Genomic DNA, 55,476 nt, shown 5'->3' with positions numbered 1-55,476 from the left:
AAGCGAAAAAGCGGTCGGCCGCCGGCTTGAGCGCGCCTTCGACGACATCTCGCGTCCAGAACTCGCTTGGCAAGGACAGGAGACTCCGGAGCAGAGTGACGATAACCCGGTGCGGCCATGACCGCCTGGGTCCGAGCTAGCAACGAAAGCTCTACTCCACAAAAGGCGCGGTCTTCAACCGCGCGCGACGCTGCTCTCGCGTCTCGGCGGACGCGGCGTCATGCGTCGCCCCGACGATCGCGCCCAGCGCCGACGCCGTGAAGGTCATGGGGCCGCCGAAGGGTTTGCGTTTAGAGAAAGGCTCGAAATGGTCTGCGGCGAGGATCGCGGCGTTTTCCGGAAGCCCGCCGGGCGGGTCGAAGCCCGGCCGCAAAGGCTCGTAAGGCCGGGATACCGGGGCATAGGGGAAAAGCCGGGCAGGCGTATCGACGGCAAGAGTGGGGGCCGCCCCGGCGCCCTTCGCCGAGGCCACCATCTCGACTCCGAGCGCCATCGGCGTGAAGACGACGGCTTCGTCTTGCGTCGCATAGCTGAGCGCGTCGCCCGCTTGGGGGTCTGGTCGGCTCGCCGTGCACAGGCGGAAACGCATGCGGCAGTCTGCGCTCGAATCGAAGCGCGGCGCGAGCGCGCGGAGCTGCAATTGCGCATTGGCGAATGCGCCGGCGCATTCCCGATCGGTGAAGGCGCCCGAAGCGGCGCAAGCCTCGCGCGTGGCGAAAAAGTAGGTCTTGCCAATTGTCGCCGCTTCGGCGGTCGGCGCAGAAAGCGCCAGAAGCGCGACGCAAGCGCCTTTGAATCCATATGTTCGCCATGTCTGGCGGGGATTCGCGGCGATCGACGTTCGAGCGCTGGACATCGGTGGGATCGTTCGACCTAGGCTCAGGCTAAAGGCGCAATTTAACCCAGAATAGGACATTCCGGCGTCGAAAGCTCTCGAATTCGTCCTTATTGCGAAGATCGCCGTCTATCGCTAGTGCTTGGTCCGGTGTTGATCCAGCGAAGGGTCGTCGATGGCGGCGCAGACCGAATTTCCGGGGCAGGCCGCGCATTCCGGGCCCAATGCGTGGCCGGACGCGAACAGCCCCGAATTCGCCGAGGCCTTCGGCGCCTTCATCCTGCGCGAAAAGGCGATCGACGAACTTGCTCTGCAGCGCTCGCAGCGCGCGGCCTTACAAAGCGGCGAGCGGTTCGATCATGTGCTGACCAAGCTCGGCCTCGTTTCGGAAGTCGATCTGTGCGGCCATTTGGGGAAATTCCTCGGCATTCCGCAACTGGAGACCGGCGAGATTCCGATGGAGCCGCCGCTGCGCGCGGAGATCCCGGAAAAATTCATCCACGCCAACCGGCTGTTGCCGCTTGCGGTCGATGAGCGGCGTCTGCGGCTCGCGGTGACCGATCCGCTCGATCTCGAACCGGTTCAGGCGCTGTCCTATTCGACAGGCTATGAGATCGAGCTGAGGCTCGCGACGCCGGCGCAGTTCGATAAAGCCTGGTCGTCTCTTTATGGCGCAAAGCAGGACGGCGTTTCGCTCGTCGATAATGACGCGCGCGCCAATGACGCCAGCGAATTCGACCTTCAGCGTCTGCGCGACATCGCCAATGAGGCGCCGGTCGTGCGGCGCGTCAATCAGATCATCGGCGACGCGATCGAAGCCCGGGCGTCGGACATTCACATCGAGCCGTCGCTCGAAGCCGTGCAAGTGCGCTATCGAATCGACGGCGCCTTGCGGACGGCGGAGACGCTGCCGCCGGGCCTGAAGGCCGCCATCGCCTCGCGCATAAAAATCATGGCGCGGCTCGACATTGCCGAGCGCCGCCTGCCGCAGGACGGGCGCATCAAGCTCGCCATTCGCGGCGTCGACATCGACTTTCGCGTTTCGACCCTGCCGACGGCGCATGGCGAGAGCATCGTGCTGCGTATTCTCGACCGCAGCCAGATCGCGCTCGATTTCGACAAGCTCGGCTTCGAGCCGCAGACGACCGAGCAATTGCGCAAGGTGATGCGCAATCCGAACGGCATCGTGCTCGTCACCGGCCCGACCGGCAGCGGCAAAACGACGACGCTCTATACGGCGCTCAAGGAGCTGACGACGCCGGACGTGAAGGTCTTCACTGTCGAGGACCCCATCGAATATCAGCTTGCCGGCGTCAATCAGGTGCAGGTGCAGCCGGGGATCGGGCTCGATTTCCCCAATACGCTGCGCGCCATTCTGCGCCAGGACCCCGACGTGATCATGATCGGCGAGATTCGCGACGCCGAGACGGCGAAGATCGCCATTCAGGCGTCGCTCACCGGCCATCTCGTCTTCTCGACGCTGCACACCAACAGCGCGGCGGCCTCGATCACGCGTCTCATCGACATGGGGGTCGAGAATTACCTCATCGCCTCGACCGTGAAGGCGGTGCTGGCCCAGCGTCTCGTGCGCCGCCTCTGCCAATGCGCGGGGCCGCTGGAGACTCGCGCGCAGGTTCGCGCGCAATTTGCCGGAGAGCCTTTCGCGAAGGGGCCCGACAGACTCTCATCGCCCAGGGGCTGCCCCCATTGTCGGAATCTCGGCTACACGGGCCGCTCCACCATCGCGGAGCTTCTCATCATGAATGACCGTATGCAGCGGCTGGTTTGTGAGAGCGCGCCCGATGCGCAGCTCGAAGCCGCGGCGCGCGAAGCCGGCATGACCACCATGTATCAGTGCGGCATGACCAAAGCCTGGCGCGGCGAGACGACGATCGAGGAAGTCGCGCGCGTCACGCGAATGGATTGACGCTCATGCCGATGTTCAAATATCGCGCCTATAGCGGCTCGGGCGATTTGCTGGAGGGCGAGATCGAGGCGCGCACGGTCGCGGAAGCTGAGGACGCGCTGTTCCAGCGGGGCGTCACGCCTTTCGAGACACGCGCCGCCAAGACGGAAGGCGCTGCGCGGCTGACGCAAATCTCCTTCGGCAAGCGCGGCCCGAACGCGGCGCAGATCGCCTCCTTCACGCGCGAATTCGCGACTCTGGAGCAGGCGGACGTGCCGCTTGATCAGAGTCTGCGCATCCTTTCCGCGCAAAGCCCGACGCCGGCGCTCCGTGAGCTGGCGCAGGAGATTCTGGCGCGCATCGTCGACGGCGCCTCGCTCTCCGACGCTCTGTCGCGGCGGCCCGACATTTTCGGCCAGGAATATGTGAATGTCGTGCGAGAGGGCGAGACCGTCGGCAAGGTCGGCCCCGCGCTTTCCGATCTCGCCGAAATGCTGGAGCGCCGACTGGAGTTGAAGGCGCGGGTGCAGAGCGCGCTGATTTATCCGGCTTTGCTCATCACGCTCGCCATTGTGGCGACGGGCGTCGTTCTCGGCACGCTCGTCCCGAGCATCGCGCCGATCTTTGCCGACAATGGCAAGGACATGCCGGCGGGCCTGCAATTCATCCTCAATGTCGAGGCTAATCTCGGAAACATTGCGCTCGTTCTCGCGGCCGTCGGCGGCGCAATTGCGGCCTTGTACAAGATGGCGCAGTCTCGTCCGGCGTGGCTCATCGCCCTCCACCGCTTCTATCTGCGCATTCCAATCGTCGGATCGCTGCTCGCGCAATTCGCGACGGCGCGTTTCGCGCGCACGCTGGGCTCGATGCTGAAGGCCGGCGTTCCGCTGCTTCAGGGCTTGGAAAGCGCGCGCACGGCGGTCTCGAACCAGTTCCTCAATCATGAGCTGGCCGGCGTGATCGAGGCGGTGCGCGGCGGCGCGCATCTCAGCGGGTCTCTCGCCAATGTGCCTTATTTGCCGCCCGTCGCGTTGCAGATGGTCACGATCGGCGAAGAGACGGCGCAGCTCGGCGACATGCTGCTGCGCGTCGCCGCCATGTTCGAACGCGAGACCCAGCGCTCCATCGAAAGAGCGATGGGCCTGCTGACGCCGATGCTCACCATCTTCATCGCCACCGTCGTCGGCGGCCTGATCATGACGGTGATGGACGCTGTGCTCAGCATCAATGATCTTGCGGTCAAATGATGCGGCGCCGACGCCTTCCGCCGCGCCGGCGCGCCGGCTTCACAATGCTGGAGTCGCTCGTCGTGCTGGCGCTGATCGCGCTCCTCGCCGGCATGGCCTCGCAACTGCTGCGTCCGCCCTCCGCCCGCATGCGGCTCGAGGCGGCGACGCGCGGCTTTTGCGCGACGTTGCGCGCCACCCGCTCGCGCGCCATCGTGACCAATGGCGAGGCGGCCGTCATTATCGACCTCTTCGCCAAGACTTATGCGTCTCCGGTCGGCGGCGTCGGCAAGCTGCCGGCCGACGCCCAGATCGCGCTCGACATCGCCAATACGCAGCGCCTGTCCGAGAGAACCGGCGCTATCACATTCTTCCCCGATGGCGGCTCGACAGGCGGCGACATGGTCTTGCAGACCCCCGAAGCGCGGGCGACGATCTCGATCAATTGGCTGACAGGCGAGGCCAAATGCGCGCTCGGCTGAAATCCAGGCAAGGATTTTCCCTCATCGAGTCGCTTGCGGCCTTCGCCATCCTCGCCATGACGTTGTCGCAGCTTCTCAACGGCGTCAGCGGCGGGGTCCGCAACGAGACGCGCGCCGATTTCCTGTTGCGCGCCGCGCGCCAGGGGGCGTCGCAACTGGACGCGCTGGGGGCGGACGGGTCGGTTCCGCTTGGCGAGACGAGCGGCCGCTATCCCGACGGTCTCTATTGGTTTCTGTCGGTCGCGCCGGGCCGGACCGTCGCTGGGCCGGGCGGCGCTCCCGTGGCCACAAGCTTCCATGCGCGTCTGACGATCAAGAAGCCTTCTGGTTTCGGCGAGACCTTCACGCTCACGACGGTGAAGATGAAAGCCGTGGACCCCCGTCAGGCGTCGTCGCCGCTATGAAGCGACGCGCGCCCGATGGCTTCACCCTGCTGGAGCTTCTGCTGGCGATCAGCATCCTCTCGCTGATCACCGGCTCGATCCTGGGCGGCATCCATCTCGGGCGGCGAACATGGGAAGCAAGCCGCGCCGGCGACGCGCTGGATGAAGTCGAATCCGCGGTGAGGGCAACGACCGGATTGATCTCCAGGAGCTATCTGGTTCAGACCGAGCCGGCGATGCAAACGACTCAGCCGGGGACCTCAGGCTCCTTTCGCGGCGCGCGGGACGCTTGTCGTTTCATCGCTTTGAGCGAGGGCGGCGGGCAGTGGGGCGGGCTCATCGTCACGGAAATCGGCGTCGACAACGGCCCGGATGGGCCGGAGCTCGCCGTCTGGACCAAGCCTTATCGTCCCACGGACGGGATCGCGCCAGCGCGCGCCGGGATGCGGAAGACGGTGATCCTCAGTAATCTCGCCGACCTGCAATTTTCCTTCTTCGGCAGCCAGCAGCAGGCGCCGATGGGGTTGCCGCAGCAGGGGCCGCCCCCCGCCTGGAGCCAGATCTGGAAAAGCCAGACAGGCATGCCGATTCTCGTTTCCGTAAAGATCGCCGCGAACAGAATGGGGCATACGCTAGCGGCCGACGCCACCGTCGCGCTCCGCCAGCAGTGATACCGTTTCCGTTTGAATAGGTGGGATTGGGGCTTGTCATTCCCGATCGCTCGCTGCGCGAGCGTCGGGAATGACACCGAACCGATCAAGCGGATCTCGTATGAAACGGTAGCTAGCCGGCTTCCAGCGGTCCGAAGACCCAGACGAGCCAGAGGCCGAGCGCCAGATGCGGGCCGAAGGGGATAGGCTGGCGCGCATTTTCGAGTGCGCCCTGCCGCAGCGCCACGACCGCCGAAATCAGGGCGGAGAACACGGCGTAAATCAGGGAAGACGGCAGGCCCGCAAAACCCAGCCAGATTCCGGCGAGCGCATAGAGCTTGGCGTCGCCCTCGCCAACCCCGGGGGCGCCCCGTAAGCCTTCATAAGCGAAAGCGACAAGGCGCATGGACGCATAACCGGCTGCGCCGGCGGCGAGCCGGGTCGCCGCCTCTTGTGGCGCGCCGATGAGGAAAGTCCCAAACCCGCAGAGCCCCAGAAACAGAACCGGCCCATCGGGGATGACGAAGTACCGGGCGTCATAGAGCGCGATCAGGCCGAGGGCGGGCAGGAGCATGAGGCTCGGGACCAGAAAGAACCCCATATCGGCCCATTGTCCCAGAAGCGCGAGGAGGGCGCAGGCGGCCGCCCAGGCCGCAGGGGCGAAGGCGCGCCCGTCGCCTCGCCACAGGAAGATGTCGCGCGCAAGCGGCGCCAGTGCGCGCCGTCGGCGTCGGCATCTCGCCAGCGAGGCCGTAAGAGAGACGCGGGGGAGGAATATGCGGTTCAAGGACGCCTCACGGCTCTGCTAAAATGAGACGAAATGGCGGCCATCCACAGGCTTCGCGCGGGGCGCCCCGGTCTTGCCGTCTCCGCGGCTCTCCTACGGCAGGCGTGGGTTGCCCTGTCGCCGCAGAATCTCCCTAACATGCAGCGACGTTTCATAATAGTTCAGCTCGAGCGGCTTATCCGAGCCCTGTTCTCGTGGCGACGCTTGCGCAAACGTGTTAAGCCTCGTCGCGTTCGAGTAGGCGTGGCGGCCAAATCACGGGTTTCGGATTTGCGTGTTGAAATTAAAGCCTCTCTTCTGGCTTTGGCTGTCGCGAGCGTCGCTGGGTGCGGGTCGACGACCGGGGCTGGCGGGGGCCCCCCGATCGCTGAGTGGAACGTCGAGCCGATCTCCCGTTCGGAGCGGAGCGACGGCGGCGGAAGGCGTTCAGAGGGGCTGCTGCGGCCCAGAACCGCCAATGGGCGGGCCCTTGTCGCCGAGGGCACCGGCAGGTTTATCGGCTCGAGCAGAGGGCGGTCCGGCCCATCCGATCCGGTTAACGAAGAGGGCGTAACCCTCAATCTGGCCAATCTCCCGATCCCGCAGGCGGCCAAAATCGTCGTCGGCGACATATTGGGCGCGGATTTCGTCGTCGATCCTAAGCTCGATGGCAAGGTGACGATCCATACCGCCAATCCGGTTCGCAAGAGCGCGGCGCTCGATCTGTTTCAGTCCGCGCTGCGGGTCGCCGGCGCGTCGGTCGTCAAATCCGGCACTATCTACAAGATCGTTCCGAGCGATCAGGCCGCCATTTCCGGCGAAGTAATCACCAGCGACTCCACGCCTCTCGACGCCGCCCAATTCGGCGAGGGCGCGCGCGTCGTGCAGTTGCGCTATGTGTCCGCCGCCGAGATGAAGCGCGTGTTGGAGCCGATCGCGGCGCGCGGGGCCATTGTTCGCGCCGACGACGCCCGCAACACATTGACGCTCACCGGCGCGCCCCAGGACCTCGCGACCCTGCAAGACGCCATCGACATGTTCGACATCGACACGATGAAAGGCATGTCTTTCGCGTTGGTGCCGGTGCGCAGCGGCGACGCCGACTTGCTCGCCGACGACCTCAAAAATGTCTTCGGCTCCGAAAAGGAGGGGCCGATGGGCGGGATGATCCGCTTCATCGGCAATAAGCGGCTCTCGTCGATCCTCGTCATTTCGTCGCAGCCGCAATATCTCGCCCGCGCCCGCACCTGGATCGAGAAGCTCGACGCCCGCGCCGAGCACGCCGAGAAACAGTTCTTCACCTATCGCGTCCAGAACCGTCCCGCCAAGGAGCTGATGACGGTTCTGACCTCGATCTTCGGCGCCAAGGGCCAGGGGGAGTCCAGCGTCTCGCCGCGTTTCGGCCAGTCGTCGCTGTCCTCGGGCAATGGCTTTGGCGGCGGCTTGGGCGGCGGGCAGGGGGCGACGAGCCCGCTCGGCGCGCTATCGGCGTCGGGACCGACGTCGGGCGTCAGCGGCGGCGGCGTTGCTTCGAACGGCGGCCTGGGCGGCGGCGGCGGGATGGGCGGCGGCCTCGGCGGGGGCGGCGGCTTGAGCGGCGGCGTCGGCAGTCCCAGCAGCATCAGCGGCTTCAGCGTTCCGGGCGGCGCGCAGAACGGCGCGGCGCAAGGGCCCACGCCCGCCGTCAGCATGGACAACGACCGCTACAAGATCGGCGTCGACGACGCCAAGAACGCCCTGATCGTCATGGCGACCCCAGAGGATTATCGTCGCATCCGGCAGGTGATCGAGACACTCGACGTGCTGCCGAACCAGGTCTTCCTGGAAGCCACGATCGCGGAGGTGAGCCTCAACGACACGCTGCGTTTCGGCGTTCGCTGGTTCATGCAGAGCCATTCCAACCTTTTCGGCTTTTCGAGCGGCGCGGGAAAAGCGCCGGCTCCCAATGATCTGCTCGGATCGAATCTCCTCGGCGCGCCGGTTGGCGCCGTGTTCCCCGGTTTTGCCTACGCCTTCCGCGCTCTCAATCAGCAGGTGACTTTCAATGCGCTGAACACGATCACCGACGTCAACATCATCTCGACGCCGTCGCTGACGGTTCTCGACAATCGCGAGGCGATGCTGCAGGTCGGCGATCAGATTCCCGTTCAGACGCTGACTAGCGTCTCGGCGATCGGCAATACGTTCAACTCGGTCAACTACACCAATACGGGCGTCATTTTGAAAATCACGCCGCATATCAGCGAGAGCGGGCGCGTGATGCTGGAGCTCGAGCAGGAGGTCTCCAATGTCGACCCCAACACCGCGGCGGGCAGCACGACGCCGACTATTCAGCAGCGCCGAGTGAAGACGCAGGTAGTCGTCAATGATGGCGAGTCCTTGATGCTCGGGGGGCTCGTGAAAGATCAAAATGGCAACGGCAGCGCCCAGGTGCCGGTCGCCGGCGACGTGCCGCTGGTCGGCAATCTGTTCAAGGACAAGGGCAATACGATCCTCAAGAGCGAGCTGGTGATCATGATCACGCCGCATGTGGTGCGCTCGCTCAGCGAAGGCCGCGAGATCACCGAGGAATATAAGCGCAAGCTGCTCAACATCTCGACGCGCGCGATCGGCCGCCCGCACGACATCGAGCAATCGGCGCGGCGCACCTTCCTCGATCCCTGGTCGAAAAGCCCTTGGCGCACCGACCGCGAGACGCGCTGATCAGCAGTCGGGAACGCCCGCTCCATTGCTCGCGATCACCTCGCGAAGCCTTTGCGCATATCTGGAGGAGCCGCGGCGCATTTCTTTGAGCGCGAACGGCTTGCCGCTCGACGGCCGCATATCGACAATTGCGTCCTTGGCGCTGGTCTGACCCGAGGCGAGCAGCGCTTCGGCGTGAATCAGATAGGCGCCGTGATCGGCGAGCTGAACGAAATTCATCGGAAAACGCGAGTCTTTGCGGTTGAGCTGGTTGGGGTAAGGCGTCGCCGCGAGTAGCCCGACCTGCTCCACCGGAAAGCTGCTGAGCGCCGCGAATAGCGCTGGAGGGCTCGTCTGAGGATCTATTCCCGGGCTGCGGGAGTGGACGGTGACGAGCGGGATCAAAGCTCGAAACAGCGCCGGATCGACGCCCGAAACCTGATCGAGCTCCAGAACTGTCTCGAACAAACCATGCTTCGGCTCGATGGGCTTATCCGACGCCGGCGTCGGGGCGATCTGACCCGGCGCCGCGGCCGTGCGGAAAGAGACGATCGCATTGGCGACGGCTTTCGCGGCGCGTTGGTCGAGCCCGATTCCGGCCAACGCCAGTTGCAGCAATTCCGGCGTCGCGGCGTTGAGGTCGATTTTGCCGCCTTCTTCCTCTATCGCCAGCGCGATTGCCGCGCCGTCGAGGACGCAGAAGCTCGGCGCGCCGTCATAGACGATTGGTTCGGCGTTTGGCCCCCCGACCGCCGCGTCGCGTTTCGAGAGCAGGGTCAGCGTGGCGAGATTGATGGCGCTTTCGGCGATGAAACTCGCCTGCGTTGCGCCGGCGATATTATGCGCGGTCTGCAGCCTCAGACGCCCCGACGTCATGAAGGCGACGACCATCATTGCAATCAGGCCCGTGCCCCAAATCACCGCGAGCAGGGCAAATCCCGCGCGCCTCTTGCGGCGCGCGGAAGCAAACTTAAATCGCGTCATTTCGACGGGGCGCTGCGGGATAGCGCGCCGGCGCCGCCTTCGCGCCCTTCCGGCCCGAGCGAGCCGACGTCGTAAGGCCCGCTCTGACCCGGCGCGCGGTAAAGATAAGCATGGCCCCAGGGGTCTTTGGGAACGCCGGCCGCTTTCAGATAGGGGCCGCTCCAGGAGGAGACGCCCGCCGGCCGCTGCACCAGCGCGTTCAATCCTTCCTCTGTCGAGGGATAACGACCCGCGTCGAGGTAGAAGAGATCGAGCGCGCTGGAAAGATTCTCCATTTGAATCTGCGCCGTCTTAACCTTGGATTCCGACAGATAGTTCAGCACGCGCGGCCCGACGAGACCGACGATCGAGCCGATGATCGCGAGCACGACCAGCATTTCGACAAGCGTGAAGCCGGCTCGACGGCCGCGAACGCGCAGGAAGCGATTACGGCGCGCCGTCCGCGCTTTCGACGATCGTTCAAATCCCTTTTGCATTTCTTATTTCCCGTTTTTCGCCGATTGCCTGCACGGCAAGCCGGCTTCCTGCCCCAATGACGATCGTGAGCGTCGAACGCCATTAACGCTCAGAGCTCGACGTAAATGTCGCAGCCATATACCGACATCGGATTGCCGGAAGCGTCCTCGATCTTGTTCCAGCATTTTCCGACGCCGGCGATCATCCGGTAGACGAAGACGCCCTCAGCCTCGACGGCGCGCTTCTCCGGTGCTTTTTGCCGGCCAAGATAATTGAAATATGACACTGCAATATCGTCGCCGCAGCGATAAAGCGTGCCGCGATCCAGCAAGAAGACGCTGCTGCGATCCTTCGCATTGCTGACGCAGTAAGAGTAATGGGTGAGCGACTCGGGCTTCATGCTGATCTGCCCCGAGGCCGAATGGCCAGGCAACAGCAAGGCGCCGCCGAGCAGCAGTCGAATTATGAATGCGAAGCGGGACGCCATATGCAGCTCCAGCGACTGGGCGAAGGAAATTGAATCGTGTGTAAGGTCGATTCAAGGCCGGAGCAATCTTGGATCGCTTTTTAAGCGGGCAGGGGAGGGCTTCGTTTGCCGGGCGGATGACGTCGGCGGGGCGTATCCAAAAATGATTTGGCCCGGCGCAGTCATAGCGAGGATGCGCCGGGCCTGTATCTCACGCTGGGCAGAAGCGCAAGACAGGCGCAATCTGGAGTTCTTCGCGCGGCGACGCTACCGCTCATGCGCAGCTAATTGTGAGATTGCGCAGGGTCTTTGGCGCCTCTGTCCCGGTTCCCTTCAAGACTGCGTCGCATTGGTCCGACCTCTTAATAATGTCGAAAGTCTCGGAGCGCACGATTTTCGGGTTTGAAACAGGCCCTCGCCGGATGGAGGGAAAAATGCTCGAACTCATCTACATTGCGCGTTTCGATTTCCTCGCGGAACCCAACAGTTCCGATCTCAACCGCCCGCCCGACGACGCCGCCGTCGCAATGGCGATCGCCGACGCTGACGAGGCGTCGGAGAAGGCCGACGAAAGCAGGTCGGGGGCGACTATCGTCGTCCGCGGTAGCCGGCGGACGTTGAACTGAATCGATGGCGCGGGGTCAGCTCATTCAAAATTGTGTATTGTAAAACGCGCTACAAACGGATATGGATGGGCGCAAATGGAGGGTTCCTCGTGTCCCGAGCCGTCGTGCGCAAAGAGCATCCGCTTTCGATGCGGTTGCCGGAAGCCGATCTCGCCATCATCGATCGGGCGGCCGCGCTACGCGGTCGCTCGCGCACCGACTTCGTGCGCGACGCAGCCGTACGCGCGGCCGAAGACGTGCTGATGGAGACGGCGCCCATTCGGATGACTGCCGCCGGGTTCGAAGCGTTCGTGGCGGCATTGTCTGGACCAGCCACCTCGGCGCCGGAGATCGTCGAGCTTTCCCAACGTGCGGCGCCGTGGGAGACCGGTGATTCGGATGCCGAGAGGGCTGAGGCTTGGCGATCTCCCGCCCCGAACCGCTGACGGCGACTCACATTCTCGACGAGTTCTCCTGCGGAAAGTCATCTCTCGACCGCTGGCTCAAAACGCGGGCGCTTTCGAACCAAGAAAAAGGCTTCACGGCGGTTATGGTCGTTCACGAGATGAATCGTGTCATCGGCTACTACGGTGTTGCGCCAACGGCGATCGTGCCGACACTGCTGCCCAGGTCCATTCGGACCGGGCAACCGCCCGACCCTGTTCCATGCCTGCTACTGGGACAGCTCGCGACCGATCGGAGCTGGATCGGCAAGGGAATTGGCACGGGCCTGCTCAAGCACGCTTTGCAGCGGTGTGTCGCGGCTGCGAGCCTCATCGGAGGTCGGGCCCTGGTTGTTAAAGCGGTCGACGGCGAAGCGGCCGCGTTCTGGGCGCGACGCGGTTTCCTTCCCTCGAAAGACGATCCTCACGTACTCTTCAGATCGATCGCTGATATTGCAGCATCGCTTCGCTAGCTGCCAGGACGACATCTGGCGCAAGGGCGTTCGAATTCTTTATGGTGGTGAAATGGCGCGCCCAAGGGGATTCGAACCCCTGTTTTCGCCGTGAAAGGGCGACGTCCTAGGCCTCTAGACGATGGGCGCGGGCTTGCGCCGCTCAGGCGGCGCAGCGAGGGCTGTATAGAGGGGCGCGGCGCGCAAGACAAGCCTCGATGATGCGCGATTTGCCCCGGATGGGGGATAAGTGGTTCAAATTCCCCATCTCAGAATTTCATAGGCGTGAAGGCCGATGCGCGAGGCATATATCCCGACGAGCGCGAAGCCGAAGGCTTTCACCGTGATCCAAAGATAGGCTTCCATGTCCGGGTGCATGAGCGAACGCCTTTCATCTCAGGTTGCTGCGCCTTGGGGCCCCCTTGTCTTCTTCTTGCGAGAATCAAGTAGCAATCCGCGTGCCGGATGGCCTCGGCGCCGGCTGTTAAATCCTCTAGGCGCGCCCGTCCGAGCCTGTTACTGGGCTCACGGCCATGCTCACCATCAATGATCTCACCTACCGCCTCGGCGATCGGCTGCTCTTCGATAAGGCGGGCGCCTTTCTGCCGGGCCGCGCGCGCGCCGGCTTTGTGGGGCGCAACGGCGCCGGCAAGACGACGCTTTTTCGCCTCATCGCCGGGGAAATTGCCGCCGAATCGGGCAATATCGCCCTTCCGGCCCGCACGCGGCTCGGCCGCGTCGAGCAGGAGGCTCCGGGCGGGCCGACCCGGCTCATCGACTTCGTGCTCGCGGCCGACGTCGAGCGCGCCGAGCTTCTCACCCGCGCCGAGACCGCGCATGACGGGCATGACATCGCCGAGATTCAGACCCGCCTCGCTGACATCGACGCCCATTCCGCGCCGGCGCGCGCGGCGGCGATTCTCCATGGTCTCGGCTTCGACGCCGAAGCCCAGCAACGGCCGCTGTCGGAGTTCTCGGGCGGCTGGCGCATGCGCGTGGCGCTCGCGGCGGTGCTCTTCTCGGCGCCCGACCTTCTGCTGCTCGACGAGCCGACCAATTATCTCGACCTCGAAGGAACGCTTTGGCTTGTCGATTATCTCGCGCGCTATCCGGCGAGCGTGCTGGTCATCAGCCACGACCGCGACCTGCTCGACGATGTGGCGACGCATATTCTGCATCTCGAACGGGGCAGGCTGACGCTCTACAAGGGCAATTACACGTCTTTCGAGAAACAGCGGCGCGAGGCGGCGCTGCTCGCCGCCAAAGGCGCCAAGAAGCAGGAAGAGCAGCGCAAGCATCTGCAGGAATTCGTCGACCGCTTCCGCGCCAAGGCCACCAAGGCGCGCCAAGCCCAGTCGCGCCTCAAAATGCTGGAGAGGATGGAGCCGGTCGCGGCGATCGTCGACGACAGCGTGCTGCCGATCTATCTCCCGTCGCCCGAGAAGCCCTTGTCGCCGCCGATCATCGCGCTGGAGCGGGTTTCCATCGGCTATGGCGAGCGCGTGGTGCTCTCGCGCCTGTCGCTCTCCATCTCCAACGACGACCGCATCGGCCTCCTCGGCGCGAACGGCAACGGCAAATCGACCTTCGCGAAGCTCCTCGGCGGACGGCTTTCGCCCATGGCCGGCAATATGGTGCGCGCGGCGAAGCTGGAGGCGGGCTTCTTCGCCCAGCATCAGGTCGACGATCTCAACGAGAACGACACGCCTTATCTCGTCTTCTCGCGGCTGATGCCCGACGCCCCCGAGGCGCGGGTGCGGGCGCGGGCGGCGCAGACGGGTTTTTCGGGCGCGCGGGCCGACACCAAAGTGGCGCATCTCTCGGGCGGCGAGAAGGCGCGGCTGCTCATGGGCGTCACCGCGTTCAACGCGCCGCATCTCCTTATCCTCGACGAGCCGACGAACCATCTCGACATCGACAGCCGCGCCGCGCTGATCGAGGCGATCAACGATTATGAGGGGGCGGTGGTGCTGGTCTCGCACGACCGCTATCTGCTGGAGGCCTGCGCCGACCGGCTATGGCTCGTGGCCGATGGGACGGTGAAGCCCTTCGACGGCGATATGGACGACTACGCCAGGCTGGTGTTGTCCAAGACCAAGGCGGAGGAGCCCAAACGCGAGGCGGCTCCGGCGGCGGCGGCCGAGATGGCGCCGAAGCGGCGCGACGCGGGGTTCTATCGCCGCAAGCTGGCGGAGGCGGAGGCGAAGGTCGAGAAATTCACCCAGCTTTTGGGGCGCGTCGACGAGATGCTCGCCGCGCCTGACGCGTTTTCGCGCAATCCGCAGGAGGCGGCAAAGCTCGCGGCGCAGCGCGAGGAGCTGGCCAAGGCGCTGGCTTTGGCGGAGGAGCAGTGGCTGGAGCTGGCGGCCGAGGCGGAGGGGTGAGGCGGGCCCTCATCCGACCCCGCTTTGCGGGGCCACCTTCTCCCGCAAGCGCAGGGCTGTCCGGGGAATGAGTCGAAAGGTCGCGGGCGCATGCCCGGTTTTCCCGACGGTTGTCGGGTATTTTCCGGTTGTCGAGACTGGAAAAAAGGACCGGACATGCCCGTGCACTCTACTGTATTCGCCCAACTGCTCAAGCCGGTCGATCGGCGCGCCTTCAAGCAGATCGTCGAGCGGCATGGCGGCGACGCCTACGACAAATCCTTCAAGAGCTGGGATCACCTCGTCGCGCTCATCTACGCCCAGCTTGCCGGGGTCTCCAGCCTGCGCGCCCTCGTTCCCGCCTTCAACGCCGACGCGCGCGCGCATTATCACCTCGGGACGCGGCGGCTCGCGCGCACGACCCTTTCCGACGCCAACGCCCGCCGGCCCGTCGCCGTCTTCGCCGATCTCTTCGCCATGCTCTCCGGCGCGCTCGACCGTCATACGCGCCGGGAGGGCGCGGACATGATCCGCCTCATCGATTCGACGCCCATCCCTTTGAGCAAATTCCTCGATTACGCCCGCTCCAACGGCCGCACTCACGGCCTCAAAATGCACGTGGTCCATGACCCGCGCGCCAATCGGCCCCTTCGCGCGGAAGTCACGCCCGCCAATGTGAACGACATAGAGATCGGCAAGAAAACCGATATCGAGCCGGGCGCCGCTTATGTCTTCGACAAAGGCTATTGCGACTATCGCTGGTGGACCGAGATCGCCGCGCAAGGCGCTTTCTTCGTCACCCGGCCGAAGGCGAACGCCCGCTTCCGGGCGATCGCCGCCCGCCCGCTCGACCCCGAAAGCGCGCGGGGCGACGGCTTCGCCGTGATCGCCGACGAGGAGGTGGCGCTGGCCAGCAAAGGCGATTCCAAGCTGCCCATGCCGCTGCGGCGCATCACCGTGGAAAGAGACGAGGCCAAAGGCCGCATCGTCCTCATCGTCAACGACATGCGCCGCCCGGCCGCGGAAATCGCCGCGCTCTACAAGGGCCGCTGGGCAATCGAGCTGCTGTTCCGTTGGATCAAGCAGCATCTCAACATCAAGAGCTTCATCGGCGAGGCCGAAAACGCCGTGCGCCTGCAGCTCTTCGCCGCGATGATCGCCTTCACCCTGCTGCGCATCGCCGCCTGCGTCCACAAGATCGACATGGCGGCACTGCGTTTCGCCGAGCTCGTCGGCCGCTTCCTCTTCGACCGCCGGCCGATCGCGCTTATCGACAAGCCGCCAATCAGGCCCAAGCCCGGCCGAGACTTCTCTAGTCTGCAGCTCCAGCTCGCGGCCCTATGATTTCCCCGGACAGCCCTGTCCGCAAGCGGGAGAAGGAGTCGCGTGTCCTGAAACCTCGGTGTTCTCTCCTTCTCCCGCCTGCGGGAGAAGGTGGCCCTCGCGTCAGCGAGGGTCGGATGAGGGCGGCCGCATCCACAAAGCAATATCGTTCAGCGCCGCGCCCCCAATTACCCGCTCATTGTCCAGCCGCAGCACCCGCCACCCGTTCGCGAAAAACCAAGCATCCCGCCGACGGTCATGCGCCTTCTGCTCGGGCTTCTCATGCGGCCGGCCGTCCAGCTCGACGATGAGCCGGCGTTCGAGGCAGGCGAAGTCCGCAATGTAAGGACCAATCGGGACCTGCCGGCGGAACTTCAGCCCCTCGAAGGCTCGGCCACGTAAGCAGCGCCAGAGCATGTCCTCGGCGACCGTCATGTTACGACGCAGGCTGCGGGCTTGGGTGAAGCGGGCTTTCGGCGTGTCGTCGCGCATGTGGCTGGGCCCTCATCCGACCCCTGCTGACGCAGGGGCCACCTTCTCCCGCACGCGGGAGAAGGAGTCGCGTTGCAATATTCGCGATCATCTCCGACCGATCCTAACCTTCTCCCGCTTGCGGGAGAAGGTGGCCCTCGCGTCAGCGAGGGTCGGATGAGGGCGTCAAATCCGCAAACTCCGGATGCCGCTCCAAATAAGCCACAACGAAAGAACACGTCGCCCGCACCTTGAGCCCGCGCGCCCGCGCCGCCAACAGCGCCCCGTGGATCAGCTTCGACGCCGCGCCGCGGCCCTGCAGGGCAGGGGGCGTTTCCGTGTGGGTGAAGGTCATCACCCCGTCGGTGAGCGTATATTCCGCGAGCGCCATCGACCCGTCGAGATCGAGTTCGAAGCGGCTCCGGGCCGAGTTATCGCGCACGGCAAAGCTCTCTCCCATTCCTTCCTCCCCTTCATGCTCCCGACATGGCGCCGCGGCGCGGGAAAGGAAAGACCGGCGCGGGAAAGCTTGCCTTTTCCGCCCGCCCGCGCTTCAACCGCCCGGGAGCCGTCGCTATGCTCTCCCTCCTCGAATCGTCTCAGTGGAAGCCACCATGCGCCTGTCCCGTTATTTCCTGCCCATCCTGCGCGAGACTCCGAAAGAAGCCGAGATCGTCTCGCACCGGCTGATGCTGCGGGCGGGCATGATCCGGCAGGAATCCGCCGGTATCTACGCCTGGCTGCCGCTGGGCCTCAAAGTGCTGAACAACATCACCCGCATCATCCGCGAGGAGCAGAACCGCGCCGGCGCCGTCGAGCTGCTCATGCCGACGATCCAATCGGCGGACCTCTGGCGCGAATCCGGCCGCTACGACGCCTATGGCAAGGAGATGCTGCGCATCAACGATCGTCATGATCGTGAGATGCTCTTCGGCCCGACCAATGAGGAGATGGTCACGGAGATCTTTCGCGCCTATGTGCGCTCCTACAAGGATCTCCCGCTCAATCTCTATCATATCCAGTGGAAGTTCCGCGACGAGGTGCGCCCGCGCTTCGGCGTCATGCGCTCGCGCGAATTCCTCATGAAAGACGCCTATTCCTTCGACCTCACCGCCGAGGGCGCGCGCCACTCCTACAATAAAATGTTCGTGGCGTATCTGCGCACCTTCGCGCGCATGGGGCTCACCGCGATTCCGATGAAGGCGGAGACCGGCCCGATCGGCGGCAATCTCTCTCACGAGTTCATCATCCTCGCCGAGACCGGCGAGAGCGAGGTATTCTGCCACAAGGACTTCCTCTCCTACGCGCCGCCGTCCGCCAATGTCGATTTCGACGACGCGGCGGCGCTGCAGGGGATCGTGGACAGTTGGACCAGCCGCTACGCCGCGACCAGCGAGATGCACGACGCAGAGGCTTTCGCCGCCGTGCCCGAGGACGCCAAACTTTCCGCGCGCGGAATCGAAGTCGGCCATATTTTCTACTTCGGAACCAAATATTCGGAACCCATGAAGGCTGTGGTGAACGGCCCCGACGGCAAGGAGGTCGTCGTGCAAATGGGTTCCTATGGCATCGGCCCGTCGCGTCTCGTCGCCGCCATCATCGAGGCCGGCCATGACGAGGCCGGCATCGTGTGGCCGGAGACGGTGGCGCCCTTCCATGTCGGCGTGGCCGATCTCAAGGTCGGCGATGCGGGGACCGGCAAGGTCTGCGGCGAGCTCGTCCAGCAGCTCGAAAATGCGGGGCTCGACGTGCTGCACGACGATCGCGACGAACGTCCGGGCGCCAAATTCGCCACGCTCGATCTGATCGGCCTGCCTTGGCAGATTCTCGTGGGTCCGAAGGGGCTTGCCGAGGGCCATGTCGAGGTGAAGCGCCGCAAGACCGGCGAGCGTGAAATGCTCGCGCCGGCGGACGCCGTGGCGCGCATCATCGCGGCGATCAAGCAGGCGGGGGCGTGAGGGCGCGCGGTCCGGGAGGCGATGTGGGACCGCGAGCCTTCAGGCTCGCAAACGATCGACGCCGGTATTGGTTAGCGCGCGTGAAGGCGCGCGGTCCGGGAGGCGAAGTGGACCGCGAGCCTTCAGGCTCGCAAACGATCGGCGCCGGTATCGGTTAGCGCGCCTGAAGGCGCGCGGTCCGGGAGGCGATATGGGACCGCGAGCCTTCAGGCTCGCAAACGATCGACGCCGGTATCGGTTAGCGCGCCTGAAGGCGCGCGGTCCGGGGGGGCGATATGGACCGCGAGCCTTCCGGCTCGCCAGTAACACCTCGCCATTGAAGGATGGCTTTATGAGCGAAGCAACCGCGGAAGCTTTCGAGGGCGCGCAGCCCGTCTCCCGGACAAGGGCCTTTGCGTCCTTCGAATGGATGGTGGCGCTGCGCTATCTGCGCGCGCGCCGCGCCGATGGCTTCGTCTCGGTCATCGCCGGCTTCTCTTTCCTCGGCATCATGCTCGGCGTTGCGACCTTGATCGTCGTGACCTCCGTCATGAACGGCTTCCATCGCGAGCTGATGGACAAGATCATGGGCGTCAACGGCCATGCCTTTCTGCAAGCCGTGGAGACGCCGCTCACCGACTGGGAAGACGTTTCTACCAAGGCGTCGGCCGTCCCGGGGGTGAAGCTCGCCATTCCGATGGTCGAGGGCGCCGCCGGTATTTCAACGCAGTTCGGGCAGTCGGGCGTCCTCGTGCGCGGCATTCGCGAGAAGGACCTCGTGCGCCTGCCGGGCATCGCCGGCAATGTGAAGATCGGGGCGCTGGAGGGCTTCGACAAAGGCGAAGGCGTCGCCATCGGCCAGCGGCTGGCGGAGACGCTCGGCGTCACCGTCGGCGACAAGGTGAGCCTGTTGATCGCCAAAGGCGCGCAGACGCCCTTCGGCGTCGCGCCGCGCATCAAGGCCTATACGGTGGCGGCGATCTTTTCGATCGGCATGTCGGAATTCGATAATGTCTTCGTCTATATGCCGCTCGCCGAGGCGCAGGTCTTCTTCAATCGCGACAAAGAGGCGACGGTCATCGAGGTCTTTGTCGACAACCCCGAGCAGATGGACCTGTTGCGGGCGCAGCTCGACAAGGCGGTCGGGCGGCCGATGATGATCACCGACTGGCGCCAGCGCAACAAGACCTTCTTCGACACGCTGCAGGTGGAGAAGAACATCCTTTTCATCATCCTGACGCTGATCGTCATCGTCGCGGCCTTCAATATCATTTCCGGCCTCACCATGCTGGTGAAGGACAAGACGCGCGACATCGCGATCCTGCGGACCATGGGCGCGTCGCGCGGCTCGGTGCTGCGCATCTTTCTGCTCATCGGCGCGTCGATCGGCGTCGTCGGCACGATCGCCGGTTTCCTGCTCGGATTGCTGATCGCGTCGAATCTGGAGACGATCCGCAGCTTCCTGAACAAGGCCTTCGACGCCAATCTTTTCCCGGCGGAATTCTACTTTCTGTCGCGGCTGCCGGCGATCGTCGATCCGCGCGAAGTGACGATGATCGTCGTCATGACGCTCGTTCTCGCCGTTCTCGCCTCGATCTTCCCCGCCTGGAAAGCCGCTTCGCTCGATCCGATCGAAGCGCTGCGGCATGAATAAGCGCGAGAGATGAGGGCATGAGCGAAGCCGTTCTCGAACTGCGCAATATCGCGCGGCATTACCGCGAAGGCGATGCGCGCCTCGATATTCTCGTCGACGTCGATCTGGCGATCTATCCGGGCGAGACGGTCGCGCTGGTCGCCCCCTCTGGCGCCGGCAAATCCACGCTGCTGCACATCGCCGGGCTTCTGGAGCGCGCCGACGGCGGGGAGACGCTGATCAATTCGGCGCCCACCTCGAAGATGAACGACCGGGAGCGCACCAGCCTGCGTCGCTCCGCGATCGGCTTCGTTTATCAGTTCCACCATCTGCTGCCGGAGTTCTCGGCGCTGGAGAATGTCGTTCTGCCGCAGATGATCAACGGCCTCGGCCGTAAGGACGCCGAGGGCCGCGCGCAGCAATTATTGGAGTATCTGCGCCTCGGGACGCGCGCGTCGCATCGGCCGTCGGAACTGTCGGGGGGCGAGCAGCAGCGCGTCGCCATTGCGCGGGCGGTCGCCAATGCGCCGCATTTGCTTCTCGCGGACGAGCCGACCGGCAATCTCGACCCACGGACGGCGGAGCATGTCTTCGCGACCTTGCTGACGCTCGCCCGCCACTCGGGCCTCGCCGCGCTCATCGCGACGCATAATCTGGACCTCGCAGAACAAATGGACCGCCGCGTCACGCTGCGCGACGGCCGCGTCGAGGAGCTGCCGTAAAAGGCGAAGGCGGCCGATCGGGCCGCCTTCGGGTCGGCGCCATTCCCGACGCTCGCGGCGCGAGCGATCGGGAATCCAGAGCAAAACCAGCGCTACCTTGGTCCGCCGTCATTTCGAGGAGCGTAAGCGACGAAGCAATCCAGGGCCACATCGCTGTGCTGGATTGCTTCGCTTCGCTCGCAATGACGCGAGGCGCTGGATTCCCGGTCGGGCTTTCAGCCCGCCGGGAATGACAAGCACCAAGGCGAGCTGTTCAACTGGAAACCATATTAGAAGCCCCTCACGCTGAGGAGCCTGCGTAGCAGGCGTCTCGAAACACGAGGGGCGTCAGCGCCCGTGCCCGATCAGGACGCCTTCTTCTTGTCCACGAACTGGGCCTTGTACCAGAGGCCGAAGCCGACCGCGGCCAAAGCCGCGAAGAAGACGGCGATGGTGATGTCCTTGGTGGCGGTCAGGCCGACCGAGAAGGGGAAGCGGGCGACATATTCCTTCGTGCCGTCGTCGCTCCTGGCCTTCACGAGGCCGATATATTTGCCTTCCTTCTGGAAGTTGTGGTCGAAGGTCAGCGTGCCGGTCTTGTACTTCTTCGGCGGCGAGAAATACTCGGTGTTCGCCTCGAGATTCTCATTGTCGTCCTTCTGGCCGACGTCGCGCAGCACGCGCATCTCGAGGTTCATGTCGCGCAGCTCGTCCTGCTGAGCGTCGAGCGTGATGATGGTCGGGCCGGCGTCGGGAATGTCGTCGCAAAATTGCTCGCGCGATTTCAGCGGCTGATAGCCCGTGAAGCTCATCGTGTCGGGGCCGATCTTCATGAGGCACTGGCCCTGGTTGGAGCCGACGTCGCCATGCGCGTGCGCCTGGGCGACCCAACCGACCGTCGCCAACGTCATGGCGACGAGAAAGCGCATTTTCATTCTGTTCCTCCCTTTGAACAAACCTTGCGCCGCTTCTTTGCCGAGCGGCTTTATCTCACCGGCGCGTCGACCGGGGGGCGGCCCCCGGCGATGAGGCGGCCGCGACCTTGCGCCAAAGAGCGAAGGGCGCAACCGGCATCCCGCGGTTAGCATATATCAAGTTCGAGGCGCCTGTCTTGCGACCTTCGGCCACACAGACTGCCAGGCGCTTTACGCGCCGCAAGGCGGGATAGCTTCCGCCAGTCCGGCGATCGTCTTCCCGTTAACCATGTCCAAGTTGAGTCGCCTCCAAGGATTAATTCACCTTAGCGATTTTTCGAATTTTGCGTTAAACTTTTATTAACTCTTGCGTAGAGGCGGTCATGAGAGTTGTTTCGAGTAAAGATTGGTCTGCGTTTACAAATACTTCAACTGGCGTACGAACGCATTGGCTCCGGCAGCGCGAAGCGCTGGTTCTCTCCAAAACCCGGCCGGGGTTCGATCGCGCCAGCGCTCACAAGATCTCCGGCGTCCTGCGTGAGATCGCCGGCGGCGAGCAGCCGCAACTGAGATTTCTGGTGTTCGACTTCGCTGAAGGCGCCGGCGCTGCGGTCGCGCCGGACGGTTTCGCGGAAATGGTGGCGGCCACTGCGGAGCTGATTATCGACACCCCCGTCATCACGATCGCATGGGCGCGTTCGCTTCTTGCCGGTCTGGATTTCGATTTTGCGATGAATTGCGCTGCGATCGTGGCTGAAAGGGAAGCGTGTTTTTCCTTTGCCGGCGAACCCTTCGACCTTTTCGGCCTCTATGCCGCGGTCGGTCGCCGGATCGGCTTTTCCAGAACGGAGCGGCTGATCGAAAGCGAGCAAACCCTTTCAGCCGCCGAGGCGCGCGATCTGATGCTGGTCAGGGATGTTGTGCCGGCGCAGCCAGAGTTTTCTGGCATCTCGACCTATCTGACGCAATTCGACCGGCACTATAACGCGTCCCACGCAATCTTCCGCGCGCAGCGCATGGCCGAACCGCCGATCGATCGGCGGCCGGTCATCGACATCGTGCATCGATAGTCAGGCTGTTTCCACTCGAACAGCTCGCATTGGGGCTTTCCCAAGTGGGCTGAAAGAATTCGGGTTAACGAGCAGACGTGTTCCAGCGTCATGGCCGCGCTTGTCGCGGCCATCCACGCCGCGCCGATGCGGAAAGCGGTAAACATCAGCGAGCAACGCCCGCTTCTTCTTCCCGCGTGTCGCAATGTCCTGGCGTGGATGCCCGCGACAAGCGCGGGCATGACGCGGCTGCGTGGGTTTGTAGCCTGGATTCGGAGCCTTGGGTTATCAGGCGGCGCTTTCGAGCCGCGGCGCGTCGCTCCAGCATTCGAGGAGCGGCGCAAGCTCCTCGATCGGACGCGGCTTGCTGTAGAGATAGCCCTGGATCAAGAAAATATTCTTGCTCGCCATGAAGCCGAGCTGGGCCTGTGTTTCCACGCCCTCGGCGACAAGGTCGAGATTGAGGTCTTTCGCCAGCGCCGAAATGGCGCTGATGATCGCCTGCGTTTTGGGGGACTCGATCGCCTGTCGCGAGAAGGCTTGATCGATCTTCACCTTCTTCACGGGGAAGCGGTTCAGATAGCTCAGGCTGCTGTAGCCGGTCTCGAAATCGTCGAGAGACAGCCGCGCGCCCAGAGCGTCGATTTTCGCGAGCTTCGCCTGGATGTCATCGGTGTTGCTGATCAGGGTCGACTCGGTGATTTCGAGCTCCAGCCTGTCCGGGTCGAGACCACTGTCGTCGAGCGCCGTCGCGATCGTGTCGATGAGGTCGGCCTGATGGAACTGTTTCGGCGCAAGATTGACGGCGACTCGGACATGCCGCGGCCAGGCGACCGCGTCCTCGCAGGCCCGTCGCAGAACCCATGCGCCGATTTCGACGATCAAGCCAGTCTGTTCGGCGACGGGAATGAAGACGCCGGGGGAGATGATGCCGCGCTCGGGGTGGCGCCAGCGAACCAGCGCCTCCATCGCGACGATCGCGCCGCGGCGGGAGTCGACGATCGGCTGGTAGAATAGCGCCAGCTCGTCTTTGACCAACGCTTCGCGGAGCTCTTCCTCGATGGCGCGCTTCTCGAGCAAAGCGTCCTGCATTTTCGGGCTGTATCGGACCGCTGTCCCGCGAGCCCCCAATTTGGCTTCGTAAAGCGCCAGATCGGCGCATTTGAGCAGGCCGATGGGAGTGTCGGCGTCTTGCGGCGCGATCGCAAGGCCAATCGTCGCGCCGACCGTGATGCGATGCCCGTCGATCCGGAAGGGGCGGCTCAATTCCTTCAGAATAACGGCGCTCATCGCGTCGATCTGCGACGCCTCATGCGGCGCGCGCATCAAGATGCAGAATTCGTCGCCGCCGAGCCGGGCGACCAGATTCGGCGTCGGGGCGCAGGCGCTGAGCCGCGCGCCGACATGGGCGAGCAGCTTGTCGCCGACCATATGGCCAAGCGTGTCGTTGACTTCCTTGAAGCGATCGAGATCGACCGTGATCAGGACGGCGTTCCCCTCGGTCACGCCGAGGCGGAGCATGTCCGCGCCGAGCGCGTCCTGGAAATGATAGCGATTGGGAAGGCCCGTCAGTTCGTCGAAATGAGCGATGCGCTCGATTTCGCGCAGCGCTCGTTGCTGGGTGCTCACGTCCTCGATGACCGTGACGAAAGCCCCGCCTTCGGCGCGCTCACAGTGGAAGTTGAAGTAGCGTTCGCCGATCCGCCGCATGAAGACGGTCGCTTGCGGCATAGCGGCGTGCCGCATCCAGAGTTCCTTGAACTCCTCGATTTCCGCCGGCGACATATTGGCGGTGCGGCCAATGGCGTGAGCCAGCGCGTCGAGCTTGATGGGCGTTGCAGCGGCGACGATTCCGAAAAACTCGACGATGCGCCGATTCATCACCGAGATGGTTAGCGAAGAGTCGCCCATGCAGAGGCCATGGGTCATGGAGTTCAGGGCGATGCTGAACTTCTGGCGCTGGCGCATGGCGTCGCGGCCGTTACGCAGCGCGGAGACGAGAATGTTCTTGAGGAACTTCGTGGTCTTGAAGACCGCCAGCGCGCCAAACCCGAGAAACGCCGAGATGCCCCAATACCAGGGAGAAAAGTTGAAAATAATCGTGAAGGCGAGGGGCATGCAGGTGCCCATCATTTGCCAGAACACGATATTCGGACGCGCAGCGTTGCGGGCCGCGAGATTCCCCGTGACGCCGGTCATGATGATGACGCCGTAATAGGCCGCAATTTCGTTTTGGTGGTAATTGAACAATATTGCGGTGGCGACGCCGAGCGTGACCATAAAGCTTATCGCGCCGACGGCGTAGCGCCGTTCCCAAATCTCTGCATCCCGGCGACGCGCCTCGATCGGCGCGCGATCATGGGAAAGCAGGACATGAACGCGATAGACGCCGATCAACGACATCAGGCCCGCGAGCCAGAGATAGGAGGTTTCTCTCGTCGAAATCCAGGCAATGGCGGGGACGAGCACGCCCGACAGAATGCCGGTGACGAGCGAGTGCGTCGTGTCGAACAGCGTCTCGACGAGATCGGCGTAAATTTCCGCTTCGGCGGCGGATCTGGGATTGGTCGAGGCTTTGGCCTGCATGCCACGTTCCCTTGTCGTCACGACGAGCTAGATACCAGAAGTTGCTCGCCTTCCGGAGCGTTTTGTCTTGACCCGATCAACCGCTTCTGAGCGCGCACCAGTCTCTCCATATGGCGCAGGTCGCGCTCTTCGATGCGCGCCGAGCATTCCGCCCAAAGCTCGGTGATCCGGATGAGTTCGTCATGGGTGACGGGATGGCTGCGACGCCGGGCTTCGGCGATGGCGCGCCGGCGCCGCCATTTTTTGCCGCCGGCGTCGCGCATCCATTCGACCGCGGCCGCGCGGATGGTTCCGGGCGAGGTGACTTGATCGATGACTTCCAGCTCGAACATTTGACGGCCCGTATAGGTCTGGCCGCTCATGATGATTTGCTGAGTAAGGGCGGAGCCGACGCGGCGGGTCAACATGGTGACTGCGCCCATCCCCGGGAAAGTATTGAAGGCGACTTCGGGAAGGCCAAACATCGCATTTTCTTCGGCAAGAATGAAATCGAAGGCGAGCGCCGCCTCGAGCGCGCCGCCAAGGCACTGTCCCTGTACGGCGCAGAGCGTGACGATCGGCAAATCGAGGCTCTGGGAGTAACCGTAAACGAGATCGACGCAGGCGTGCGCATAGGTAACTAAGGTCGCAAGATCCTGGCGCCGGATCGCCGCGGCAAATGTCGCCAGATCCCCTCCGAGGGAAAAGACGCCGGGCCGCTTGGCCGTCATCACCAAATATCTGAAAGGAAATTGCTCAATCCGGCCGGACATGCCCAAGACCCTGAGGGAATCGCGCAATTGCAGCAGCTCGGCGAGCATGGTCGGCGTGTAGCATTGCGGCGCGTCGACGCGATAATTCATCCAGACGGACGCCGTTTCACGATCATAGTCGATTTCCAGCGTTTCGAAACGCCAATTGGGAAATTCGCTCGGATCCTTCGGGCCGCGAAAGACGATTCCCGTCATGGACATGCTCCTGCGCCATCTGTGGCGGCGACTGGTTGGCTTGCTCCCGGTTTCGATCCGCCTTCGGCTCAGCAGGACTGACGGCCAAGATTAACGCGCATCTGTTGGCCCGCGAGGAAGAGATGCAAACCAGCTAGTCTTTAGAGATATGCGGCCTGAAGTTGTATATTATCATAGCTGCTAGTCTCCGGTGAAATTCTGAAAGAAAAGGTAAAATCCTTGATTTATTTCAATCGGGCGGTGTTTACCCTTGGAATACAGTCAGATATAACCGTCACACAGTCGCGAACCAGGTCGCCAGCCCGGCCGCCTCATGTTCCAGAATATCGTCATGAATCGCCCATTTGCCGGGCGCGTCGGCAATAAAGGAAACATGCTTCGTCTTGGCGGCGGGAACGATGACGCCGTTTCGCCAATAGGGCTCCCAGCCGTCGTCGAGATCATGCAAGAGCCGCATGGCGTGACCGTGAACATGCATCGCGAGCGGAACCATTGATTTGTTCACATAGCCGAGCGTGACCGGCGTCCCGCGCTTCACGCTGAAGAGTGGCGGGCCGTCGTAGCCGTTTGTCGCGGCGCCGTTGATGACCCAGCCGGCGCCGCCCGCCGGGCCGGGCTCGATCACTAGATCGACTTTCTTGGCGTTGTTGAGCTTGATCTCTGCGGGCAGCGCAGGGTTTGAGAGCAGAGAGTAGATAAGGCCCCGCTTCTCAGCGCGCGCCCCTTTCGCCGTGGCGACGAGAATCTCGCTTTCGCTATTGTTAGGGCCGCGCAGGAGGACTCGCGCTTTGGCGCCTTCCGTCGCCGGCATGTCGAAGATGAGCTCGAATCGCGCGCCGGGCGCGACGGGGATGCTGCGCCGCACCGGCTCAAAAGCCTCGCAAGGCTGGCTGTCGATCGCGACGACGAAGGGCTGCACGCCGTCGAAGGTCAGGATCATGATCCTGGCGTTGGCGAGATTGGCGAGCCGCAGACGCACGCGCGAATTTGCCTGAAGCTCGGCGGTGGCCGGCGCCGCCTTGCCGTTGACGGCGAGCGTCGGGCCGATGCGCCCGGCGGCGCGCGCCTCGCTGGCGTCGCCGAAGGTCCCCTCGATCTTGCCCTGTGCGTCGAGGCGCCAATCGTCGAGGACGAGGAGCAGGTCGTGATCGGCGGGCAGGGGATTGGGCTCGTCCACGACCAAAAGGCCTTTGAGGCCGCGGCCGATCAGCTCGGGCGTCTTGCCGTAGACGCTCGGCCGGTAGCAGAAGAGGCCGGGCTCCGACAGCTTGCGTCGGTAGTCGAATGAGCCTCCCGGCGCGACGGCCGCCTGCGTCAGCGGCGCGGTGCCGTCCATGGCGTTCTCGCCGCGCATGCCATGCCAATGGATCGTCGCCGGAAGGTCGAGCTTGTTGACGAGGCGGACGTCGAGCTCCTGGCCCTGCTTGTAGCGCAGCACAGGCCCCGGCGCGACGCCGTCGAAGCCGAGGATGTCCGTTTCAGCCTGGCCGAGCTTTGCTTTGCCGGCGCGCGCCTCGATGAGGCGCGGGCCAATTTGCGGCGCCCCTCGTGCGGGGAGGGCGACGACGCTGGCGGCGACCCCGGTCAGAAAGGCGCGGCGGTTGAGCGAGGGCATAGGCTTGCGTCCTTGCGAGAGTGTAACGAGTTGACGGCGACGCTCGCGTCAGCGCGGCGCCGAGGCGGGGGCGCCAACGTCCTGTATTGTGCAGTTCAGCCGCGGTCGTCCCGGCAAGTCCAGCGTCGCCTCCTTGCCCTTGTTCCAGAACTGCGCTTCGCCCGCCCCGAAAGCGCCCGTGTAACGCGCGCCCGACGCCGCCAGCGCCTGTTGCAGAACGACGGATTTGTCGCGCCAGGAAAGGAAGGCGAGGGCGGGCGCGACATTCACGAAGGTCACATCCAGCAGGCCGTCGAGCCCGGGGCAGGAGGCGATGAAAGGGCCAAGGCTCGTTCCCTCGGCGTCCTTCGAGCGCACATCGGCATAGCCTTGCCGCAGGCGGTAGATGCGCTCGATGAGCGTGCGCTGCAGGCAGGGTTTGGCGTCCTTGCAGGCCGAAAGCGTCTTGCGGAAACTCGCCTGGCTCTCGGACAAGTCCTTCTTCCGAGCCGCCGTCAGCGGCGCGGCCGTGGCCAAATCGGCAAGACGGGACTCTTCTTTATCCAGCCCTTCGAGGGTCGCATCCTCGCAGATGAATTTGACCGGGGCCCTCGACGTCTTCGCGCATTCCATCGGCGTCGCAGCGGCGAATCCAATCGAGAGGAAGGAGAGGAGCGCTATGGCGGCCGCGCGGATCATGAGGCGTGCTCCGAAAAGAGGACCGAGAAAGGCGATACATTCTAGCGGTCGCAAGCCAAAACGTCGCTTCCGGACATACGTATTTTTTTGAAGCATCCCGCGCCGACCATGCTATAGAGCGGCGCCCGCGCTCGCGGGCTTCAGGTTTCGCGGCGGGTCCGGATGGGGCCGCTCACGCGGGCGTGGCGGAACTGGTAGACGCGCCGGATTTAGGTTCCGGTGACGAAAGTCGTGGGGGTTCGACTCCCTCCGCCCGCACCAAATGCCGCAGTTTCGCGGAAATTATGCCAAGCCGCCGCGCGCACGGCCGGCTCTAAAGTTGTAGAAGGCGATCGACATGCAAGTTACGCAAACCTCCTCCCAGGGTTTGAAGCAGGAATTCAAGGTCGTGCTGCCGGCGGCCGATCTCGCCGCCAAGCTCGGCGCGCAGCTCGCCGAAATGCAGGCCAAGGCCCAGATCAAAGGCTTCCGCCCCGGCAAGGCTCCGATCGCCCATCTCAAGAAGCTCTATGGCAAGAGCATCATGGGCGACGTCCTGCAGGAGTCCGTCAACGAGGCGAACCGCAAGATCGTCGAGGAGCATGAGCTGCGAATCGCCGTCGAGCCGAAGCTCGATTTCCCCGGCGGGCAGGAAGAGCTCGAACGCGCGCTCGAGGCCGAGGGCGATCTCGCCTTCACCGTGACCTTCGAGACGCTGCCGAAGTTCGAGATCGGCTCCTTCGACGACATTTCGATCGAGCGCCCGGTCGCCGAGGTCGCCGACGCGGATATCGACGCCGCACTGAAGAATCTGGCTGATCGCGCCCAGGAGTTCGAACCGCGCGCGGAAGGCGCCAAGGCCGAGAAGGGCGACAAGCTCACGATCGACTTCACCGGCAAGCTCGACGGCGTCGCCTTCGAGGGCGGCACGGGCGGCGACATCGACCTCGTGCTGGGCTCCAACACCTTCATTCCCGGCTTCGAGGAGCAGCTCGAAGGCGCGGGCGTGGGCGAGCAGCGCCTCGTGAAGGTCAAGTTCCCCGAGGATTATTCGGCTCAGCATCTGGCCGGCAAGGACGCCGAGTTCGACGTGACGGTGAAGGCCGTCGCCGCGCCGAAGTCGCTCGAGATCGGCGACGAGCTGGCCACGAAATATGGCTTCGAGAATTTCGACGCCATGAAGGAAGCGGTGAAGGGCAATCTCGAGGCCGACTTCCACAAGGTCTCGCGCGACAAGCTGAAGCGCGCGCTGCTCGACGCCCTCGACAGCCGCTATTCCTTCGAGCTGCCCGAGACGCTGGTCGAGCAGGAATTCAACAATATCTGGGGGCAGCACGAGGCCGAGAGCCGCCGCGCGAATCAGCCGGTCGCCGAAGAAGGCAAGACCGAGGACGAAACCCGCGCGGAGTTCCGCAAGATCGCCGAGCGCCGCGTGCGCCTCGGGCTGGTTCTCGCGGAAATCGGCCAGAACGCCGGCGTGAAGGTTGAGGACAAGGATCTGACCGAGGCGCTCGTCGAGCGCGTCCGCATGTTCCCGGGCCAGGAAAAGCAGGTGTGGGACTTCTATCGCAACAATGAGCAGGCGCTCGCCCAGTTGCGCGCGCCGATCTACGAAGAGCGCGTCGTCGACCATATCTCCAAGCTCATCAAGATCACGGACAAGACCGTGACCAAGGAAGAGCTCTTCAAGGAAGAAGAGGCGTAAGAGAAACGCCGGGCGTGAGCCATCCCTCCCCTTTACGGGGAGGGTGGCCCCGCCGTAAGGCGGGGTCGGGTTGGGTAAGGCCCCGCCACTCTTGTTGCGGCGCGAACCCCACCCGGCGGCCTTCGGCCGCCGACCTCCCCGTAAAGGGGAGGTATCGGGCTAACGACGCTGGACGGTCGCTTGTCCGCGAGCCTTAAGTCTTTTGTTGATCCCTTTGGCGCCGCGCTTGCCAGATCGCTCTTCGCCCGAGAAGCGGAAGCTTCGTTTGCGTCCCGGCGCGCTCCGGCATATGACGGGACAAGAATTCCCGGCGGAGGGCCCCTGCGCCGGCAAAACCATATGAGACGGCCGTGCGGCAGGTTCGGGTAAATGCTTCGCGGTCGGTCTAATGCGCGCGGTCTCCTGCGAGGAGACGCGCAGGGAAGGCGATGCGATGCGTGATCCGATCGAGGTCTATAGCCAATATCTCATTCCGCAGGTGATCGAAAACACGTCGCGCGGCGAGCGCGGCTTCGACATCTATTCGCGCTTGTTGCGCGAGCGGATCATCTTCCTCACCGGGCCGGTCGAGGACCACATGGCCTCGGTCATCATCGCCCAGCTCCTTTTCCTCGAATCGGAAAATCCGAAGAAGGAAATCTCCCTCTACATCAACTCGCCGGGCGGCGTGGTGACGGCGGGCCTCGCCATCTACGACACGATGCAGTTCATCAAGCCGAAAGTCTCGACGCTCTGCGTCGGCCAGGCGGCGTCGATGGGCTCGCTGCTGCTCTGCGCCGGCGAGGCCGGCATGCGCTATGCGCTCCCCAACGCCCGCGTCATGCTGCATCAGCCCTCAGGCGGCTTCCAGGGCCAGGCGTCGGACATTCAGCGCCACGCCGAGGACATACTGAAGGTCAAGAAGCGCCTGAACGACATTTATGTCCGCCACTCCGGCAAGGATTACGACACGATCGAGCGCACGCTCGACCGCGATCACTTCATGTCGGCGGAAGAGGCGAAGGCGTTCGGCATCGTCGACAGCGTGCAGGAGAAGCGCCCCGACGACGAGTCAGAAGCCAAGAGCTGAAATGGTTCCTCTCCCGCATGGGGCCGATAGGCGCCCTGTGCGGGAGAGACCCGCCGCGCCGAGCGTGCGGCAGTAAAAAATAATTGCGTCCGCCGTTCCTTCGGGGAAAAAGAGCGGACCTTTGGGTGAGAGAAACGGGGCTATAAGGGCGCGCATGTTTCGCAAGATTTTGATCGCCAACCGTGGCGAAATCGCCTGCCGCATCATCAAGACGGCAAAGAAGATGGGCATCGCCACGGTCGCCGTCTATTCGGACGCCGACGCCGACGCCCTGCATGTGGAGATGGCGGATGAGGCGATCCACCTCGGCCCGCCGCCCGCCGCGCAGTCCTATCTGCTCATCGACAAGATTATCGCGGCCTGTAAGCAGACCGGCGCCGAGGCCGTGCATCCGGGCTATGGCTTCCTCTCCGAGCGCGCGGCTTTCGCCACGGCACTGAAGGACGCCGGCATCGTCTTCATCGGTCCCAACCAGCGCGCCATCGAAGCGATGGGCGACAAGATCGAATCGAAGAAATTTGCCTCGGCCGCCAAGGTCAGCGTCGTGCCGGGCTATCTCGGCGTGATCGAATCGCCGGAAGAGGCGGTGAAGATCGCCAAGGACATCGGCTATCCGGTGATGCTGAAGGCCTCCGCCGGCGGCGGCGGCAAGGGCATGCGCATCGCCTTCAACGACGCCGAGGTGATCGAGGGCTTCACCCGCGCCCGTTCGGAGGCGGCGTCGTCCTTCGGCGATGATCGCGTCTTCGTCGAGAAGTTCATCCAGAACCCGCGCCATATCGAAATTCAGGTGCTGGGCGACAAGCACGGCAATGTCATTCACCTCAATGAGCGTGAGTGTTCGATCCAGCGTCGCAACCAGAAAGTGATCGAGGAAGCGCCGTCGCCGCTGCTCGACGCCGCCACCCGCGCCGAAATGGGCGCCCAGGCCGTCGCGCTCGCCAAGGCTGTCGACTATGATTCGGCCGGCACGGTGGAATTCGTCGCGGGCCAGGACAAGAGCTTCTACTTCCTCGAGATGAACACCCGCCTGCAGGTGGAGCATCCGGTCACCGAGCTCATCACCGGCATCGATCTCGTCGAGCAGATGATCCGCGTCGCCGCCGGCGAGCCCCTGCAGCTCAAGCAGGAGAATGTGAAGATCAACGGCTGGGCGGTGGAAAGCCGCATCTATGCCGAAGATCCGACCCGCAACTTCCTGCCCTCCATCGGCCGTCTGGTGAAGTATCGCCCGCCGGAGGAGAAGAAGGAAGACGGCGTCACCGTCCGCAACGACACGGGCGTCACCGAGGGCCGCGAGATTTCGATCCATTACGATCCGATGATCGCGAAGCTCGTCACGCACGCCCCCGACCGCTTGACCGCCATCCAGGCCCAGGCCGACGCGCTCGATCGTTTCCTCATCGACGGCATTCGCCACAACATTCCCTTCCTCTCGACGCTGATGCAGATGGAGCGTTGGCGGTCGGGCACGCTTTCGACGGGATTCATCGCCGAGGAGTTCCCGGAAGGCTTCGCCGCGCCGGAGCCCACGGGCGATCTCGCTTTGACGCTCGCCGCCGTCGCGACGCTGATGGATCACATCGGCAACGCCCGCAAACGCATGATCAGCGGCCAGCTCATGAGCGGCCGTCCGGTCGAATTTTCGCGCGACCGCGTCTGCATGCTCGCCGATACGCGCTATGACGTCTCGCTCGAGGAGCAGGGCGAGGCGCTCGTCGTGCAGTTCTCCGGCGCCGATAACCGCGCCCATCGCGTATCCTCGCAGTGGCGGCCGGGCGACGCGGTCTTCAAGGGCGATGTCGACGGTCATACGGTCTATGTGCAGACGCGGCCGATCCTCAATGGTTATGAGCTGGCCCATCAGGGCGTGAGCGTGCAGGCGCGCGTCTATACGCAGCGCGAGGCCGAGCTCGCTGCCCTGATGCCCAAGAAGAAGGACACCGGCGCCTCCAAACATCTGCTGTGTCCGATGCCGGGTCTCGTAAAGACCATCGACGTCAAGGAAGGGCAGGAAGTAAAGGCGGGCGAGGCGCTCTGCATGGTCGAGGCCATGAAGATGGAGAACGTCCTGCGCGCCGAGCGCGACGTGACCATCAAGAAGATCCTCGCCAAGCCCGGCGACAGCCTCGCGGTCGACGCGGTGATCATGGAATTCGCGTAAGCAAACACAGCATTGGTCTTACAAGACGCGGCCCTCCGGGGCCGCGTTTTTGTTTGCGCGGCTGAAGCCGCGCGGTCCGTGAGCGCCTTGGACCGCCCGCCTTCAGGCGCGCTGAGCGACGAAACCTTTCCTCTTGATCCGGCCCTTGGGTCATACCCTACAGACGGAACAGGAGGCATTTTAAGTGATCGATTCCGCGCCGAAAGACGAATTGCTGACCGCAGCCGAATGCGCCGCCCGCATCGGACTGACAGTGCGCGCGCTGCGCGTCTATGAGCGCCATCGGCTTCTCGCGCCAAAGCGCACGGAGAAAGGCTGGAGGCTCTACGGCGCGGCCGAGATCGCGCGCCTGCATGAAATTCTTGCTCTCAAGCAGCTTGGTTTGAGCCTGTCGCGCATCGCCGCCTTGCTGGAGGGCCGCGCCAACGATCTCGACCGCGCCCTCGCCATCCAGGAAGCAGCGCTTTCGGCGCTGAGGAGTCGTGCTGAACGCGGCTATTCCCTCGTCGCTGCCGCTCGCGCGCGGCTTCGCGCCGGTGACGTCCTGTCTGTCACCGAACTCGTTACGCTCGCCAAGGAGGCGCATATGACGGAATCCTCATTCGACGCCATTGCACAGCGCCGCTACGAACAAGCCCGCCCGCGCAAGCCAATCGAGATCGATCCTGCAGCGCTCGAGAAATATGTTGGTCATTACAAGTCGGAGGTTGGCTTCGTCTGGGACGTTTCGCTCAAGAATGACAAACTCTATTTCAAAAACCCCGGATGGCCTGTCGCCAATTATGCGCTTCCCGAGGGTGAGCATCAGTTCTTTTTCCCGCGCTGGCCGTCGCAGGTGACTTTCGGAGTTTCACCCGAGGGGGCGGTTGAAAGCCTGACGTATCATTCGGGGGGCTTCGAGAACGTCGCCCATCGGATAGACGCCGCCGAGGCCGAGCGGGAGGCGGCGATCCTTGCTCACCGCATTAGGAACAAAATTCCAAACCCCGGCAGCGAGGAGCTTCTCCGCCGCGTCATTGCGAGCCTGCAAAGTGGCAATGTCGATTTTACCCAGTTCATCGACAGCCTCTCGGCGCGGCTCCAACTGGGCTTTTCTGTTGTCTTTGAGGAGCTGGCCGCCAAGGGGGCAGTCCAGACGCTCGCCTTTCGCGGCGTCGGCCCTGTTGGGGGAGACGTTTACGATGTGAAATTCGAGAATGAAAATACTGAATGGCGCATTGGGCTGGCGCCGGACGGACTGATCAGGTTTCTCTTCTGGCGTTCGATGCCATAACAATATGTGCAAGCGCTCAGGCGCGCGGCGCGAAACCGCCGCCGCCTGTGCGTCTCGTAGCGGAGATCAGGCGCTCGCCTTCGCTTTGCGCGCCGCACGAGCCGGAGCCGCCTTCTTGCGCGCCTGGCCGAGGCCCATCTGCTTGGCAAGATTAGAGCGTTGCGCCGCATAGTTCGGCGCGACCATCGGATAATCGGGGGCCAGTCCCCATTTCGCCCGATATTGGTCCGGCGTCATTCCCAGCGTGGCCAAATGCCGCCGCAGCGATTTGAACTTCTTCCCATCGTCCAGGCAGACAAGATAGTCGGGCGTGATCGACTTGCGGATCGAGACGGCCGGCTCAGGCTTCTCTTCGACCGCAGGAGCTGCAGCCGCGCCCGTCGCAAGGCGTCGCAGCGTCGCGTCCACGGACGCGATCAACCCCGGAAGCTCCGCGACCGGAAGCGAGTTATGAGAAACGAAGGCCGCGACAATGCTCGCAGCCAATTCGATTGAACTGGCGTCTTCTGAATCTGGCGTCTGCAAGGGCGTATCCTCCGCGCGAATCGACGATATTACTAATACCGCAATCTGGTTGCGTCGAGCTTAACGGTCAAATTCTTTCCAAAATAGTGTATCCGACCGACGGGAATAGCAGCTCTAACGCCCCGGACGCGCTTTGTTTGCTGTGGGTCAAAGAAGAGTCGATCCGCCCAAGTCTCGATTTTTTCTTTCTTGAACGCGACTTGGCTTGCAGCTCAAGTTAAAATCTCAGTTACGTGCCCCATCTTACGGCCTGGACGGCTTTCCTTTTTACCGTAGAGATGCAGACAGGCGCCGTCTTGAGCCAGTATCTGCGCCCATTTGTCGGCGTCGGCGCCAATGAGATTGCGCATGACGACTTGACGCCCATGGCGGCGCGTGGAGCCGAGCGGCAGGCCCGCAATGGCGCGCATGTGCTGCTCGAATTGCGAGGTTACGGCGCCATCGAGCGTCCAATGCCCGGAGTTGTGCACGCGCGGCGCAATTTCATTGACGAGGAGCCGCTCGCCCTCAGCGTCCGAAACGACGAACATTTCCACGGCGATCACGCCGACGTAATCCGCCGCTTCGGCGATGCGCCGAGTCATCTCGACCGCCGCCCGCGCTGTTGCGTCGCTGATTGCGGCGGGAGCCGTTGTCGTCGCGAGAATATGATGTTCGTGGATGTTTTCGCAGATGTCATAGGCGCGGAAGGCGCCGTCGAGCCCGCGCGCTGCGACAACGGAAACTTCTTTGGCGAAGGGCACGAAACCTTCGAGAATCGAGGGCGCGCCGCCTACCGCGTTGAAAGCGTCGTCGAGATCGACGCCGTCGACAATTCGGGTCTGGCCCTTGCCGTCATAGCCGAAACGGCGAGTCTTCAGGATCGATGGACGCCCGAGCTGCGCGACGGCGCGCGTCAGCGCATCGAGATCGGAGACGTCGGCGAAATCGGCCGTGGCGACGCCGAGCCCGCGCACGAACTGCTTTTCGATCAGCCGGTCCTGCGTCAGCGCGAGGACCTTCGGGTTCGGCCGCACCGGCCGATGCGCTTCGAGCACTTCCGCCGTTCGCGCCGGAACATTTTCGAATTCATAGGTGACGACATCGACAGATTCCGCGAAGGCCGCCAGTGCCGCTTCATCGAGGAAATCGGCGCAAGTGCGCGCGGCGCAGACGTCGAAGGCGGGATCATCGGCGACGGGCGAGAAAATATGGCATTTGAGGCCAAGGCGGGCGCCGGCTGCCGCCAGCATGCGCGCGAGCTGGCCGCCGCCGAGAATGCCGATGGTTGCGCCGGGTTTCAGCATGTTACGCCTCCTCCTTCGGCGTCTCGCCGACGCTCGCTGTCTGCTTTGCGCGGAAATCTGCGAGCCGCGCGGCGAGCGCCTTGTCGCTCAGCGCGAGAATTGAGGCGGCGAGGATCGCGGCGTTGATCGCGCCCGCCTTGCCGATGGCGAGCGTCCCGACCGGCACGCCGCCCGGCATTTGAACAATGGAGAGTAGGGAGTCCATGCCTTTGAGCGCCTGGGACTCGATCGGCACGCCGAGAACCGGGAGATTGGTCATGGAGGCCGTCATGCCCGGCAGATGCGCGGCGCCGCCGGCGCCCGCAATGATCACCTCGAAGCCCGACGCCTCGGCCCCCTTGGCGAAAGTGAAAAGCCGCTCAGGCGTGCGATGGGCTGAGACGATTCGCGCGTCGCAGCCGACGTCGAGGATTTTCAGGGTCTCCACGGCGTGGCGCATGGTCGCCCAGTCGGACTGGGACCCCATGATGATCGCAACAGGCGTCTTCGGCTTCGCCACTTTAAGTGATCCATTACTCGAGCGTGGGGAAGCCATGCCGCATAGACGATGGGGAGGCGGGACGCAAGGCGCCGGGCGGGCTCTCGCGTTATGGGAGGCGCTGGCGGGCTTGTCTTGGGGACGCAAGCCGGGCAGTGGGGTGAGGGCATGACAGGCGCATGGTCGGGGCGCATGTCCTCCGTTCCGCCGCTATTCAGCTATAGTGCGGCCCTGATCGGATTTTTAGTCAGAGGGAATCGTGTCGGCAAATCTTCTCGCGAAGATCAGGGAATTCGGCCGCGTTATCTCGGTGATTCTGCTGATGGATATGAGGACGCGGTTCGGCTCCAGCTATTTCGGCTATCTTATCGCGATCGCATGGCCGCTCAGCCATCTCATCATCATTTCCGGCGCCTATCTCCTTAGGAATTATGTCGCGCCTGTCGGTGAGAGTGCGGCTGTGTTCGTAGCGACAGGGGTTGTGCCCTACATTCTCTGTCTCTATCCCGCGAGAATGCTGGGTATGGCTATAATCCAAGGGCGGACGCTGCTAAATATGCCGATACTCAAGCCCGGGCATTTAATTACTGCGAGATGGATATTGGAAGTGCTTAACGCTTTCATTGTTTTATGGCTATATTTGTTGATTATGTATTCGTTAGACATAGACTTTCTTCCGACAGATTACATTGCGGCATCTCAGGCTGTTCTTGCGGCTGTTTATCTTGGAATAGGGTTTGGAGTGCTAAATACGGTCGCTTGTGCAATATTTGGCATGTTCTTTATCGGTGCATTTACGTTGGCTGCTGTCATCTTATACATATTATCTGGGGTATATGAGCCGTCTTATGCTTTTTCAGAGGAAGTGCGCGAGTACTATTCCTACAATCCCCTCTTCCAAATCGTGGAGTGGCTGCGCTCCGCATATTACACCAGCTACGATCCCCATACGGTCGACAAAGCGTACGTCGTCGAATTTGCTTCAGTCTCTCTCGCCCTTGGCCTGCTGGGGGAGCGCTTTCTTCGCGGAAAATTTTTCTCCTGAGATCGTTGCCCTTGGCAGGAAATAGGTCTGAGGTCGCGCGAGAGAGCGAGGGCGCGACTCGTCGATTTATTGGGCGGTGTCGTTCTATGGGCAAAAATCGGCCGTGCGAGGAGAAGCGCAGCTATCTGGCCGGCCGACGCGCTGGCCAAGCGGCTTCGCGCGAGCAGCATGAGCTTTGGGGGGTGGTTTGCGCGGCGCCCTGGGCCTGGCGCGCTCTCTCTCGCTGTTGCAGAGCGTCCCGATAGGGGAGGCGATCATTGTCGCGGCGTTCGCGCGCAGGGGCTAACCACCGCTTCTGCTGCATGCGACTGGCTCCCTGCCGCCCGAAGGCCGGAAGCGACCTCACCGAGAGCAGGAAATCCCGCTCTCGGCATTTCTTTGTCGATCGGCGTGCGACCCTCACGCGGCGCGATCGACGTCCTCTTCGTCGCCGTCGTCGGCGGCTTCGGCTTCGGCGTCGGCCTTCGCTCCGCGCCGCGGGCCCTTCTGCAGGAAGGACTCGATCACCTTCAGCGCCTCCGAGTCGATCAGCTTGCGCACGGCCGCGACTTCCCGCGCCATGCGGTCGAGCGCCGCCTCGTAAAGCTGGCGCTCGGAATAGGACTGCTCCGGCTGCGTGTCTGAACGGTAGAGGTCGCGCACCACCTCGGCGATCGTGACAAGATCGCCGGAGTTGATCTTGGCCTCATATTCCTGGGCGCGGCGCGACCACATTGTGCGCTTGATGCGCGCGCGTCCGGAAAGCGTCGTGAGCGCTTTGTCGACTACGCCGGTCTCTGCGAGCTTACGCATGCCGACATTGGCGATCTTGCTCGTCGGAACCTTCAGGATCATCTTGTCCTTGATGAAGCTGACGACAAAGAGCTCGAGGCTGAAGCCCGCGACTTCCTGTGTTTCGACGCCAATGATTTGGCCGACGCCGTGAGCCGGATAGACGATGAACTCGTTGAGCTTGAAACCGTGCTTCTGCGCGGCCGGTTTCGTTTTCGCGGGCGCGGGTCTCACCACGGCCTTTGAATCGGTTACGGTCTTCTCGGCAGCGACGGGCGTCGCCGTTTCAACGGGGGGCTCGTTTCTTTTTGCCAATTTTTTATCTTCGCCGGCTGTCGTGGTTGATGAAGTCTTGCCAGCCGCCGCGGCGGCCGCGGGGGCGGCCGGTTTGGCGGGGAAGGGGGGCTTGGCGTCGCGGGCTGGCGCAACAGCGGCCGCCGGTGCGGGCTTGTGCGCCGCGGCGGACGTAACGGGTTCAGAGGTTCTCGTCGCCTCGGCTTTGCGGGCGGGAGCTGTGGCGAGCGCCTTCTCCGGAGCAGCCTTCTCCGAGGCCGGCGCCGCGGCAGGCTTCGCCACTGGTTTCGGTTTCTCGATGGACGCCGCTGTCTTGTGCGCCTTGGCGGGCGTGATTTTTTCGTCCGACTTCACGGCGGCGGTTGCGGCGGTCTTCGCCGCGGACTTGACAGTCTTTGCGCCGGCCTTGCCCGGGGCTGCGGCGACAGTCCCGCGCGCAGCGACATTCTTGGCCAATGCGGACGCGCGCGCGCCGGACGCCGCGGCGCTGCGGGCGGCAGCGTCCGCGCCGCTTTTGCCGCTGGTCTTTGTCGTCGCCTTCGCTGCGGTCGTCACAGGCGCTTCAACGCGCGTCTTTGCCGCAGTCTTGGCGCTCTTTGCAGCGGATTTGCTCGTTTTCGCGCCGTCGGACGTCGCGGCGACGGGGCGTGCGGCTTTACCGCTTTTCGACGCCGATCCCTGAGAACGCGCGGAGGTAGCTGTAGCGCCGACCCCTTTCTTTGTTATATCGTTCTTCTTGGCGGACGGCATACGCGGGGCACTCCTTTTGCATCCCGCTGTGGAGACGGGATGATCCTGCTGTCCTCTTGCCGCGAGACGAACGAAGCGTCTTGGCAGGCAAGTTTCTGAACTGACACCTTAAGCCAGAGGCGCGGGCGAGATAGGGAATTCGGACGCTCTAAGGCGCGCGCTTTCTCATGCTGTGAGGCAAGCCGTCGTCGGCCCGTGACGGTCGAGCGGCGTTTATTACCATTCTCTATATCACGCCGCGGCGCCAAAATCAAAAACAACCCTTGCCCGGTTTTTGCCGGGAGGGTCGGAAAGTCGTCAGTAAGTTACGAAATTCGCTCTGCTATCAAGCAAAGTTAAGGATGTGGAAAGATTGGGCCGCCGCCCGGCGCACATTTGGCGGCCGAAACGAATCGGCTCGCGACGGGCGGCTTGAGGTGATCTCAGTCGCCCTGTCCGGGCTCGGAAGAGAACTGGGCTTCGAACTTGCCGGGCTTGCCATCCCATTCCTTGGCGTCGGCGGGCGGGTCGCGCTTGATGGTGATGTTCGGCCAATTCTGCGCCATTTCAGCGTTCAACTGCAACCACTTCTCGAGGCCTTCCTCGGTGTCGGGCTTGATCGCCTCGGCGGGGCATTCAGGCTCGCAGACGCCGCAGTCGATACATTCGTCCGGATGGATGACGAGCATGTTCTCGCCCTCGTAGAAGCAGTCGACGGGGCAAACTTCCACGCAATCCATATACTTGCACTTGATGCAGTTTTCCGTGACGACATAAGTCATGTGAATTGTCTCTTTCGACGATTTGCGAGCGTCTCGCGTCGATTGCCGCGCTAGCTAGCGTTTTTGCCGCCGTCATGCAAGGCATGGCCATGGTGATTTTGGCGCCGCCGCGATATGGCTACAATAGGATTCAAGCGGGACGATTATGACCGACGTTGAACTCAGAGCGACACACGCCGTTGCGCAAACCATGACGGCGCGCGCCTTGCTGCTCGGCGAACGCATCGACACCGTCGGGTTGGAGCGGGCGGATCTGGTGTCGACCGCGCCGCTCGCCTTCCATGCCGGTCAGGCGGGCTTCGCCGTGCTTTACCGCTTCGGCGTCGCGGTCCTCTTCGGACTCTCGCCGCTCGAAGAGGACGAGATCGTCACCAAGATCGGCGCGCGGGTCGCCGGCGCCTCGCGGGGCGACGACGAGACGCTCGTCATCGAAATCACGCATGACGGCGAGGACAAGCCGCTGCCGAACGGCCGCCTTGCGGTGAAGGATCTTTCCGAGGCGCGGCTGCTCGTCATCGCCGACGCCTTGGCGAAAAGCGTGGCGCTGGCGCGCGACGAGCGCCGCGTCAATGCGGTCTTCGACACGATCGAGCCTTTTGCGGCGGAGCTGGCGAGCAAGGGTCGCCCGCCATGGCGGCGCAAATCCATGCTGGAGCTCATCGGCCAGACCCTGCTCGTGCGCCATCGCGTCTCGGGCCGCGTCGCCGTCGAGGACAAGCCCGACGTTCTATGGGATCGGCCTGATCTCGAGCGCCTCTATGCGCGTCTGGAAGACGAATATGAGCTGGAGGCGCGCGGACGCACGCTCAACGCCAAGATCGACGTGATCGGCGAAACCGCGCGGGCGCTCACCGATCTCATCGACGCGGACCGCTCCGTGCGACTCGAATGGATCATCATCGTGCTGATCGCCATGGAGATCGGCCTGTCGCTGTTCCAGATGTTCTCCGGACAGCATTATCTTCACCAGATACAGGCAGCCTCGACCGCACCCCATGGATCCTCTGTGGACAGCCACGCGAAGTGAGGCAATTGATGCCGCGCGAAAGTGAATTGCCGCTTCGCGTAATGGCGCGTGTCGGTCTTGCCGCGCATGATCGCCTCCTCTAACGACATCCGCCCGTCGAGATAGGCGATGAGATGCGGAACGCCATGCGCGCGCATGGCCGGGAGAGCGGAATCGAGCTTGCGCTCGCCTAGGCGGGCCACTTCGTCGAGCGCGCCCATCTCCATCATTTTATCGAAACGCGCGTCGATGCGCGCATAGAGCGTCTCGCGCTCGGGCGCGAGGAAGAAAGCCGGGCATTGCGCCGCGTCGAGCAGCGGCGTAGAGCGCGGCCCCTGGAAGGAAGCGAGCGGCTTGCCCGTCGCGGCGAAAACCTCCAGGGCGCGCAGAATGCGCTGCGGGTCTGTCGGGCGCAGCCGCGCCGCGGTCTCCGGGTCTTTCGACAAAAGCTCGGCGTAAAGCTCCTGCGGGCTCGCGCCTTCGGCCGCCGCGCGCACCTGCGCGCGCACCTCCTCGGGCACGGCGGGAATGTCTGAAAGGCCGTAAAGCGCGGCTTTGAAATACATGCCCGTGCCGCCGGCGACGACGGGCGTCACGCCGCGCGCGTCGAGGTCGGCCAGCGTCTGCGCGAGATCGGCGAGATAGCGGCCGACGGAGTAATTCACCGCTGCGTCGACATGGCCGAAGAGGAGATGCGGCGCCTGCGTCTCTTCTTCTAGCGTCGGCCGCGCGGTGATGATGCGCAGGTCACGGTAGACCTGCATGGAGTCGGCGTTGACCACTGCGCCGCCGACGCGCTCGGCGATGGCGAGCGCCAGCGCCGACTTGCCCGAGGCTGTGGGACCTGCGATGAGAATGGCGCGCGGGGACATGGCGGCTATTGCGGCGGAAATGGGCTGGATGTCAAAGGCGATCAACCCACAGCTACGTCATGGCCGGGCTCGTCCCGGCCATCCACGCCGCGCAATGCTAGCTCTTGTGGGGCAATGGGCTTCAATCTCGAATATTCGTCCGCTCGGAACGTCGCCCGTCGGTGAGCCGCGCCCATTGGCATGGGTGGCCGGGACAAGCCCGGCCATGACGGTTCCGAAATGAGTGACTCACAAGGCCTCCAAGCGGGAGGCGAGTCGAGCGCGGGAATCGTCGCAACCTTTGTTGCCGGACATGGCGTCGCGCTAACCGAGGCGGTCGTCCGGCGCGCCTTGCGCGAAGCCGGGCTCAGCGATCGAACGCTGGATTGGCTCGCGCCAGACATCGCCGCCGACGTTTTCCTCGACGCGCAAGACCCGGACGTCGCGCGCGCGCGATTGCAGGCTGCGCTTGCCGGGGAGGCGATCGACGTTGTCGTTCAGCCGGCCGAAGGCCGCCGCAAGCGTCTCCTCGTCGCCGACATGGACTCGACCATGATCGAGCAGGAATGCATCGACGAGCTTGCTGGGCTGATCGGCATACGCGCGCGCATCGCCGCCATCACCGAGCGCGCGATGGCGGGCGAGCTGAATTTTCAGGCGGCGTTGAAGGAGCGCGTCGCGCTGCTGGCCGGCGTGACGCTCGACCAGATCGCGACGATCGTCGCCCGCATCACGCTCACGCCGGGCGCCCGAGCCCTCGTGCAGACCATGCGCGCGCATGGCGCGCATACGGCGCTCGTGACCGGCGGCTTTACGCAATTCACCGCGCCGGTCGCCGCGCGCATCGGCTTCGACGAGACCTTCGCCAACCGGCTGGAGATCGTGGAGCGCGCCTTGACCGGCGCGGTGATCGAGCCGGTGCAGGGCAGAGAAGGCAAGCGCGCCGCGCTTGTCTCCTTGCGCGAGCGGCTCGGACTGGCTTCCGTGGCGACGCTTGCGATCGGCGATGGGGCCAATGATCTCGACATGTTGCGGGAAGCGGGGCTCGGCGTCGCTTATCACGCCAAGCCGAAGGTGGCCGACGTTGCGGCGGCGCGGATCAACTACGCGGATCTGACGGCGCTGCTGTATGCGCAAGGGTATCGGAGAAACGACTTTAGGGAGTGAGGGGACCGCCCTCATCCGACCCCGCTATGCGGGGCCACCTTCTCCCGCGAGCGGGAGAAGGAGTCGCGTTGCCTCATCTCGGGGTTCTTTCCTTCTCCCGCTTGCGGGAGAAGGTGGCCCTCGCGTCAGCGAGGGTCGGATGAGGGCTTAGTCTACCGGCAGCGCCACGAAATGCGCGTCGCCCTGGCCATTGGCCACGATCAGCAGCGCCGTCTTCTTGCCCGCTTCCTTCAGCGCCTTGATCTTCTTCACGGCGTCGGAGGGCTCGTTCACCGGCTCCTGATTGACTTCGAGTAGGATTTCGCCGGGTTGTAGCCGCTTCTCCGCCGCGTTGGACGACGGGTCGACGGAGGTGATGAGCACGCCGTTCTTCACCGTGTCCTTGATCTGGAAGCGCGCGCGCAGATCGTCGGTGAGGCGCGAAAGCTCCAGCCCCAGCGCGCTCTGGGAGGCCGGGCTATTCGTTTCGGGCTTTTCCTTGTCGCCGCCGTCGCGCGAGGCGACCTTCTCGCCGTCCTCCAAACGGCCGAGCCTGACCTTCTTGGTCTCTTCCTTGCCGGAGCGGACGATGACAAGATCGACGTCCTTGCCGACGGGCGTCGCGGCGACGAGCTTGGGCAGATCGCGCGATTCCTTGATCGGCTTGCCGTCGAATTTCACGATCACGTCGCCGGCCTTGATTCCGGCAGGCTTCGACGGGCCCTTGTCGTCCACGCCCGCGACCAGCGCGCCGCGCGTGGCGCCGAGGCTGAGCGTTTCTGCAATGGCGTCGTCGACGTTCTGGATACGCACGCCGAGCCAGCCGCGGCGCGTCTCGCCATATTGCTGGAGCTGGTCGATCACCGGCTGCACGGTGTTGGCAGGGGTCGCGAAACCGATGCCGACCGAGCCGCCCGAGGGCGAGAGGATAGCCGTGTTGATGCCGATCACCTCGCCATCCATGTTGAACAGGGGGCCGCCGGAGTTGCCCTTGTTGATGGAGGCGTCGGTCTGAATGTAGTTGTCGTAGGGGCCGCTATCGATGTTGCGGTTGCGGGCCGAGACGATGCCCGCCGTCACCGAGCCGCCGAGGCCGAAGGGATTGCCGACCGCGAGCACCCAGTCGCCGACGCGCGCCTTGTCGCTGTCGCCGAATTTCACCGCCTTCAGCGGCTTCTCCGGCTTCACCTTCAGCACCGCGACGTCGACCTTCTGGTCCTTGCCGAGAATTTCGGCCTTGAGCTTCTGGCCGTCGTTGAAAATGACGGTCACTTCGCTGGCGTCGGCGATCACGTGATTATTGGTGATGACGATGCCGGAGGCGTCGATGACGAAGCCGGAGCCGAGCGAGGAGGATTTGCGCTGGCGCGGCAGGTCGGGCATGCCCTGGCCGCGGCGCTTGAAGAATTCCTCGAAAAGATCGTCGAAGGGCGCGCCGGGGCCCATGCCCGGCGGCAGCCCGGGCGCGTCGCCGCCCTTGCCGCGCTGTTTGGTTTCGAGCGTCTGCGTCGCCGAAATATTGACGACGGCGTCGGAAACCTGCGCGGAGAGATCGGCGAGGGAATCGGGTCCCTTGGCGTGAGCCGGGCTGGCAAGCCAAAGGGAAGAGGCCGTCGCGAGCGCCAGAGCGGCGCGACGAAATGCGGGCATCATGCGTTTTGCTCCTCGAGGGACATTGTTCTTGTTGGCGCGCCGCCGCCGGCGCCCTTGGTTTATCGCTTTTGCGCCGGCTCCGGCGGGGCGCTCGCGCTTCCCTCGGGGGCGGAGAAAAAACGGAAAAACGCGGAACGCGGACTGACGAGAAAGCGCGTCTCGCCCGGCTTGAACGCGGCTTCATACGCCTGCATCGAGCGATAGAAGGCGAAGAAGTCCGGATCCTTGCCGAAAGCTTCGGCGAAAATACGGTTGCGCTCGGCGTCGCCTTCGCCTTTCGTCTGATCGGCCTTCTGCTGTGCTTCGGCCTTCAGGACAATCACGTCGCGATCCGCTTTTGCGGTAATTTTCTGCGCCTGCTCGGCGCCCTGGGCGCGATATTCGGCGGCCTCGCGCTGACGCTCGGTCTGCATGCGGCCGTAAACTTTTTCTGAAATCTGCTGGGGCAGGTCGACGCGGCGAATGCGGGCGTCGACAACCTCGACGCCGAAGCGGCGCGCCTCCAAGTCGGCCTGCTGCTTGATTTTCGCCATCAGCGCCGAGCGTTCGTCGCGCACGATCTGCCGCTGATTGGCTTCCGACAGCACGCGGCGCACGGCGGAGTTCAGCACCGAGCCGAGCTGATTATTGGCGCCCTGCACGCTATTGACCGACTGATAGAATTTCAGCGCGTCGACGATGCGGTAGCGAATGAAGCTGTCGACTTCGAGACGCTGATTGTCGGCTGCGAGCACTTCGAGATTGGGGCTTTCGACGTCGAGGATGCGATTGTCGAAGGTGACCACATTTTCGATGAGCGGAATCTTGAAATGCAGTCCCGGCTCGGTGATGAGGCCGCGCCCCGCGACGGGCTCGCCGAATCGCAGCACCAGCGCCTGCTCGGTTTGTTCAACGGTGAACAGCGCGCCGCCCACGGCGGCGACGCCGATCAGGGCCAGAATGGCGAGGGCGAAGAGGAGGCCGTTTTTCACTTCTGTCCTCCCTGAAAGGGGGCAAAGGAGGGCAGGGGCATGAAGGGCGCGACCGAGGCGCCGCCCTTGGCGGGATCGTCGAGAATCACCTTCTCCGCGCCGCCGAGGACGCGCTCCATGGTCTCGATATAGAGCCGCTGGCGGGTGAGCGCCGGAGCGTTCTTATATTGCTCGTAAATCTTCTCGAAACGCCCGGCCTGGCCGCGCGCTTCGGCGACCGTCTGCTCGCGATAGGCCTCGGCCTCCTGCAGGATGCGTGCGGCGGCGCCGCGCGCCTCGGGCACGACGCGATTCGCATAGGCCTCCGCCTCATTGCCGAGTCGCTGCAAATCCTGCTGGGCGGCGGTCACGTCGCGGAAGGCGGCGATGACCTGCTGCGGCGGGTCGACCGAAAGCAGCAGCACCTGAAGCACCATGACGCCGCTGTGATAGTCGTCGAGTAGCTTCTGCATCAGCGCCTGCGAGGCGGGCTCGATCACCTTGCGGTCGGCGGTGAGGATTTTTTGAATCTGCGACTGGCCGACGATCTCGCGCATGGCGCTCTCGGCGACCGCCTTCACCGTCGTGTGCGGATTGGCGAGATTGAAGGCGTAATCCTCGGGCTTGGAGGGGTCGATCTGCCAGATGACGCGGAATTTTATGTCGGCGATATTTTCGTCGCCGGTCAGCATCAGGCTTTCTTCCGGCGCCTCCGGGCCGAGACGCGTGACTTGCCCGCCGCGCCGGCGCCCCTCTGGCGCCGCCGCCTCCTCGCGAAAGCCCACGTCGGTGATGTTGCGGTCCGTCACCGCGAGCTTGATCACCGAGCCGACAGGGGCGGGAAGGTTGTAATTGAGGCCCGCCTGCGTCTTGCCGCGATATTTGCCGAAGATGAGATTGAGGCCGATCTCATTGGGCCCGACCGTGTAGAAGCCGGACAGCAGCCAGGCGAGCAGGGTCAGGAGAATGAGGATCAGCATGCCGCCGCCGCCGAAGCCGGCTGGCAGAAACTGCTTGAGTCCTTCCTGGCTGCGGCGCAACAGCTCTTCGAGATCCGGCGGTTGCGCGCCGCCGCCCGAGCCCTGGCCCCAGGGCCCGCCCTGCTGTCCCCAAGGGCTATTGTTCTGATTGCGCGGGCCGCCTTGATCGCTCCAGGGCATCTCGTCTCGCGATTAAATGTGGAAGTGGCCTCGGGCGCGGCTTCGCGTCGCCCGGGATGTTATAGGCATTTGGCGGCGTGGCGGCAATCGCGGACGATTCCCTGCGCGGCAGAGACAGGAGAGAGCATCCCCATGATACGGGATTACGCCAATATCGCGGCCAATGAGCGGACGTTTCTCGCCTGGGTCCGCACGGGGATCGCGGTTATTGCGCTCGGCTTCGTCATCGAGCGCTTCAATCTCTTTCTGCTCGCGCTGGCGGCAGGGGCGGGAAATAACGCCGGTCTCCTCGCCCTTCACCGGCTGCCAAGTCACACCGCGCGCTATGGCGGCGCCGCCTTGATCGCCTCCGGCGTGACAATGATCGTCATCGCCACAATCAGGCTGCTGCAGACCGCACGTCTGCTCGAGGACGAAGAGACCCACAGGCCGAGCGCGACGCACTGGACCTTGTGGGCGCTTTCGGCGCTGGTGCTGGGGGTGGCGATTTTCAGCGCCTATCTGGTGGTGTTCTGATCAGCGATACCAGACGAAGGCGAAAGAGATCAGCAGCGCGAGGCCGAGGCCGATCAGCGCGTTGACGAGAAAGCCGTTGCCGAATTCGTTCATGGTCAGACCTCCGCGCCGGGCTCGGGGACTCGCGGCGCGCGAGACCGGACGAGACTATTCCTATGCTATAGATCGCTATAGCGCGTAGCCAGCGTTTCGCGCCACATTGCCCTGTCAGCGGTAATCTATAACCGTCGCTCCGACAGAGAAGCAGGCGAAACCTGTCATACGAGATTCGCTTGATTGGGCCGGTGTCATTCCCGACGCTCGCGAAGCGAGTGATCGGGAATCCAGAGCAAAACCAGCGCTTTTTGGGCTCTGGATTCCCGGTCGGGCTTTCAGCCCGCCGGGAATGACACGTCCCCATGCGCGCTATTCAAACGGAAATGGTATCAGGCGGCTCCGGCCTCGTCATAGGCGCGCTGCGCCGCGAGCACTGCATCCATATTGCGCTCCGCCCAATGCGCAAACGCCGAAACCGTCTCGTTGAGCGTCTGGCCGAGCGGCGTCAGGCTGTATTCGACCGTCACCGGAACGGTCGCGAAAACTGCGCGAGTGACAAGACCATCGCGCTCCAGCTTCTTCAGCGTCTGCGACAGAACCTTTTGTGAAATGCCCTTGATGTCGCGGCGCAGGCGATTGAACCGGACAGGCCCTTCCTGAAGCCGGTCGAGGATCAGCAACGCCCATTTATCGGCCAGCCTATCCAGCAACAGCCGCGTCGGACAGCGGTCTTCATAGACATTGTAGGCGTTTAGCATCGAGGTCATGGATCTGGCGCTGCGTTTTCATCAGGTTTCCAGGTGGAAACCAGGTGAGCTGAAAGTGCTCTCTTCTTGGGTGTCTGATCCCATGCTACCTATCATATCGATAGCTAGTTTCAATCAGAAACCCATGAGGATAGCATGGCAAAGGTTCTTGTTCTTGGCGCCAGCGGCACAGTGGGACGCCCGCTCGTGAAAGCGTTATTGGCGAAAGGCGAGGCGGTGAAGGCAGCCTCCCGCGGCGGCCATTCCGTGGAAGGCGCGGAAGGCGTCGTCTTCGAATATGGCAGGCCGGAAACTTTCGACGCTGCGTTCGAGGGAGTCGACCGCGCTTTTGTGCTGCTGCCGTCCGGCTATGTGAACGCGACAGAGCTGCTGCTGCCGGTGATCGAAGCCGCTGCGGCCCGCAAGGTGAAAATCGTCTTCCAGAGCGCCTTCGGCGTCGACGCCGACGATTCCATCCCCTACCGCCAAGTCGAAATCGCGCTGGAGAAGTCGGGCGCGCGCTACGTCATCCTGCGCCCCAACTGGTTCGCCGACAACTTCCACACTTTTTGGAAGGCGGGAATCGACCAGGGTCAGATCGCCCTTCCTGCCGGCGACGGCAAATCGAGCTTCATCGACGCCCGGGACATTGCGGCATGCGCCGCCGCCGCGCTGACATCCGGCGATTTCGACGGCAAGGCCTTCAATCTGACGGGCCCGGAAGCGCTTTCTTATGCGCAAGCCGCGGAGATTCTCTCGCAGGTCGTTGGCAAGCCGATCGCTTACAAAGCCGTGGACGACGAAGCCTTTGTCGGCATGCTGACCGGCGCGGGCGCGCCGCCCGATTATGCGGCGTTCCTGGCGTCGATTTTCTACCCCGTGCGCGAGGGATGGACCGCTGCCGTCACCGCCGACGTAGAGACGCTGACCGGCGCCCCGCCGCGTTCGCTTCGAACCTATGCGCAGGATCATGCGCGCGAGCTGTCCGCGTAGCAATCTCGCAGAATAACGGGCCGTAGAGGAGGATTGGCGGCAACTGGCGGAGACGGTGGGATTCGAACCCACGATAGGGTTTCCCCTATAACGATTTAGCAAACCGTCGCCTTCAGCCTCTCGGCCACGTCTCCGCTCGCGCTGCGTCGCGCGTGAATGGGACATATGCCAAAGCGCCCCGTCTTGGCAAGCAGAGTGGCGGCCCCCGGCGTCCCAATCTGCTCGTTTTTGAGGAAACCGAGGCGGCCTGTGGATTTCTCGCGCGCGCCGTGTCGCTGCGCCCGATTCGTGAGGATCGAGCCGTTGGATGCCGGCGCCCGCGATTTCCTGCCTCATTGACAGGCGGCATAGTGTCTCCCGTGCAACGGTCCGGGACTAAATGGCGCGCGGGGGCGGTTTGGCGCATGGAGTTCGTTGACAATGAGCAGGGGCGCCTGCTGATTAGTGGCGAAGGCTTTGGCGTGGAGGGATTGCTTCTCCGGCCCAGCCTGGCGCTTCCTCGAGGACATGCCTTTGGCGCGTCTCCGACCTTTGTTTTTGAAATATGAGGCTGGAATGAAAAAAGTCGCTCTTTCGGTCGCCGCTCTGGCGCTGACCGCCGGCTCCGCGCTCGCGGCCGACCTTCCGTCGCGCAAGGGCCCGCCGGTCCTCCCCCCGCCGCCCCCGCCGGCTCCGCTGTGGACGGGCTTCTACGTCGGCTTGAACGCTGGCGGAACCTGGGCGAGCAGCAACGCCATCAACACCGTTGGATATCCGATTTTCAGCAACGGTTCGGCTGGCGGCGTGCAGGCTCTGCCGGTTTCCGCCGCGCTTGCGTCCTCTTCGCTCAGCGCCAACTCGGGCGGTTTCATCGGCGGCGGCCAGATTGGCTACAACTGGCAGTTCTATAACCGCTTCGTCGTCGGCGTCGAGGCTGACATCCAGGGCATTGCGGGCAGCAGCAACAACGTTTCCGGCGTCGGGATCGCCAACACTTCCATCAATGGCCCGCTGGTGAGCATCTCCAGCGCCCGCCGCAACATCGACTATATCGGCACGGTGCGCGGCCGTCTCGGCTGGCTCGCCACGCCGACTCTGCTGCTCTACGGCACGGGCGGCTTGGCCTATGCCGGCGTGACGCTCAACAGCTCTGTTTTCCAGCAGTTCACTGTCAATCCGGTCGGCAACGTCGGCAACGCCTATTTCTCGAACGCGGCCTTCTCCGACACGCGCGTCGGCTGGACCGCGGGCGGCGGCGTCGAGTGGATGTTCTGGCCGAACTGGTCCGCCAAGGTGGAATATCTCTATTATGACCTCGGCAACGTAACCGTCGCTCAGAATGCGCTGGTCAACGTCGGCCAGGTCGCCGCTGTCGGCAACTTCACGGGCGTCGCTCCGCAGACGACCACCCGCTTCAACGGCCACATCGTCCGCGCGGGCCTGAACTATCACTTCAATTGGGGCGCTCCGGCTCCGATCGTCGCGAAATACTGATCTGATCGGTTAGATCGAAACGAGAGGCCCGGCCGAAAGGCCGGGCCTTTCGGCTTTCTGGCGACGTGATGGATTGACGCCCCTCGTGCTTCGAGACGCCTGCCGCGCAGGCTCCTCAGCATGAGGAGCTTCTGCATCTGGGTCAAACACTTAGGCCTCATCCTGAGGAGCGAGCGACGCTCGCGTCTCGAAGGACGAGGCCGCCTCGGAGGTTTGTCAACAAACTGAGGCCCGGCTTGAAAAGCCGGGCCTTTTCGCTTTTGGAGGCCGCGCCTTTAGCGCGCTGCGGCGCCCTTCGTTCCCGCGTTTCCACGACCGGCGCCGCCGGTCTGGATGTCGCGCCAGGTGTCGGACTGCGAGATCATCTGGCGGATGGAGGCGACGTTCTGCGCGGCGTCGATCGGCGAGAGATCGCGGCGTGACAATTCTTCGGCCTCGGAGAATTTCCCCTGCAGCGCCAGCACCAGGGCGAGGTTCTGACGCACCCGCATATCGGCTCCGGGCTGATTCGCGGCGAGGCGCAGCGTCTCTTCGGCGCGCGGCAGGTTTTTCGCCAGCGCATAGGAAAGGCCGAGGTTGGAAAGAACCGTCGGCTCGTTCGGGCGAATCTTCAGCGCCGCTTCGTAATAGCCGCGCGCCGCCTCGTGGTCGCCGAGCTGATCGGCGAGCGAGCCTTGCGTCGAGAGAACGGACCAGTCGGGCCGCTCGGGCGTATGGGCCTTTTGCAGGACTTCCGCCGCCTCTTTGACGTTGCCGGCGTCGGCAAGCGCCTTGCCATAGGCGCCGAGCACCTTCATATCCTCGGGATAGACGATGGCGAGCCCGCGCAGCACGGCGACCGCTTGCGCATTCTGGTCCAGCGCGTGCAAGGCTCTGGCGTAGGTCATGGCCGTCACCTTATCTTTCGGGCTCCGGTCGTAGCGCTGTCCCCATTCCTCGGCGAATCGGCGAAGCTGTCCTTCGTCCGTCGGCAGCGTGGTCGAGGGGCGGCCGATGGAGCCGGTGATGTCGCCGAGAGAGGTCTTGTTGCAGCCGGAGAGCCCAATGAGTGCGGCAATGGCGACGGCGCAGAGACGGAGCGGTTTCGCGGTAGGGGAGAGCGCCTTTTGCACGGCGAATCTGGTCCGTTGTCTTGTGAGAAAGCTTCAGACGCGAGCAATAAAGCGTTAACCCTAATGGATGCTTAACGGAGGCTAAACGCGCCGATGACGATGAAGCTTCAGGATTGGTCGACCGAGGCGATCGCGATCGACTTCGTTGATAAGAGCCGGTGGCCGCAGGTGAGGGAGACCTTGCCGGCGGCGGTTGCTGCGCTTGCCGCCGCAAATGCATTCGAGGCGAAGCCGGGAACCCTGCTGATTGCGCCCGCGCTCGACGGCGCCCCAGCGCGCGTCTTCTTTGGCGTGGAGGCGCCGGACGCCAAAAAGCGCGACCCCTTCCTCGCCGGCAAGCTCGCCGCGTCCTTGCCCGCCGGGCTCTATCGTCTTGGCGAGAACGTCGCCGACCCGCAGACCGCCGCGCTCGCCTTTCTGCTCGCAAGCTATTCCTTCTCGCGCTATGTCGCGCCGAAAGGCGAAAAGCCGCGTCTCTGCGCGCCGCAGGGCATAGATCGCGCGCGCATCGAGCGCATTGCGAGCGCAGTCGCGCTTGGCCGCGACCTCGTGAACACGCCGGCAAATGACATGGGGCCGGAGGCGCTCGCCGAATCGGCGCTCGCGCTTGCCGCCAAATTTGGCGCACCGTCGCGCGCGATCGTCGGCGATGCGCTGCTCGTCGAGAATTTTCCGCTGATTCACGCGGTAGGCCGTGCTTCCGCCCAGGCGCCGCGCCTCGTGGAATTCGCCCATGGGCCCGAAGACGGGCTGAAGGTGACGCTCGTCGGCAAGGGCGTCTGCTACGATACGGGCGGTCTCGACATCAAACCTTCCTCAGCGATGGCGCTGATGAAGAAGGACATGGGCGGCGCCGCCGTGGCGCTGGCTCTGGCCGCCATGCTGATGGACGCCGGCCTTCCGATTCGGCTGCGGGTGCTGCTGCCGATCGTCGAGAATTCTATTTCCGCGAACGCTTTCCGCACGGGCGATATTTATCGCAGCCGCAAGGGGCTCACTGTCGAGGTCGGCAATACGGATGCGGAAGGGCGTCTCATTCTCGCCGACGCGCTCGCTTATGTGAGCGAGGATCAGCCAGATCTTTTGTTCGACTTCGCGACGTTGACCGGCGCGGCGCGCGTTGCGCTGGGGCCGGAGCTGCCGCCTTTCTATACGGGCGACGACGCCCTCGCCGATGAGATTGCTGCTTGCGGGCGCAGCGCCAATGATCCCGTCTGGCGCTTGCCGCTCTGGGAGAATTACGACGGCGGGCTCGACGGCAAGATTTCCGATCTCGTGAGCGTCACGAGCGGCGGCTTCTCGGGGTCCATCGTGGCGGCGTTGTTCCTGCGGCGCTTCGTCAGCGATCCGAGCCGCTGGGCGCATTTCGACGTCTATTGCTGGAATCCCTCCACCAAACCCGGACGCCCCGAGGGCGGCGAGGCGCAGGCCGCGCGTCTCCTCTACGACCTTATCGAGACGCGTGCGAAAAAGAAGGCGACGGCGTGAGCGAGACATTCGACCGGCGGCTCACCCCCGCGCGTCCCGACATTGCCGCGGCTCATTTGAAGGGCCGCGTCACGGCCGAGCGCTTCGTCGAAGGCGCCGTAATGGAAGTGAAAGAGGGCGTTGTCGATCTGCGCCGCGAACCGCGCCCCGATTGCCCGATCGACACGCAGGCGCTCTATGGCGAGCGCGTCACCGTCTATGACGAGGAGGAGGGCTGGGCCTGGGCGCAGCTCGCGCGCGACGGTTACGTCGGTTGGATCGCCGCCAACACGCTGTGGAGCGCCTTGCGCGAGCCCACCCATAGCGTCTGCGTGCCGCGCACTTTCGTCTATCCGGCGGCGAGCATCAAGCAGCCGCCGCTTCTGGCCTTGCCTCTTTCCGCCGAGGTCGAGATCGTCGATGCGCGCGACAATTTCCTTGTCACGCGCGATCTGGGCTTCATCTGGCGTCCACATCTTGCGGCGCTCGACGCGACCGCGTCCGATTTCGTCGCTGTCGCGGAGACGCTAATCGGCGCGCCTTATCTTTGGGGCGGCAAATCCTCGATTGGCGTCGACTGCTCCGGCCTGGTGCAGATCTCGCTCGCCGCGGCCGGCAAGTCCGCGCCGCGCGACAGCGACATGCAGGAGGCGCAACTTGGCGCGCCCGTGGACATCGGCGCGCCGCTCATGCGCGGCGATTTGATCTTCTGGAAGGGCCATGTCGGGATCATGCGCGACGCAACGACGCTGCTACACGCCAATGGCGCGCATATGCTCGTCTCCAGCGAGCCCCTCGATCTCGTGCGGGCGCGAAATCTCGAAGCCGGGGCCGGCGATATTACGAGCGTGAAGCGTTTGGCGAGATAGCGGCATGACGAAAGTAGTTTTCTTCGATGATCTTTACGTCGGCCAGCCTTTGCGCTCCGAGGCCGTCGAGGTGACGCAGGAGCAGATCATCCGCTTCGCACGTGACAATGATCCGCAATATTTCCACGTCGATCCGGACGCGGCCAAAGAGAGTCTCTTCGGCGGCCTGATCGCCAGCGGCTGGCAGACGGGCGCTTTGACCTTGCGTCTATTGCTCGACTTCTGCGGACTGGCTTTCGCCGGCGGCGTCATCGGGACGGATACGCGGATTTCGTGGAAGCGGCCGGTGCGCCCCGGCGATCGCTTGCATATCGAGGGCGAGATTACAAAACTCCGACCGTCCCGCTCGCAAACGGGCAGGGGCTACGTCACTTTTGAGGCCTCGACCTATAATCAGGACGGCGTGGCGGTGCAGACGATCGAGGCGACGATGCTCGCCTTACGCAGGCCTGATGAGAAGTAATACCATTTCCGTTTGAACAGCTTGCATTGGGCTGTGTCATTCCCGGCGGGCTGAAAGCCCGACCGGGAATCCAGAGCAATAGTAGCTAATGTTGCCCTGGATTCCCGATCGCTCGCTGCGCGAGCGTCGGGAATGACAGCGATCCAATCGAGCCGATCTCGTAACCCCTCAGCGGATTTTGCAGAAATTGCGCAGCAGCCTTTTGCAGGCGACGACGCCGGCGACCGCGGGGCCGCGCGTGAGATCGGGCGAGGGGTTGCCGTTGGAGAAGCCCGCCCCGAAATCCGTGACGACCGTGACGCCGGAGAAGAGCATCCCGTAGCGTCGCGCGAGGATCGCCTCGGGAACGATGTTCCATCCGATGAGATCGGCGCCGAGCTGG

Annotated in this window: 55 protein-coding genes and 3 tRNA genes (2 of these 58 cut by a window edge); 30 read left to right on the top strand and 28 right to left on the bottom strand. The window is 63.8% G+C overall.

Features of this window, described 5'->3' with window-relative positions; all coding sequences use genetic code 11:
• Positions 1–73, bottom strand: partial view of a PilN domain-containing protein gene (locus QMG84_RS11605; RefSeq protein WP_281928039.1) — the 5' end (the start) only. It extends 1,055 nt beyond the left edge of the window; the window shows 73 of its 1,128 coding nt (coding positions 1–73); its start codon is at positions 71–73; its stop codon lies off the left edge, out of view.
• Positions 74–151: 78 nt separating this feature from the next.
• Positions 152–856, bottom strand: a complete 705-nt coding sequence (locus QMG84_RS11600) for a DUF1190 domain-containing protein (RefSeq protein WP_281928038.1) — start codon at positions 854–856, stop codon at positions 152–154.
• A 154-nt stretch (positions 857–1,010) separates the two neighbouring features.
• On the opposite strand from QMG84_RS11600, the gene QMG84_RS11595 reads away from it, so the two are divergent.
• From QMG84_RS11595 to QMG84_RS11575, 5 genes are read left to right on the top strand one after another with little or no spacing between them, the layout of a single operon-like run.
• Positions 1,011–2,762: a GspE/PulE family protein gene (locus QMG84_RS11595; RefSeq protein ID WP_281928037.1), complete on the top strand. Its 1,752-nt coding sequence runs from the start codon at positions 1,011–1,013 to the stop codon at positions 2,760–2,762.
• 5 nt (positions 2,763–2,767) lie between these two features.
• Positions 2,768–3,988, top strand: coding sequence for a type II secretion system F family protein (locus QMG84_RS11590; protein ID WP_281928035.1), 1,221 nt, complete (start codon positions 2,768–2,770; stop codon positions 3,986–3,988).
• 44 nt (positions 3,989–4,032) lie between these two features.
• On the top strand, positions 4,033–4,449 hold the full coding sequence (locus tag QMG84_RS11585; protein ID WP_281928033.1) for a GspH/FimT family pseudopilin: 417 nt from the start codon (positions 4,033–4,035) through the stop codon (positions 4,447–4,449).
• Positions 4,434–4,853: a type II secretion system protein gene (locus tag QMG84_RS11580; protein ID WP_281928032.1), complete on the top strand. Its 420-nt coding sequence runs from the start codon at positions 4,434–4,436 to the stop codon at positions 4,851–4,853. Before QMG84_RS11585 ends, QMG84_RS11580 begins: the two co-directional genes overlap by 16 nt.
• The gene (locus QMG84_RS11575) at positions 4,850–5,503 is read left to right on the top strand and encodes a prepilin-type N-terminal cleavage/methylation domain-containing protein (protein ID WP_281928031.1); all 654 of its coding nucleotides are present in this window, start codon (positions 4,850–4,852) and stop codon (positions 5,501–5,503) included. Before QMG84_RS11580 ends, QMG84_RS11575 begins: the two co-directional genes overlap by 4 nt.
• Positions 5,504–5,615: 112 nt before the next feature.
• Here QMG84_RS11575 and QMG84_RS11570 read toward each other — a convergent pair whose 3' ends face one another.
• Positions 5,616–6,269, bottom strand: a complete 654-nt coding sequence (locus tag QMG84_RS11570) for a prepilin peptidase (protein WP_281928030.1) — start codon at positions 6,267–6,269, stop codon at positions 5,616–5,618.
• A gap of 270 nt (positions 6,270–6,539) precedes the next feature.
• Between QMG84_RS11570 and gspD the strand changes: the two genes are divergently transcribed.
• Positions 6,540–8,951, top strand: a complete 2,412-nt coding sequence (gene gspD / locus QMG84_RS11565; protein ID WP_281928029.1) for a type II secretion system secretin GspD — start codon at positions 6,540–6,542, stop codon at positions 8,949–8,951.
• Here gspD and QMG84_RS11560 read toward each other — a convergent pair whose 3' ends face one another.
• The 3 genes from QMG84_RS11560 to QMG84_RS11550 form a co-directional block, all read right to left on the bottom strand.
• Positions 8,952–9,914 (bottom strand): type II secretion system minor pseudopilin, encoded by a 963-nt coding sequence (locus tag QMG84_RS11560; protein ID WP_281928027.1) that lies wholly within the window; start codon positions 9,912–9,914, stop codon positions 8,952–8,954.
• Positions 9,911–10,390: a type II secretion system major pseudopilin GspG gene (gene gspG, locus QMG84_RS11555; protein ID WP_202071996.1), complete on the bottom strand. Its 480-nt coding sequence runs from the start codon at positions 10,388–10,390 to the stop codon at positions 9,911–9,913. The genes QMG84_RS11560 and gspG overlap by 4 nt, the downstream gene beginning before the upstream one ends.
• 89 nt (positions 10,391–10,479) lie before the next feature.
• On the bottom strand, positions 10,480–10,857 hold the full coding sequence (locus QMG84_RS11550; protein ID WP_281928025.1) for a hypothetical protein: 378 nt from the start codon (positions 10,855–10,857) through the stop codon (positions 10,480–10,482).
• Between the two features lie 413 nt (positions 10,858–11,270).
• Between QMG84_RS11550 and QMG84_RS11545 the strand changes: the two genes are divergently transcribed.
• The 3 genes from QMG84_RS11545 (at position 11,271) to QMG84_RS11535 (ending at position 12,357) form a co-directional block, all read left to right on the top strand.
• Entirely contained in the window at positions 11,271–11,462 is a 192-nt protein-coding gene (locus QMG84_RS11545) for a hypothetical protein (protein WP_281928023.1), read from the top strand.
• Positions 11,463–11,551: 89 nt separating this feature from the next.
• Positions 11,552–11,887, top strand: a complete 336-nt coding sequence (locus QMG84_RS11540; protein WP_370568497.1) for a type II toxin-antitoxin system TacA family antitoxin — start codon at positions 11,552–11,554, stop codon at positions 11,885–11,887.
• On the top strand, positions 11,860–12,357 hold the full coding sequence (locus QMG84_RS11535; RefSeq protein ID WP_281928021.1) for a GNAT family N-acetyltransferase: 498 nt from the start codon (positions 11,860–11,862) through the stop codon (positions 12,355–12,357). The genes QMG84_RS11540 and QMG84_RS11535 overlap by 28 nt, the downstream gene beginning before the upstream one ends.
• A 53-nt stretch (positions 12,358–12,410) precedes the next feature.
• On the opposite strand, the gene QMG84_RS11530 is transcribed toward QMG84_RS11535, so the two are convergent.
• Both QMG84_RS11530 and QMG84_RS11525 read right to left on the bottom strand, forming a co-directional pair.
• Positions 12,411–12,486, bottom strand: a tRNA-Glu gene (locus QMG84_RS11530).
• A 105-nt stretch (positions 12,487–12,591) separates the two neighbouring features.
• Positions 12,592–12,714, bottom strand: coding sequence for a hypothetical protein (locus QMG84_RS11525; protein WP_281928019.1), 123 nt, complete (start codon positions 12,712–12,714; stop codon positions 12,592–12,594).
• Between the two features lie 155 nt (positions 12,715–12,869).
• On the opposite strand from QMG84_RS11525, the gene QMG84_RS11520 reads away from it, so the two are divergent.
• On the top strand, positions 12,870–14,720 hold the full coding sequence (locus QMG84_RS11520; RefSeq protein ID WP_281928018.1) for an ABC-F family ATP-binding cassette domain-containing protein: 1,851 nt from the start codon (positions 12,870–12,872) through the stop codon (positions 14,718–14,720).
• Between the two features lie 156 nt (positions 14,721–14,876).
• Positions 14,877–16,043, top strand: coding sequence for an IS4 family transposase (locus QMG84_RS11515; protein ID WP_281927877.1), 1,167 nt, complete (start codon positions 14,877–14,879; stop codon positions 16,041–16,043).
• A 102-nt stretch (positions 16,044–16,145) separates the two neighbouring features.
• Here the strand turns inward: QMG84_RS11515 and QMG84_RS11510 are convergent, their stop codons facing one another.
• Both QMG84_RS11510 and QMG84_RS11505 read right to left on the bottom strand, forming a co-directional pair.
• Positions 16,146–16,514 carry an endonuclease domain-containing protein gene (locus QMG84_RS11510; protein WP_281928017.1) on the bottom strand — a complete coding sequence of 123 codons (369 nt, stop codon included), beginning with the start codon at positions 16,512–16,514 and terminating at the stop codon, positions 16,146–16,148.
• Positions 16,515–16,656: 142 nt separating this feature from the next.
• Entirely contained in the window at positions 16,657–16,953 is a 297-nt protein-coding gene (locus QMG84_RS11505; RefSeq protein ID WP_281928015.1) for a GNAT family N-acetyltransferase, read from the bottom strand.
• 154 nt (positions 16,954–17,107) lie between these two features.
• On the opposite strand from QMG84_RS11505, the gene proS reads away from it, so the two are divergent.
• The 3 genes from proS (at position 17,108) to QMG84_RS11490 (ending at position 20,785) form a co-directional block, all read left to right on the top strand.
• On the top strand, positions 17,108–18,451 hold the full coding sequence (gene proS / locus QMG84_RS11500; RefSeq protein WP_281928014.1) for a proline--tRNA ligase: 1,344 nt from the start codon (positions 17,108–17,110) through the stop codon (positions 18,449–18,451).
• 331 nt (positions 18,452–18,782) lie between these two features.
• Positions 18,783–20,084: a lipoprotein-releasing ABC transporter permease subunit gene (locus QMG84_RS11495; protein ID WP_281928013.1), complete on the top strand. Its 1,302-nt coding sequence runs from the start codon at positions 18,783–18,785 to the stop codon at positions 20,082–20,084.
• Between the two features lie 17 nt (positions 20,085–20,101).
• A complete protein-coding gene (locus tag QMG84_RS11490) occupies positions 20,102–20,785 on the top strand; it encodes an ABC transporter ATP-binding protein (RefSeq protein WP_202071987.1) in 684 nt (227 codons plus the stop codon).
• A gap of 344 nt (positions 20,786–21,129) precedes the next feature.
• On the opposite strand, the gene QMG84_RS11485 is transcribed toward QMG84_RS11490, so the two are convergent.
• Positions 21,130–21,699 (bottom strand): hypothetical protein, encoded by a 570-nt coding sequence (locus QMG84_RS11485; RefSeq protein ID WP_202071986.1) that lies wholly within the window; start codon positions 21,697–21,699, stop codon positions 21,130–21,132.
• A 362-nt stretch (positions 21,700–22,061) separates the two neighbouring features.
• Between QMG84_RS11485 and QMG84_RS11480 the strand changes: the two genes are divergently transcribed.
• Positions 22,062–22,748 carry a Clp protease/crotonase-like domain-containing protein gene (locus tag QMG84_RS11480; RefSeq protein ID WP_281928011.1) on the top strand — a complete coding sequence of 229 codons (687 nt, stop codon included), beginning with the start codon at positions 22,062–22,064 and terminating at the stop codon, positions 22,746–22,748.
• 267 nt (positions 22,749–23,015) lie between these two features.
• On the opposite strand, the gene QMG84_RS11475 is transcribed toward QMG84_RS11480, so the two are convergent.
• The 4 genes from QMG84_RS11475 to QMG84_RS11460 all read right to left on the bottom strand — a co-directional run bounded on the left by QMG84_RS11475 (position 23,016) and on the right by QMG84_RS11460 (position 28,553).
• Positions 23,016–25,313 (bottom strand): putative bifunctional diguanylate cyclase/phosphodiesterase, encoded by a 2,298-nt coding sequence (locus QMG84_RS11475; RefSeq protein ID WP_281928010.1) that lies wholly within the window; start codon positions 25,311–25,313, stop codon positions 23,016–23,018.
• Positions 25,314–25,330: 17 nt separating this feature from the next.
• Positions 25,331–26,260 (bottom strand): crotonase/enoyl-CoA hydratase family protein, encoded by a 930-nt coding sequence (locus QMG84_RS11470; protein WP_281928009.1) that lies wholly within the window; start codon positions 26,258–26,260, stop codon positions 25,331–25,333.
• 274 nt (positions 26,261–26,534) lie between these two features.
• Positions 26,535–27,875, bottom strand: a complete 1,341-nt coding sequence (locus QMG84_RS11465; protein WP_281928007.1) for a multicopper oxidase family protein — start codon at positions 27,873–27,875, stop codon at positions 26,535–26,537.
• 48 nt (positions 27,876–27,923) lie between these two features.
• A complete protein-coding gene (locus tag QMG84_RS11460; RefSeq protein ID WP_281928005.1) occupies positions 27,924–28,553 on the bottom strand; it encodes an MliC family protein in 630 nt (209 codons plus the stop codon).
• Positions 28,554–28,729: 176 nt separating this feature from the next.
• Between QMG84_RS11460 and QMG84_RS11455 the strand changes: the two genes are divergently transcribed.
• The 5 genes from QMG84_RS11455 to QMG84_RS11435 all read left to right on the top strand — a co-directional run bounded on the left by QMG84_RS11455 (position 28,730) and on the right by QMG84_RS11435 (position 34,743).
• Positions 28,730–28,814: transfer RNA gene (locus QMG84_RS11455), tRNA-Leu, on the top strand.
• A 76-nt stretch (positions 28,815–28,890) separates the two neighbouring features.
• Entirely contained in the window at positions 28,891–30,237 is a 1,347-nt protein-coding gene (gene tig / locus QMG84_RS11450) for a trigger factor (RefSeq protein ID WP_281928003.1), read from the top strand.
• A gap of 433 nt (positions 30,238–30,670) precedes the next feature.
• A complete protein-coding gene (gene clpP, locus QMG84_RS11445; protein WP_202071979.1) occupies positions 30,671–31,306 on the top strand; it encodes an ATP-dependent Clp endopeptidase proteolytic subunit ClpP in 636 nt (211 codons plus the stop codon).
• A 154-nt stretch (positions 31,307–31,460) separates the two neighbouring features.
• The gene (locus tag QMG84_RS11440) at positions 31,461–33,470 is read left to right on the top strand and encodes an acetyl-CoA carboxylase biotin carboxylase subunit (RefSeq protein WP_202071978.1); all 2,010 of its coding nucleotides are present in this window, start codon (positions 31,461–31,463) and stop codon (positions 33,468–33,470) included.
• A 184-nt stretch (positions 33,471–33,654) separates the two neighbouring features.
• Positions 33,655–34,743: a MerR family transcriptional regulator gene (locus QMG84_RS11435; protein ID WP_281928000.1), complete on the top strand. Its 1,089-nt coding sequence runs from the start codon at positions 33,655–33,657 to the stop codon at positions 34,741–34,743.
• A 66-nt stretch (positions 34,744–34,809) separates the two neighbouring features.
• On the opposite strand, the gene QMG84_RS11430 is transcribed toward QMG84_RS11435, so the two are convergent.
• The 3 genes from QMG84_RS11430 to purE all read right to left on the bottom strand — a co-directional run bounded on the left by QMG84_RS11430 (position 34,810) and on the right by purE (position 37,020).
• Positions 34,810–35,268 (bottom strand): Ros/MucR family transcriptional regulator, encoded by a 459-nt coding sequence (locus tag QMG84_RS11430; RefSeq protein ID WP_202071977.1) that lies wholly within the window; start codon positions 35,266–35,268, stop codon positions 34,810–34,812.
• Between the two features lie 212 nt (positions 35,269–35,480).
• Complete coding sequence (locus tag QMG84_RS11425; RefSeq protein WP_281927997.1) at positions 35,481–36,554, bottom strand: 5-(carboxyamino)imidazole ribonucleotide synthase; 1,074 nt, start codon at positions 36,552–36,554, stop codon at positions 35,481–35,483.
• 1 nt (position 36,555) lies between these two features.
• On the bottom strand, positions 36,556–37,020 hold the full coding sequence (purE, locus tag QMG84_RS11420) for a 5-(carboxyamino)imidazole ribonucleotide mutase (RefSeq protein WP_281931989.1): 465 nt from the start codon (positions 37,018–37,020) through the stop codon (positions 36,556–36,558).
• Between the two features lie 271 nt (positions 37,021–37,291).
• On the opposite strand from purE, the gene QMG84_RS11415 reads away from it, so the two are divergent.
• A complete protein-coding gene (locus QMG84_RS11415) occupies positions 37,292–38,077 on the top strand; it encodes an ABC transporter permease (RefSeq protein WP_281927996.1) in 786 nt (261 codons plus the stop codon).
• A 399-nt stretch (positions 38,078–38,476) separates the two neighbouring features.
• Here QMG84_RS11415 and QMG84_RS11410 read toward each other — a convergent pair whose 3' ends face one another.
• Positions 38,477–39,163, bottom strand: a complete 687-nt coding sequence (locus QMG84_RS11410) for a CarD family transcriptional regulator (protein ID WP_281927994.1) — start codon at positions 39,161–39,163, stop codon at positions 38,477–38,479.
• A gap of 91 nt (positions 39,164–39,254) precedes the next feature.
• Here QMG84_RS11410 and QMG84_RS11405 point away from each other — a divergent pair, with 91 nt between their 5' ends.
• Positions 39,255–39,824: a hypothetical protein gene (locus tag QMG84_RS11405; RefSeq protein WP_281927992.1), complete on the top strand. Its 570-nt coding sequence runs from the start codon at positions 39,255–39,257 to the stop codon at positions 39,822–39,824.
• A gap of 490 nt (positions 39,825–40,314) precedes the next feature.
• On the opposite strand, the gene fdxA is transcribed toward QMG84_RS11405, so the two are convergent.
• Positions 40,315–40,653 carry a ferredoxin FdxA gene (gene fdxA, locus QMG84_RS11400; RefSeq protein ID WP_202071973.1) on the bottom strand — a complete coding sequence of 113 codons (339 nt, stop codon included), beginning with the start codon at positions 40,651–40,653 and terminating at the stop codon, positions 40,315–40,317.
• 145 nt (positions 40,654–40,798) lie between these two features.
• Between fdxA and QMG84_RS11395 the strand changes: the two genes are divergently transcribed.
• Positions 40,799–41,680, top strand: coding sequence for an RMD1 family protein (locus QMG84_RS11395; RefSeq protein ID WP_281927991.1), 882 nt, complete (start codon positions 40,799–40,801; stop codon positions 41,678–41,680).
• Here the strand turns inward: QMG84_RS11395 and miaA are convergent.
• Positions 41,617–42,531: a tRNA (adenosine(37)-N6)-dimethylallyltransferase MiaA gene (gene miaA / locus QMG84_RS11390; RefSeq protein WP_281927990.1), complete on the bottom strand. Its 915-nt coding sequence runs from the start codon at positions 42,529–42,531 to the stop codon at positions 41,617–41,619. The genes QMG84_RS11395 and miaA overlap by 64 nt on opposite strands.
• A gap of 219 nt (positions 42,532–42,750) precedes the next feature.
• Between miaA and serB the strand changes: the two genes are divergently transcribed.
• Entirely contained in the window at positions 42,751–43,677 is a 927-nt protein-coding gene (gene serB / locus QMG84_RS11385) for a phosphoserine phosphatase SerB (protein ID WP_281927989.1), read from the top strand.
• 147 nt (positions 43,678–43,824) lie between these two features.
• Here the strand turns inward: serB and QMG84_RS11380 are convergent, their stop codons facing one another.
• Genes QMG84_RS11380 through hflK form a run of 3 tightly spaced genes read right to left on the bottom strand, consistent with a single transcriptional unit; the run spans position 43,825 to position 47,419 of the window.
• The gene (locus tag QMG84_RS11380) at positions 43,825–45,309 is read right to left on the bottom strand and encodes a DegQ family serine endoprotease (protein WP_281927988.1); all 1,485 of its coding nucleotides are present in this window, start codon (positions 45,307–45,309) and stop codon (positions 43,825–43,827) included.
• Positions 45,310–45,368: 59 nt separating this feature from the next.
• Positions 45,369–46,280, bottom strand: a complete 912-nt coding sequence (hflC, locus tag QMG84_RS11375; RefSeq protein WP_202071968.1) for a protease modulator HflC — start codon at positions 46,278–46,280, stop codon at positions 45,369–45,371.
• Positions 46,277–47,419, bottom strand: a complete 1,143-nt coding sequence (hflK, locus tag QMG84_RS11370) for an FtsH protease activity modulator HflK (RefSeq protein WP_202071967.1) — start codon at positions 47,417–47,419, stop codon at positions 46,277–46,279. The genes hflC and hflK overlap by 4 nt, the downstream gene beginning before the upstream one ends.
• Before the next feature lie 132 nt (positions 47,420–47,551).
• On the opposite strand from hflK, the gene QMG84_RS11365 reads away from it, so the two are divergent.
• Positions 47,552–47,935 (top strand): YidH family protein, encoded by a 384-nt coding sequence (locus tag QMG84_RS11365; RefSeq protein ID WP_281927985.1) that lies wholly within the window; start codon positions 47,552–47,554, stop codon positions 47,933–47,935.
• 425 nt (positions 47,936–48,360) lie between these two features.
• On the opposite strand, the gene QMG84_RS11360 is transcribed toward QMG84_RS11365, so the two are convergent.
• Entirely contained in the window at positions 48,361–48,738 is a 378-nt protein-coding gene (locus QMG84_RS11360) for a winged helix-turn-helix transcriptional regulator (protein ID WP_434085948.1), read from the bottom strand.
• 135 nt (positions 48,739–48,873) lie between these two features.
• On the opposite strand from QMG84_RS11360, the gene QMG84_RS11355 reads away from it, so the two are divergent.
• Positions 48,874–49,710 carry an SDR family oxidoreductase gene (locus tag QMG84_RS11355; RefSeq protein WP_281927983.1) on the top strand — a complete coding sequence of 279 codons (837 nt, stop codon included), beginning with the start codon at positions 48,874–48,876 and terminating at the stop codon, positions 49,708–49,710.
• A 44-nt stretch (positions 49,711–49,754) separates the two neighbouring features.
• Here QMG84_RS11355 and QMG84_RS11350 read toward each other — a convergent pair.
• Positions 49,755–49,844 (bottom strand) — tRNA-Ser (locus tag QMG84_RS11350).
• A 421-nt stretch (positions 49,845–50,265) separates the two neighbouring features.
• Here QMG84_RS11350 and QMG84_RS11345 point away from each other — a divergent pair.
• Positions 50,266–51,183 carry an outer membrane protein gene (locus QMG84_RS11345; protein WP_281927981.1) on the top strand — a complete coding sequence of 306 codons (918 nt, stop codon included), beginning with the start codon at positions 50,266–50,268 and terminating at the stop codon, positions 51,181–51,183.
• Positions 51,184–51,458: 275 nt separating this feature from the next.
• Here QMG84_RS11345 and QMG84_RS11340 read toward each other — a convergent pair whose 3' ends face one another.
• Positions 51,459–52,295, bottom strand: coding sequence for a tetratricopeptide repeat protein (locus QMG84_RS11340; protein WP_281927979.1), 837 nt, complete (start codon positions 52,293–52,295; stop codon positions 51,459–51,461).
• Positions 52,296–52,394: 99 nt separating this feature from the next.
• On the opposite strand from QMG84_RS11340, the gene QMG84_RS11335 reads away from it, so the two are divergent.
• The 3 genes from QMG84_RS11335 to QMG84_RS11325 are packed head-to-tail and all read left to right on the top strand — an operon-like array spanning position 52,395 to position 55,094.
• Positions 52,395–53,783, top strand: coding sequence for a leucyl aminopeptidase family protein (locus QMG84_RS11335; protein ID WP_281931986.1), 1,389 nt, complete (start codon positions 52,395–52,397; stop codon positions 53,781–53,783).
• A complete protein-coding gene (locus QMG84_RS11330) occupies positions 53,780–54,631 on the top strand; it encodes a C40 family peptidase (RefSeq protein WP_281927977.1) in 852 nt (283 codons plus the stop codon). Before QMG84_RS11335 ends, QMG84_RS11330 begins: the two co-directional genes overlap by 4 nt.
• A gap of 4 nt (positions 54,632–54,635) precedes the next feature.
• On the top strand, positions 54,636–55,094 hold the full coding sequence (locus tag QMG84_RS11325; protein WP_281927975.1) for a MaoC family dehydratase: 459 nt from the start codon (positions 54,636–54,638) through the stop codon (positions 55,092–55,094).
• A gap of 168 nt (positions 55,095–55,262) precedes the next feature.
• Here QMG84_RS11325 and QMG84_RS11320 read toward each other — a convergent pair whose 3' ends face one another.
• Positions 55,263–55,476 carry the final stretch of a phosphorylase family protein gene (locus QMG84_RS11320; RefSeq protein ID WP_202071959.1) on the bottom strand. Its footprint extends 593 nt past the window's final position, so only the last 214 of its 807 coding nucleotides appear in the window; its start codon lies off the right edge, out of view — the gene reads right to left on this strand; the stop codon is at positions 55,263–55,265.

This window comes from Methylocystis iwaonis (genome assembly GCF_027925385.1).
Taxonomy (GTDB): Bacteria; Pseudomonadota; Alphaproteobacteria; order Rhizobiales; family Beijerinckiaceae; genus Methylocystis; species Methylocystis iwaonis.
The sequence above is the reverse complement of the archived record's forward strand: the minus strand, read 5'-3'. Positions and strand labels throughout refer to the sequence as shown.

Coding starts and splice junctions, on each gene's coding strand:
- QMG84_RS11600 (WP_281928038.1), bottom strand. CDS start 856: ATGTCCAGCGCTCGAACGTCGATCGCCGCGAATCCCCGCCAGACATGG.
- QMG84_RS11595 (WP_281928037.1), top strand. CDS start 1,011: ATGGCGGCGCAGACCGAATTTCCGGGGCAGGCCGCGCATTCCGGGCCC.
- QMG84_RS11590 (WP_281928035.1), top strand. CDS start 2,768: ATGCCGATGTTCAAATATCGCGCCTATAGCGGCTCGGGCGATTTGCTG.
- QMG84_RS11585 (WP_281928033.1), top strand. CDS start 4,033: ATGCTGGAGTCGCTCGTCGTGCTGGCGCTGATCGCGCTCCTCGCCGGC.
- QMG84_RS11580 (WP_281928032.1), top strand. CDS start 4,434: ATGCGCGCTCGGCTGAAATCCAGGCAAGGATTTTCCCTCATCGAGTCG.
- QMG84_RS11575 (WP_281928031.1), top strand. CDS start 4,850: ATGAAGCGACGCGCGCCCGATGGCTTCACCCTGCTGGAGCTTCTGCTG.
- QMG84_RS11560 (WP_281928027.1), bottom strand. CDS start 9,914: ATGACGCGATTTAAGTTTGCTTCCGCGCGCCGCAAGAGGCGCGCGGGA.
- gspG (WP_202071996.1), bottom strand. CDS start 10,390: ATGCAAAAGGGATTTGAACGATCGTCGAAAGCGCGGACGGCGCGCCGT.
- QMG84_RS11550 (WP_281928025.1), bottom strand. CDS start 10,857: ATGGCGTCCCGCTTCGCATTCATAATTCGACTGCTGCTCGGCGGCGCC.
- QMG84_RS11545 (WP_281928023.1), top strand. CDS start 11,271: ATGCTCGAACTCATCTACATTGCGCGTTTCGATTTCCTCGCGGAACCC.
- QMG84_RS11525 (WP_281928019.1), bottom strand. CDS start 12,714: ATGCACCCGGACATGGAAGCCTATCTTTGGATCACGGTGAAAGCCTTC.
- QMG84_RS11520 (WP_281928018.1), top strand. CDS start 12,870: ATGCTCACCATCAATGATCTCACCTACCGCCTCGGCGATCGGCTGCTC.
- QMG84_RS11515 (WP_281927877.1), top strand. CDS start 14,877: ATGCCCGTGCACTCTACTGTATTCGCCCAACTGCTCAAGCCGGTCGAT.
- QMG84_RS11510 (WP_281928017.1), bottom strand. CDS start 16,514: ATGCGCGACGACACGCCGAAAGCCCGCTTCACCCAAGCCCGCAGCCTG.
- QMG84_RS11505 (WP_281928015.1), bottom strand. CDS start 16,953: ATGGGAGAGAGCTTTGCCGTGCGCGATAACTCGGCCCGGAGCCGCTTC.
- proS (WP_281928014.1), top strand. CDS start 17,108: ATGCGCCTGTCCCGTTATTTCCTGCCCATCCTGCGCGAGACTCCGAAA.
- QMG84_RS11495 (WP_281928013.1), top strand. CDS start 18,783: ATGAGCGAAGCAACCGCGGAAGCTTTCGAGGGCGCGCAGCCCGTCTCC.
- QMG84_RS11490 (WP_202071987.1), top strand. CDS start 20,102: ATGAGCGAAGCCGTTCTCGAACTGCGCAATATCGCGCGGCATTACCGC.
- QMG84_RS11485 (WP_202071986.1), bottom strand. CDS start 21,699: ATGAAAATGCGCTTTCTCGTCGCCATGACGTTGGCGACGGTCGGTTGG.
- QMG84_RS11480 (WP_281928011.1), top strand. CDS start 22,062: ATGAGAGTTGTTTCGAGTAAAGATTGGTCTGCGTTTACAAATACTTCA.
- QMG84_RS11475 (WP_281928010.1), bottom strand. CDS start 25,313: ATGCAGGCCAAAGCCTCGACCAATCCCAGATCCGCCGCCGAAGCGGAA.
- QMG84_RS11470 (WP_281928009.1), bottom strand. CDS start 26,260: ATGACGGGAATCGTCTTTCGCGGCCCGAAGGATCCGAGCGAATTTCCC.
- QMG84_RS11465 (WP_281928007.1), bottom strand. CDS start 27,875: ATGCCCTCGCTCAACCGCCGCGCCTTTCTGACCGGGGTCGCCGCCAGC.
- QMG84_RS11460 (WP_281928005.1), bottom strand. CDS start 28,553: ATGATCCGCGCGGCCGCCATAGCGCTCCTCTCCTTCCTCTCGATTGGA.
- tig (WP_281928003.1), top strand. CDS start 28,891: ATGCAAGTTACGCAAACCTCCTCCCAGGGTTTGAAGCAGGAATTCAAG.
- clpP (WP_202071979.1), top strand. CDS start 30,671: ATGCGTGATCCGATCGAGGTCTATAGCCAATATCTCATTCCGCAGGTG.
- QMG84_RS11440 (WP_202071978.1), top strand. CDS start 31,461: ATGTTTCGCAAGATTTTGATCGCCAACCGTGGCGAAATCGCCTGCCGC.
- QMG84_RS11425 (WP_281927997.1), bottom strand. CDS start 36,554: ATGCTGAAACCCGGCGCAACCATCGGCATTCTCGGCGGCGGCCAGCTC.
- purE (WP_281931989.1), bottom strand. CDS start 37,020: ATGGGGTCCCAGTCCGACTGGGCGACCATGCGCCACGCCGTGGAGACC.
- fdxA (WP_202071973.1), bottom strand. CDS start 40,653: ATGACTTATGTCGTCACGGAAAACTGCATCAAGTGCAAGTATATGGAT.
- QMG84_RS11395 (WP_281927991.1), top strand. CDS start 40,799: ATGACCGACGTTGAACTCAGAGCGACACACGCCGTTGCGCAAACCATG.
- miaA (WP_281927990.1), bottom strand. CDS start 42,531: ATGTCCCCGCGCGCCATTCTCATCGCAGGTCCCACAGCCTCGGGCAAG.
- serB (WP_281927989.1), top strand. CDS start 42,751: ATGAGTGACTCACAAGGCCTCCAAGCGGGAGGCGAGTCGAGCGCGGGA.
- QMG84_RS11380 (WP_281927988.1), bottom strand. CDS start 45,309: ATGATGCCCGCATTTCGTCGCGCCGCTCTGGCGCTCGCGACGGCCTCT.
- hflK (WP_202071967.1), bottom strand. CDS start 47,419: ATGCCCTGGAGCGATCAAGGCGGCCCGCGCAATCAGAACAATAGCCCT.
- QMG84_RS11365 (WP_281927985.1), top strand. CDS start 47,552: ATGATACGGGATTACGCCAATATCGCGGCCAATGAGCGGACGTTTCTC.
- QMG84_RS11360 (WP_434085948.1), bottom strand. CDS start 48,738: ATGACCTCGATGCTAAACGCCTACAATGTCTATGAAGACCGCTGTCCG.
- QMG84_RS11355 (WP_281927983.1), top strand. CDS start 48,874: ATGGCAAAGGTTCTTGTTCTTGGCGCCAGCGGCACAGTGGGACGCCCG.
- QMG84_RS11345 (WP_281927981.1), top strand. CDS start 50,266: ATGAAAAAAGTCGCTCTTTCGGTCGCCGCTCTGGCGCTGACCGCCGGC.
- QMG84_RS11335 (WP_281931986.1), top strand. CDS start 52,395: ATGAAGCTTCAGGATTGGTCGACCGAGGCGATCGCGATCGACTTCGTT.
- QMG84_RS11325 (WP_281927975.1), top strand. CDS start 54,636: ATGACGAAAGTAGTTTTCTTCGATGATCTTTACGTCGGCCAGCCTTTG.